Source organism: Microbacterium hydrothermale (assembly GCF_004854025.1).
GTDB lineage: Bacteria > Actinomycetota > Actinomycetes > Actinomycetales > Microbacteriaceae > Microbacterium > Microbacterium hydrothermale.
Genome location: NZ_STGM01000011.1, coordinates 1 through 57,671 on the forward strand (window position 1 = coordinate 1; position 57,671 = coordinate 57,671).

Below are 57,671 nucleotides of genomic sequence, written 5' to 3' on the forward strand. Positions count from 1 at the left end.
GAGGTCCTCCTTGCAGAACCGGCTCGTGGCCGGTCGGGATGGTGGGGCGGGGCGGGGCGGCCTCGCCCGCGCCCGGGCGTCAGCGCCGGAGGATGCGCTGGGCGAGCGTGTTGCCGAGCAGCTGACCGGCCTGCACGATCACGACGATGATCGCGACCGTCACCCACGTCGCCTGCTGGTTGAACTGCTGGTAGCCGTAGATGATGGCGAAGTTGCCGAGCCCGCCGCCGCCGATGTACCCCGCCATCGCCGACATGTCGACGACCGCGATGAACATGAACGTGTAGCCGAGGATCAGCGGCGCGAGGGCCTCGGGGATGACGACCCCGAACAGCACGCCGATGCGCCGCGCGCCCACGGCCCGGGCCGCTTCGACGGTGCCGGGGTCGACCGCGACGAGGTTCTGCTCGACGACGCGGGCGATCACGACGGTGGCCATGATCGTGATCGGCACGATCGCGGCATCCGTCCCCAGGGTCGTCCCCGTCACCGCGCGCGTGACCGGGGCCACGGCGGTGAGGAAGATGATGAACGGGATCGGCCGGATGAGGTTGATCACGAGGTTCGCGACGAAGAAGACGACGCGGTTCTCGAACAGGTTGCCCGGCCGCGTGGCGTACAGCAGGGCGCCGATGATCAGCCCCGCGACTCCGGCGATGAGCAGCGAGACGGCGACCATGTAGACGGTCTCGCCGATCGACTGCAGCAGCACCGGGGTGAGGGTGTCCCACTTGTTCACGCGCGCACCTCCCCCGCCGGCAGCACGACGTCGGTGTGCGCGCGCAGCTCCGCGACGACCGGGGCGAGGTCGTCGGCGTGCACGCGGTAGGTGAGGGTTCCGAGCTGCTTGCCGAGCACGTCGGTGACCCCGCCGTAGACGACGGAGTGCCGTGCGCCGTGGCGGTGGAAGACCGCAGAGACGTCTTCGCTCGAGAACTCGTTGATCTCGACGCTCACGAGCTCTCCCCCGCCTGCGGCGAGCGCCGACAGCGCCTCGCCCGAGGGCACCCCCTGCGTGACGGCGGCGACGAAGCGCTTCGTCAGCTCGGCGCGGGGGTGCGCGAAGACGCGGTACGTGTCGCCGCTGTCGACGACACGGCCGCCGTCCATCACGATGACCTGGTCGCACAGCTCGTGCACGATCGAGATCTGGTGCGTGATGACGACGATCGTGATGCCCAGGCGCCGATTGATCTCGCGCAGGAGGTCGAGCACTTCGGCCGTGGTCTGCGGGTCGAGGGCGCTCGTGGCCTCGTCGGCGAGCAGGATGCGGGGGTCGGTCGCGATCGCGCGGGCGATGCCGACCCGCTGCTTCTGGCCGCCCGACAGGCGCCGCGGATACTGTCTCGCCTTGTCGCCGATGCCGACGAAGTCGAGCAGTTCCGCGACCCGCTTGTCGCGGTCGGCCTTCTTCCAGCCCGCCACCTTGAGCGGGTAGGCGACGTTGGCCGCGACCGTGCGCGAGGTGAAGAGGTTGAACTGCTGGAAGATCATGCCGACGCGGCGCCGCAGGTCGCGCAGCGTCGCCTCGGTGGCATCCCCCACGTCCACGCCGAGCACCTTCACGGTGCCCGACGTGGGCTGCTCGAGCCCGTTGAGCAGTCGCACGAGCGTGGACTTGCCCGCGCCCGAGTAGCCGATCACGCCCACGATCGACCCCTCCGCCACCGTCAGCGACACGTCGTCGACGGCGGTGGTGGAGGAGCGGCGATCGGTGCGGAAACTCTTCGTGACGCCCCGCAGCTCGATGACGGAGGTCATCCGTTCTGGGCCTCGAGGGCGTCTTCCAGGCTCGTCAGCTCGTCCTGCAACTGCGCGCCCGTCCACTCCGTCTTGAACTGCAGGTTGCCCTGGTTCAGCTCGGTGACCGCGGCTTCGACCTCGGGCGAGTGGTAGGCCTCGACGAGCTTCGCCCAGCGCGGGTCGTCCTTCTTGTCGTCACGGGTGACGAAAGCGTTGATGTAGGGCGCGAGCTGGGGGTTGTTCAGGTCTTCCTTGAAGATGATGAGGTCGTCGCCGAGCCCGCCCTTCTGCGCCTGCGTGTTGTTGACGATCGCGGCCTGCGCGCTGCCGTCCTTGAGCGCGGTGACCGTCTGATTGGTGTCGACCGGCAGCAGCTCGACCTTCGAGGTCTCGATGTCGGCGGGCGTCGAGAAGGCGTTGCCGCCGTCCTTGAGGGTGAGCAGCCCCGCCGTCTACAGGTTGAGCAGGCCGCGCGCGAGGTTCGTGGGGTTGTTCGGGATCGCGACCTTCGCGCCCTCCGGCAGGTCTTTCACGTCGGTGTACTGCTCCGAGTAGAGGGCGAGCGGATACACCGCGGTGGCGCCGACCGGCACGAGCGTGCCGTTGTTCTCGACGTTGAACTGCGACAGGTAGATGAGGTGCTGGAAGAGGTTCACGTCGAGCTCGCCGTCCTGCACGCCCTGGTTGAGCTGCACGCCGTCGTTGATGGTGCGCACCTCGAGGTCGATCCCCTCGCTCGCGAGCTTCTGCTTCAGCACCGTCCAGTGCGCCTCGTTGCCGTCGTCGGCGCCCAGGACGATGCGCGAGGAGTCGTCGGAGGATGCCGCTCCCCCGGCGCAGCCGGTGAGGGTGAGCAGGAGGGCGGCGGTGGAGGCGCCGAGGATCGTGGCCAGGCGCGGGAGGCGGTGCGAAGTCATGGGACCACGTCAACATGCGTCCGCGCGGGGCCCAAACCGGGCCGTTACGGGTGGTAACGGGTCGTCACACGGCGTCATCGATTCGACAGATCTCGGGCTCGATGGCATCCCGAAGTCGGCGTGGACGCGCACCGGCCCCTCCGCCCTCTGTGGGGAACGGAGGGGCCGACGCGAGCGATCACGGTCCGGTGAGGACAGCCCCGTCGACCCAGGCCTGCGCGGAACCGCTGTTCTTGTAGAAATACAGCAGCGCGGACGTCGCCGAAGGGCCGGTGGTGAAGGTGACCGACGCCTGCTTCCAGCGGCTGGTCGTCACCGGGGTCGAGACTTCGGTGCCGCCGAAGTTCTTCGCCCCCACGTAGACGGGCTCACCGCCCGCCGACTTGGCGAAGCCGCTGAACGTGTAGGTCGTGTTCGGCGTCAGCCCCGACACGACCTGGAACACGCCCCTGCCCGCACCGGTGAAGGTCGCGGCGTAACGCCCGTCGTAGGTGTTCGTGGGGACGACGGATGCCGCACCCTCCACCGACCACGAGGTCAGGTCCCCGCTTTCGAAGCCCGGGTTCAGCGCACCGGCATTGGTGAGCTCGAGCTCCGCGAGCTGCAGACGGTAGACCTGCGACGACCCCTCGGTGACCGGTTGGCCCTGCTTGGTCGCCGTGAGACGGACGTATCGGTACGAAGCCTTCCCGGTCGAGAAGACCTGCGGTCCCGCGATCTTCTGTCCCGCCTTGTAGCCCGTCTTGGTCACCAGCGAGGTCCAGGTCGAGCCGTCGTTCGAGCCGGCGAGCGTGAAGTCGACGGGGAAGCTCGAGCCATCGGCATCCTGATCGTCGCGCGGCCAGAGGGTCGCCGTGTCGAAAGACTTGACGCCGCCGAGGTCGAGCTGCACCCACTGCGTCGCCTGCGCCGTCGACGTGGCATCCGAGGTGAAGCCCTGCGAGATCCCGCCCGTGTCGGAGGCGTTGTACGTGTGACGACGACCGTCGACGAGCTTCGCTCCGCCCCACCCGCCACCGGTGTAGCTGCTGGAGCTCGTCACGGTGCTGGCCCGCGCCACGTTCGTCGACGAGGTCGGCGTGCTCAGCGAAACGGCACCCGCGGCCTGGGTCGACGGGCTCAGCACGAACAGCGACACCGACTTGGCGGGCATGGTCACCTGCGACGACCACGTGGATGCCGGCGCAGAGACGTTCACGCTGGACGGGCGCAGCAGCTCGTTGGGGCCCGTCGTGCGGTTGCGGGTGCCGGCGGACCAGTCGGCGTAGTAGTTGCCCGACGTGGCGTTGACGTCGTACCGGGCGACCGAGAAGTTCGACGATGCGAACGGGAGCGCACTCGCCGACAGCGAGACGGTGGAGGCGTCGCTGCCGTCGTTCCAGGCGAGGAACGCGGTCGTCTTGCTGCCGGTGTCGCCGGTGGCGATGGCGCCGACCGACCGGTCGGTGGGCGCTCCGGAGGTGGTGGACGACAGCACGGTGGACGGCATGAGGTCGACCATCTCGAACACGTTGCCGACGGCCTTGCGGTGTCCTTCCACGGTCAGCAGGCCGAGGTCGGTGGAGAAGTCCGCGGTGGGGTTCCATCCCTCGACCGGACTGAAGAAGAACACCCCGTTGAGGGTGGGCTGCAGCAGCGCCGAGGTCAGGCGACGGGCCGTGTAGGAGGCGAGCACGTTCGTGTCCGCGTCCCCGCCGGGGGTGGAGCCGAACGCCGCCGTGGTGTGCCACTCGGTGATGTACTGCTTCTTCGCCGGGATCTTGCGCGACGACAGCATCCCCGCCACGGTCGCCGACTCCGAGAAGTCGTTGCCGCCGTAGTCGTGCCAGCTGACGAAGTCGAACGGCACGCTCGGGTTGGCCGCGATGTAGTCGAGGAACGAGCCCATGATGGGCGCCTGGATGTTGTAGACCGCCGGCCCGCCGATCTGAGCCGTCGGATCGGCGCTCTTCACGGCGCTGGCCGACGCGGCGTAGAGGTCGTTGAAAGCCGAGGCCCCGGACTTCCAGAAGTCGAAGTCGGGCTCGTTCCAGACCTCCCAGTTGAGTCCGGTGTGCCCCAGATCGGCGTAGTGCTTCACGGTGGTCGACACCACCGTCGACCAGTCCGCGTAACTGGAGGGAGCGGTGAACTTGTCCTTCGCCAGCGCCCCGGGCATGTAGCTGAGCGTGAACCACGGGACCATGCCCTGATCGAACAGGGGCAGCACCACCGAGTCGAGCTTGGTGAAGTCGAACGTCAGCGCTCCCGACGCGTTGCGGGAGACGAGCCCGTAGAAGTCGTCGTCGAAGATGTGGTCGATGCGCACCGACCGCACCCCGGTCGAGTTCACCTGACCGAGCGTCTCAGGCAGCAGGTGAAGGTTCTTCGTGACGGCATAGCCGCCCTGAGAACCGTTGAGCAGCCGGGCGTCATCGAGCTGCTGGCCCGCATCGGTGCCGTACGTCGCGCTGAATGTGACGGAACTGGCCGCCACCGCGGGCGGCGCGGACACCCCCGCCAGGACCAGGGCGCCGATCGCGGCGCCGACGGCTGCACTTCTTCTGATGGACACGGATTTCTCCTCTTCATCGAGAGACCGGCGGCGTCGTCGCCGCCGGGGTCGTGGCAGGTCGACCGCCGTCACGGTCGACCTGCCACGGTGATCACACCGCGACGGTCGGTGCGAACTCCACGGAGAACCGGTGCACACCGGCTCCGACTTCTGCGTCGACCTCACCCAGCCGCACCTCGGCGACGACCCCCTCGGGCACGGTCGCCTCGAGATGCACGAGGGGCCCCTCGCGACGCCAGGCCACGGCGATCGGGCCATAGACGCTGTCGTACGACGTCGATGCGTCATCGATCCCGTCGATCGGCTGCGGCGCGATGCGCACGCGGGAGTACCCGGGCTCCAAAGGGGCGAGCCCCGCCAATTCGCGGTGCATCCAGTCGGCGACCGCACCCAGGGCGTAGTGGTTGAACGACGTCATCTCGCCGGGGTTGATCGCGCCGTCCGGCAGCATCGAGTCCCAGCGCTCCCAGATGGTGGTCGCCCCCATGGTCACCGGGTACAGCCACGACGGGCATTCGCGCTGCAGGAGCAGGCGTCCGGCCGTGACGAGGTGACCGGTGCCGCTCAGCGCGTCGAGGATGTAGGGGGTACCGGCGAACCCGGTCGAGATGCGATGGCCGGAGGCGTCGACGAGCTCCGCGAGACGGTCCCCCGCCCACGACGACTCCCCGTCGTCGAGCAGACCGAAGACGATGGCGAGCGCGTACGACGTCTCGCAGTGGTTGCGCAGGCGCTGCGCCTCGAGGTCGACGTAGGCGTCACGGAAAGCGCGTCGCGTCGCGTGGCGGAGGCGTTCGAGCTCGTCCCGCACATCCCAGCGGTCGAGGACATCGGCGACGCGGACGGCGAGGTCGGCCGACCGGTACAGGCACGCGGTGGCCACGAGTCCGCGGTCCGCCTTGGCCGCGGCGGGATCCTCCGGCGGCGCATCGGGGTCGAGCCAATCGCCGAACTGGAACCCGCGGTCCCACAAGCCGCTCTGCGACACCAGCGACGAGACATGGCGGAGGTGCGCCAGCATCCCCTCGAAGTTCTCCGAGAGCACGCGCGCGTCACCGGATGCCATCCACACGGCCCACGGGACCCAGACGATCGCGTCGCTCCACACGGCCGTCGAATCGACGGGGGTGATGTCCTCGGGAACGCCGACGTACTTGAGAACGTCGGGTACGACGTACGGCACCACTCCCCCCTGGTGCTCCTGCTCGACGACGACGTCGCGCAGCCAGTCCCGCAGGAAATCGCCGACGTCGAAGAGGTAGGCGCTGGTCGGCGCGAACACCGCGATGTCGCCGGTCCATCCGAGACGTTCGTCGCGCTGCGGGCAGTCGGTGGGCAGGTCGACGAAGTTGCCGAGGGTGCTGTTCACGACGTTCTCATGCAGGCGGTTCAGTAGTGGTTCCGAACTCGAGAACGTGCCGGTGCGCCGCAGTTGCGAGCTGATCCGCACCGCTTCGAGACCGCCTCGGCGCACGGCATCCACCCCTCCCGGCCACCCGTCGACCTCGACGTAGCGGAAGCCGTGGGAGGTGAAGCGGGGTTCGAAGACGTCCGGGCCCCCGGAGAGGATGAACCGGTCGGTGGCGCGGGCCGAGCGCAGCGGGCGGATGCCGATCTCGTCCTTCTCGAGGACCTCGGCGTGCCGCAGCGTCACCACGCGACCGGGCTCGCCGGTGACCTCGGCGCGCACCCAGCCGACGAGGTTCTCGCCGAAGTCGACGATGAGGCGGCCGGCGGGCGACAGCCAGGCGTCACGCACCGGAAGCGTCTCCACCGGGGCGACGGGAGGCCCGACGTACGGCTCGAACCGCGCGGCGGGAGCGTCGAGCACCTCGACCGCGGCCTCGACAGCAGAGGCCCCCCGACGACGGGCGTCGATGGTCTGGCCGTGGTAGAGGTCGTCCGTCACCGTGTCGGCCGGGCGGACCGTCCACGACGTGTCGGTCGCCCAGACCTGGGTGTGATCATCGGCGAAGACGACCTCGACCTCCGCGATCGCGGCGAGACGGTCGCCGTAGACGCCGGTCGCCCCCATCCAGGTCAGGCTCCCGCGGTACCAGCCGTTTCCGAGCGTGAGCTCGAGCGTCGAGTCGGCGGTGACGAGAGCGGTGACGTCGGTCTCGGCGACCCGCACGCGCCATTCGTAGCTCGACCAGCCGGGGGTGAGCAGGTCGTCGGAGACGCGGGCGCCGTTGATGCTCGCCTCGACGACGCCGAGCGCCGAGTATCGCAGGGTGGCGCGGACGAGGGCGCCGTGGTCGGAATCGAGGGTGAAGCGGCCGACAAGCGTGGGAGCGCCGTCCACGGGCGCGGCAGGGGAGATGAGTCGAGCAGTGGTGAACATGATCAGCCCTTGATCGCCCCACTGGTCATGCCCGCCACGATCTGACGGTTGAAGAAGATGTACATGACGAGCGGGGGAATGGTGATGAGGAGGATGTCGGCGAAGAGCAGGTTGAGCTGCCCGGCGCTCGTCGAGCTCGACGCGTAGGCGTAGAGCGTCAGCTGCACCGTCGCGTTCGCGTCCCCGGGCAGGAAGTAGAGCGGGTTGGCGAAGTCGTTGAAGACCGCGACGGACTGCACCACGATGACGGTGACGATCACCGGCTTCAGCAGCGGCAGCACGACCTGGAAGAACAGGCGGATCGGCCCCGCGCCGTCGATGAGGGCGGCCTCGTCGAGCTCCCGGGGGATCGTCGACACGAAGGCTCGGAACAGCAGGATGCAGAACGACAGACCGAAGGTCGCCTCGATGAGGATGAGTCCGCCGAGGGTCTTGAACAGCCCGAGGCCCTGGAGCACCCAGATCGTCGGCACGACCGCCGGGGGGACGATGAGACCCGCGAGGACGAAGAAGTTGATGACCGCGTTCCAGCGCGACTTCTTGCGCTGGAGCACGTAGCCGACCATCGCCGCGAGGATGACCATGATGACCACGCTCGCGACCGTGAGCACGATGCTGTTGACGAAAGCACGGACCAGGATGCCGTTGCGATCGGCGAGGACCGCGGCGACGTTGTCCCACAGCTTCCACTCGGTGGGCCAGCTGAAGGCGAGCATCGACGCCTCGGGCGCGGTCTTGGCCGCGGTGACGAGGATGAAAGCGAACGGCACGAGGAAGACGACGACCGACACGACGATCGCGATCGTCCCGACGGTCCACCGCCGCACGGCGAGGCGGGTCATGACTCCACGCTCCTTTTGTTGATGAACATCGAGATGGGGATCATGACCGCCGTCACGACGAGGAAGAGCACCACGTTGCCCGCGGTCGACAGGCCGTAGAAGCCCGCCTGGTACTGCTTGTAGATCACCGAGGCGATGACGTCGGAGCTGAAGCCCGGGCCGCCTTTGGTCATGGCCCAGATCAGGTCGAAGGAGCGCAGACCGCCGATGAGCGACAGGATGACGACCGTCCCGGTCGCCGGCCATGACAGCGGGAAGGTGATGTTGCGGAACACCTTCCACGCGCTCGCGCCGTCGACGCGGGCGGCCTCGAAGTACTCCTGCGGGATCGCGACGATGCCGGCGATGTAGATGAGGGTCGCGATGCCGAGGCCCTTCCACACGTCGACGAGGGCCACGCTGATCAGGGCGAGGTTGGGGTCGGTCAGCCATCCCGGACCCTCGATTCCGAAGACGGACAGGGCGCCGTTGACGAGACCGTCGAACGGATCGAGCAGCACCTTGAAGGTCAGGCCCACCCCGATGGTCGAGACGAGCACGGGGAAGAACGTGACGGCCCGCAGAAATCCGCGCCCGATGATCTCCGAGGTCAGGAGCACGGCGAGGGCGAGGCCCAGGACCACCTTCAGGCCGCTCGTGACGACGGCGTAGACCAGCGTGTTCAGGAACGCCTGCGACAGCTGCGGGTCGGAGAAGAACTGGACGAAGTTGTCGAGTCCGATGAATTGGACATCGAACAGCGACCAGCGCGTGAGGCTGAAGTAGAACGACGCGAACGTCGGGATGGCGAAGAGCACGACGTAGAGCGCAGCCGCGGGGATGTAGAACCACGACGGGTACATGCTGCGCATCTTGCGACCCGCTCGCGTGGCGGGGGGCGCGCCTCGACGCCGGTTCCGCACCTGGGGCGGGACCACGTTGACGAACGTCTGGGCCATCGGTCACTCCTTCGTGGGGGAAAGTGCGGGGCCGGAGAGGGGGGCTCCGGCCCCGCGATATGCGGAGGGGTCGAGCGCCGACCGCACGGGGCGCTGGAATCAGCGCGGTTGTTACCAGCCGGCGAGACCGAGCTGCTGGGCCTGCTTCTTCACGTCGTCGTCGTACGCCGCCGCACCGTCCCGGGCGCTGGAGATACCGGACCCGACGCTGATGGCGATGTTCTCCAGGTTCGGTCCCTTGACGGGCGAGAGGAACTCGAGGGCGGGAGCGCTCTTGCCCTCGTCGACGTACTTCTGGATCTCCGCGACCATGGGCGCGGCATCCGCCGGAACGGAGCACGAGCTGATGGAGAACGGGCCTCCCGCGACGTAGTTGGCATTCTGCACGTCGCAACCCTCCGAGGAGTTGACGAACGCGACGAACTTCTTCGCGGCGTCGAGCTTGGCACCCTCCGTCGACTTGGGGATGAAGACCGCGTTGGGCTCCCACACCGTCAGCGTGGTGTCAGCGGCCTTGTCCGCCGGCATCGCGAAGAAGCCGATGTCGCCGACCGCGTCGGGGTTCGACTGCTTGATGTTGCTGAGGACGGCGCTGGAGAGCATGGGGTACATCGCCGCCTTGCCCGTGGCGAGGGCAGCCGAGCCCTCGGCGGCCGTCGCGGTGGCGAAGTCCGTGTTGAACAAGCCCTTCTGGAAGGCGTCCTGAAGGTGGGTGAAGCCGGCGAGGGCGGGCTCCTGGGCGAACTTGGACTTGTTGTTCGTGAAGTCGTCGGCCCAGTTCTGGTCCTGCGCGTAGACGTTGCCGAAGTCGGCCAGGAGGAACAGCTGCGACGTCCAGGTGTCGCCGTAGGTCTGCTCGATCGGCGTGATCCCGGCTGCCTTGATCTTCTCGGCGGCCGAGACCAGCGAGGACCAGTCGGTCGGCACGCTGATGCCCAGGTCGGAGAAGACCTTCGAGTTGTACGCGATGCCACCGGCCATCGAGGTGCCCAGGGGTGCGCCGTAGGTTCCGTTCTCCGTGGACACGACGGTCTTGAAGTTGTCGGTGACCTCGGACGCCCAGGGCTGGTCGGCGAGGTTGACGAGCGTCTGATCCGGGTTGATCGCTTGGAAGAGCGAGCCCGTGTTGTAGAAGAACACGTCGTCCATCTCGCCGGTCGACAACTGGGTCTTGACCAGGTTGTCGCCCTCCGTGCCGCCCGGGCGGGTGTTCAGGGTGACGGTGATGTCGGGGTTGGCCTTCTCGAACGCGGAGATGAGCGCGTTACCGGTGGCGATGGAGTCGTCGCTGTTGGTGGTCAGGAAGGTGATCTCGACCTTGCCGTCGGCGGAGTCTCCCCCCGTCGCGCCGGAGCAACCGGCCAGGGCCAGGGCGGCGAGACCGACGCCGGCGACGATGGTCGTCGTCCGACGCGGGGTGATGATTGCGGACACTGCTTACCTCCTTGTAAGGGGCCGGGTGCGGGTACTCCGGCCGATACGACGCCTCGGGACTCAGGTGCGAGATCGAGTGTAAACCGATCTACACGGGGCGACGAAGCGAGACTAGACCGACTGGCGCGATTTCGTCAACCGATCTACATTGGAGATAAAGACCGAAGGAGTTCGATGCTGGACAACGCATCACCCGCGGGCCCGCCGACCCGCGCCGCGACGATCGAAGACGTCGCGCAGCACGCCGGCGTGTCCAAGGCCGCGGTGTCGAAGGTCATCCGCGACGCCTACGGCGTGAGCGATCGGATGCGCGAGCGGGTGACGGCATCCATCGCCGCCCTCGACTACCGTCCGCGCGTGGCGGCCCGGGCGATGCGTGGCTCGACGGCGACCATCGGCGTGCAGCTGCCCCAGGTCGACAACGAGTTCTTCACGCGCATCCTCACGGGCATCGTGCAGGAACTCAACGCCTCTGCCTACCGGTTGATCATCGCGCCCATGGCTGATCCGGTCAGCGGCACGGCCGCGCTCGAGAGCCTGTACGACCGGCAGGTCGACGGCATCATCGCGGTCGCCCCGGCCGTTCCGCAGGCCTGGCTCGAGGGTCTCGCGCGGCGCGTTCCGCTCGTGCAGGTCGGCCAGCACGACCACCCGCAGCACTACGACGTCGTGGTCGGCGACGACGATGCCGGTGCCCGCCTGGTGATGGAGCACCTCTTCGACTCGGGTCACACGCGCATTGTGCACGTGACCAACGATGAGCGGATCCTCGTCGAACCCCGCACCGATCCGCACCCGCGGCGTCTGCGGGTGTACGAGAGCATGATGCGCGACCGGGGGCTCGAGCCCGACGTCATCCGCATCGTTTCGTCCGATCACGACATTCGAAACACGGTCAACGACCTGCTCGATCGCGCGACACCGCCGACGGCGCTGTTCGCGGGCCACGACTCCCTGGCGCTGTCTGCTCTCGAGGTGTCCGCCGAGCGTGGAGTTGTTGCCACGGAGTTCGCCGTCGTCGGCTACGACGACGTGCCGATCGCCAGCCATCCCCTCATCGGGCTCTCCACCGTCGATCAGCACGGACAGGAGATGGGCGCCACCGCGGCGCAACTGCTGCTCGAGCGCATCAGCGGACGGCAGGACGCGCAGCGTCGGGTGTTCTCCCCCGCACTCCGTGTGCGCGCGACCAGCGGTTCCGCTCCCTCGGTCCGACGCACGGAGTCCTGAGGGACCACCTCTCCTCGACCCGGCCCGACTCCTCTCCCGAGGCGGATAGCCTGGACAGCGATGTCACGGGACGAGAACGCGCGGAAGAGATTGTCCCGGAACAGCCCTCAAGGTCTGGTCGTCGCCATCCTGGCCCTCGCGGGACTGTGCTCGTCGTTCATGTTCACCCTCGTGGTGCCGATCCAGTCGCAGTTGCCGCAGCTGCTGAACGCGTCGCGCGACGACACCGCGTGGGTCGTGACCTCGACGCTGCTCGCCGCGGCCGTGATCACGCCGATCGCGGGCCGACTCGGCGACATGTACGGCAAACGGCGCATCGTGCTCGTGCTGCTGGTCGTGATGATCCTCGGTTCGGTCATCGCGGCGCTGTCGACCGGCATCATCGGCATGATCATCGGGCGCGCCCTGCAGGGCGCCATCGTGGGCGTCGTCCCGCTCGGCATCTCGATCATGCGCGACGTGCTGCACGAGAACCGCGTCGACAGCGCCATCGCGCTCATGAGCGCGACGCTCGGCGTCGGCGGCGCACTCGGCCTGCCGATCAGCGCGCTCGTGGCCGAGAACACCGACTGGCACTGGCTGTTCTGGATCGCCGGCGGCCTCGGCGCGGTCGTGTTCGCGCTGATCCTCTGGATCGTGCCGGTGAGCGTGCTGCGCACCGCCGGCCGCTTCGACTACCTCGGCGCCGTCGGTCTCGCCCTCGGTCTCATCGGCATCCTGCTGGCCGTGTCGCGCGGCAACACCTGGGGATGGACGTCGCCGCTGACGCTGTCGCTCGCGATCGGCGGTGTCGTCGTGCTGCTGCTGTGGGGATGGTTCGAGCTCCGCGTCGACAATCCCCTCCTCGACCTGCGGGTCGCCGCCCGCCGCCCCGTGCTGCTGACCAACCTGGCATCCATCGCCATGGGCTTCGCCCTGTTCACCTCGAACGTCGCCTACCCGCAGATGCTCGAGCTGCCGGTCGCGACGGGGGTGGGCCTCGGGCTGTCGCTGCTGGCCGCGAGCCTGGTCGTCATGCCCTCGGGCCTGGTGATGATGGTGCTCTCACCCATCTCGGGCACGCTCGCGCGCACGATCGGACCCCGCGTGCTGCTGATCGCGGGCGCGATCTCGCTCATCGTCGCCTACGGGTTCAGCCTGGTCTTCTCGAGCGAGGTCTGGCACTTCGTCGTGGCGAACATCCTCATCGGCTTCGGCATCGGGTTCGGCTACGCGGCCATGCCGATGCTCATCATGCGCGCCGTCCCGCCCAGCGAGACGGGCGCGTCGAACGGTCTCAACGCGCTCGCGCGCTCCCTCGGGACGAGCACCGCCGCGGCGATCGTCGGCGTCGTGCTCGCGACGCTGTCGACCGGCGACGCTGAGACGCGCGTGCCCACGGCGCAGGCGTTCCAGGTGTCGTTCCTGATGGGCATCGGAGCGGCCGCGGTCGCGCTCGTGCTGGCGCTGCTGATCCCGACGCGGCCGTCGACGGCCGAGAAGCACCCCTCGCTGCCGGGTTAGTCCTCGATCGAGGGCCGCCGGCGACGGCGCAACCACGCCGACAGCCGCGCCGTGTGTCGGTCGGTGAACTCGTTCGACAGCTTCAGCGCCTCCGCGCCGATGTCGGCGCCGTCGTCGATCGCGCGGAGCGCGCGCAGGGCGCGTTGCTCCGGGCTGTCCGGCTCGGGGTCCATGCGGTCCACGGTACGCGCCCGTCAGCGACGCCGACCTCAGTCCAGCAGCAGCGCGGGCTCCTCCAGAACGGATGCCACGTCGGCGATGAACCGCGAGATCCCGTCGCCGTCGACCACGCGGTGATCGAACGAACCCGACACCGTGGTCACCCAGCGCGGGCGCACCTCGCCGTCGACGACCCACGGCTTCTGCCGGATCGCGCCGAGGGCGATGATGCCGGCCTCGCCGGGGTTTATGATCGGGGTCCCGGCATCCACGCCGAAGACGCCGATATTGGTGATCGTGAAGGTGCCGCCGGTCTGGTCGGCGGGGCTGGTCTTGCCCTCGCGCGCGGTGAGGGTGAGGTGCTCGAGCGCCTTGGCGAGCTCGCGCGTCTTCAGCGCCTGCGCGTCCTTGATGTTCGGAACGAGCAGGCCGCGCGGGGTCGCCGCGGCGATGCCGAGGTTGACGTAGTGGCGCACGCGGATCTGCGCACCGTCCTCGGTGTCGACCCAGGCGGCGTTGATCATCGGCGTGCGGCGGAGCGCCCAGATCACGGCGCGCGCCATGATCAGCAGCGGCGAGATCTTGACGTCGGCGAAGTCGGGCGAGGCCTTGAGGCGCTTGACGAGCTCCATCGTGCGCGAGGCATCGACGTCGACCCACACCGACACGTGCGGCGCCGAGTACGCGCTCGAGGTCATCGCGTTGGCGGTGGCCTTGCGCACGCCGCGGACGGGGATGGATTCCTCGCGCGCGTCGTCGACCGGGGCGGTGGGGGCGGGCGCGGGAACCGGGATCGTCTCCTCGCGCACGGCGCCCCACTCGGGCGTCTCGATGTTGCGGAAGACGCTCGCCTGCTCGGCGTGCTTCACGACGTCGTCGCGGGTGACCTCGCCCGCGGTTCCGCTGGGCGTCACGGCCGACAGATCGACCCCGAGGTCGCGCGCGAGCTTGCGGATCGGGGGCTTGGCGACGACACCGACGGATGCCTTGACCGGGCGCTCCGCGGGCTTGCGCCGCCGCGACGACACGGCGCCACCGGTGCCGTAGCCGACGAGCACGGCCCCGCCGGGGTCGCTGGGCTCCGGAACGGTGACGGGCTCGGCCGGCGCCGGGGCGGCGGCATCCGCTGCTCCGATCGTGATGATCGGCGCTCCGACCTCGACCGTGGAGCCCTCGGATGCCAGCAGCTCGCCGACCGTGCCGGAGTACGGCGACGGCAGCTCGACGAGCGACTTGGCGGTCTCGATCTCGACGATCACGTCGTTGACGGCGACGGTGTCACCCGGGGCGACGCGCCACTGCACGATCTCGGCCTCGGTGAGGCCTTCTCCGACGTCGGGGAGGACGAAGGTCTGCTCGGTCACGGTGGTGTCCTTTGCTCGCGAGCCGTCATTCCGCTGACGAAACGGTGACGGGCTGCCGCGGTTTCGTCAGCGAGATGCAGTCTCGCGGTTCATGGCGGGGAGAGGAAGAGCGGGTCAGTACGCCAGAGACCGGTCGACGGCCTCGAGGATGCGGTCGGCGTCGGGCAGGTAGGTGCCCTCGAGCTTCGCGGGCGGGAAGGGCACGTCGAACCCCGACACCCGCAGCACGGGCGCCTCGAGCGCGAAGAACGCCTTCTCCATCACGGTCGCGGCGATCTCGGAGCCGAGCGAGGTGAAGCCCGGAGCCTCCTGCGCGTAGACCATGCGGCCGGTGCGGCGCACCGAATCGAGCAGCGGACCGTAGTCGACCGGCGACAGCGAGCGCAGGTCGATGACCTCGCAGCTCGTCCCCTCGCTCTCGGCCAGGGCCGCCGCCTGCAGCAGAGTCGTGACCATCGCGCCGTGGCCGACGAGGGTCACGTCGGTGCCGCGACGCACGATGCGGCTCGCGTGCAGCGGCAGGGCGGGGGCTTCGAGATCGACCTCGCCCTTCTGCCAGTACTTGGCCTTGGGCTCGAGGAAGACGACCGGATCGGGCGAGTCGATCGCCTGCTGGATCATCCAGTACGCGTCGTTCGCGTTCGAGGGGCTCACCACGCGCAGACCCGCGGTGTGCGTGAAGTACGCCTCGGGGCTCTCCTGGTGGTGCTCGACCGCGCCGATGTGGCCGCCGTAGGGGATGCGGATGACGACGGGCATGCGCACCGCGCCCTCGTGGCGGTTCGTGATCTTCGCCAGCTGAGAGGTGATCTGGTCGAAGGCGGGGAAGACGAAGCCGTCGAACTGGATCTCGAGCACGGGGCGGAAGCCGCCCATCGCGAGACCGATCGCGGTGCCGACGATCCCCGACTCGGCCAGGGGCGAGTCGATGACGCGGCGCGGGCCGAAGTCCTTCTGCAGCCCCTCGGTCACGCGGAAGACGCCGCCGAGCGGGCCGATGTCCTCACCCATGAGCAGGACGCGGTCGTTCGTCTCGAGTGCGCGGCGGAGGCCGGCGTTCAGCGCGCGGCTGATCGGGAGGTTCTCGCTCACTGCGCTCCCCCTTCCATCGACGCCTCGTAGTCGTCGAGCCAGCGCTGCTCCTCGGCGATCAGCGCGTGCGCCTCGGAGTAGACGCTCTCGAACATGTGCGCCCGCGGGATCGAGCCGAGCTCGTTGGTGCGCACGCGTACGTCGTCGGCGAGCGCGCGGCCCTCGGCATCCGCGTCGTCGAAGAACTGCTGCGAGGCGCCGCGTCCCTCGAGGTACGCGCGCATGCGGGCGATCGGGTCGCGACCGGCCCACGCCTTCTCTTCATCGGACGTGCGGTACTTCGTGGGGTCGTCGCTGGTGGTGTGCGCGCCCATGCGGTAGGTCATCGCCTCGATCGCACGAGGGCCGAAGCCTGCGCGCGCCTCGTCGAGCGCGGTCTTCGACACGGCGTAGCTGGCGAGCACATCGTTGCCGTCGACCTGGAGGCTCGGGATGCCGTACCCCTCGCCGCGCTTGTACAGCGGCGAGCGCGACTGCGTCGCGACGGGGACCGAGATCGCCCACTGGTTGTTCTGGAGGAAGAAGACCTCGGGGGTCTGGAAGCTCGCGGCGAAGACCATCGCCTCGTGCACGTCGCCCTGGCTCGAGGCGCCGTCGCCGTAATAGACGATGACGGCCTCGTCGCGCTCGGGGTCGCCGCTGCCGCTCTTGCCGTCGAAGACGAGCCCCATCGCGAGGCCCGTGGCGTGCAGCGTCTGCGCGCCGAGCACGAGCGTGTAGATGTGCGTGTTGCCGTTCTTCGGGTCGGTCGGGTCCCACCCGCCGTGGGTGAGGCCGCGCATGAGCCGGATGATGTCGAGCGGATCGACACCGCGGATGCGGGTGACCACGTGCTCGCGGTACGAGGGGAAGATATGGTCCTGCGCGCGCGCGGCGCGGGCGGAGCCGACCTGCGCGGCCTCCTGCCCGAAGGACGGCGGCCACAGGGCCAGCTGCCCCTGGCGCTGCAGGTTGGTGGCCTGCACGTCGAACGCGCGGATCGAGACCATGTCGCGGTAGAAGGTCTCGAGCTCGGCGTCGGTGAGGGCGTCGATGAGCGGCAGGTAGCGCTCGGCGGCGGGCGTGGGGGCCAGCGTGCCGTCGGCTGCCAGAACGCGCACGAGAGCGGGGTCGTCGAGCGGGGTCATGAACCCACGCTAACGCGCGGCCCATGCGTGAGACCGCATGAGGTGCACAACGGATGCCGCGAACCGGGGTCGGAATGCGACAAAACGCCCTACTCGGCGACGGGGACGTATCGCACCGCGATGATCCGCGCCGGGTCGTCGCCCAGAGCGCGGAGTCCGAGGGTGCGTCCCGTGAAACCGCCCGCGACCTCCGTGGAGAGGTAGCGACCGTCCCACTGCGCGAGTCGGCGTTCACCCGCGGCGTCGATCACGCCGAAGCGGAGGTCGTCGGGGCCGTCGGTGGTGGCATCCACCGCCTCGACGACCAGCGTCACGATCTCACCGTCGGCGCGGCCCGCGTCGTCGCGGGTGAGGAGCGGGCCGATCTGCGCGGCGACCGACACGGCTCCGGCCTCGAGCCGCACCTCGTACCCGTGCCGCTCGTCGAGGCGCACCCGCAGAGCGACCGCGCCCGCGGTGGCGTCGACGCGCGCCTCGTACCTCCAGCGCAGGTCGCGCGTGCGCACCGACAGGGCCGCGGGCGCTCGGTCGACGGCATCCGTCCGTCGCAGCCGCACACCCGCTCCCGGAGCGGTCTCGGCGAACGCGGACGGTACGGCCCCGGGCGAGATCCAGCGCGGATGCAGCGGTCCGGCGAAGTCGTCGTCGAACGCGGTGTCGGTCGGGGTCGGCAGCACCTCGGCGGTGTCGACCACGGGCCACCCGTCGACCCAGTCGACGCGGGCGAGGAAGGTCTCGCGGCCGTTGACGTGGAACGACGGGCTGAATCCGCGCGGGCGCACGCCGAGGTAGACCATCGCCCACGATCCGTCGACGTTCTCGACCAGATCGGCGTGGCCGGTGTTCTGCACGGGCGACGACGTGCTGCGCCGACTGAGGATCGGATTGGCCGGGCCCGCCTCGAACGGCCCCTCGATCGCGCGCGACCGGGCGATGGAGACGGCGTGCCCGCGCTCGGTGCCGCCCTCGGCGATGAGCAGATACCACCAGCCGTCGCGGCGGTAGAGGTGCGGGCCCTCGGGGTGGGCGAGCCCGGTCCCCTCCCACACGGGCCGCGGGGGCTCGAGCACCTCGGCGCGCGCGAGGTCGACGCGCGCCTGCGCGATGACCGGCAGCGCCCCGCCGTCGGGGCGGAGCGCCGGGTCGAGGCCGCAGTACGTCAGCACGCACGTGCCGTCGTCGTCCCAGGCGAGGTCGGGGTCGATCCCGCCGAGGCCCGTCAGCACGATCGGGTCGGACCACGGACCCGCGGGGTCGGTGGCGGTGACGACGAACTGCTCGCCGGAGGCGTCGACGTTCGTCGTCACGAGCCAGAAGACGCCGTCGCGGTGGCGCAGGGTCGGGGCGTAGATCCCCCGGCTGGGGCCCGAGGCCCCGGCCGCGAACTGGCTCTCCCGCTCCAGGGCGTTGCCGAGCTGCGTCCAGGTGCGCAGGTCGCGGCTGTGCCAGATCGGGATGCCGGGGGCGTACTCGAACGACGAATTCGCGAGGTAGTAGTCGTCGCCGACCCGGCACACCGAGGGGTCGGGGAAGAATCCCGGGATGACCGGGGTCGTGGCGGCATCTCGTCGGCCGCCACGCTCCACGGTCACGCCCGCGCGGTCGGGGAGGTGGCCGCCGCGACCTCGACGACGCGGTCGAGCGACTCCTCTTCGCCGATGGACACGCGGATGCCGTCACCCGGGAACGGACGCACGATGAGACCCGCCTCTTCGAACGCCGCCGCGACCTCGGCCGTGCGCTCGCCCGCCGCGAACCAGACGAAGTTGCCCTGGGCGTCGGGGACGTCCCAGCCCGTCTCGCGCAGGCGCTCGACGAGACGGTCGCGGCGCTCGGCGATCACGGCGACGCGGTGCAGCAGCTCGCTCTCGGCGTCGAGGCTCGCCAGGGCCGCGGCCTCGCCGGCGGCCGTGACCGACAGGGGGATCGCGGTGCTGCGTGCGGCGTCGAGCACGCCGGTGTGACCGATCGCGTACCCGACGCGCAGGCCCGCGAGCCCGTAGGCCTTCGAGAAGGTGCGGAGCACCACTACGTTCGGGCGCGCGAGCACGGCGCGCACGCGGCCGCCCTCGACCGAGGCGGTGTCGGTGACGAACTCGGCGTAGGCCTCGTCGAGCACGATGAGCACGTCGCGCGGCACGCGGTCGACGAAGGAGACGAAGTCGTCGTACCCGACCGTCGGGCCGGTGGGGTTGTTGGGGCTGCACACGATGATCAGGCGCGTGCGCTCGGTGACGGCATCCGCCATCGCCGGGAGGTCGTGACGGAAGTCGGCGGTCAGGGGCACCTGCACGCTGGTCGCCCCGGCCACGGCCACCAACGACGGGTAGGCCTCGAAGGAGCGCCACGCGTAGACGACCTCGTCGCCGGGACCCGAGGTGGCCAGCAGCAGCTGAGCGAGGATCGAGACGCTGCCGGCGGCCACGTGCACCTCGTCGGCGGAGACGCCGTAGCGCGCGGCCAGACGCTCGCGCAGGCGCGCGGCAGTGGCATCCGGGTAGCGGTTGAAAGCGCCGGCGGCGCGGACCGCGTCGAGCACGCCCGGGAGGGGTTCGAAGGGGTTCTCGTTGCTCGACAGCTTGAACGCGTCGGGGCTCGCCTGCTTGCCCTGCCGATACGCGGGCAGCGCGGCGATCTCGGGACGGATACGGGGCAGGACCGGGTCTTCGCTCACCCCGCGAGCCTAACCGCGAGACCCGCCCGCGCGTCAGGGCCGATTCCTCCCCAGGGGATAGTCCCTGCCGCGCGGCGGCGGCGCGTGCCACGATGTGGGCATGCGCTTCGTCGTCCGCGTCGCCGTCAACGCCTTCGCCATCTGGATCGTCACCCTGCTGCCCGCGCTGCAGGTGCGACTGATCCCCTTCGCCCCGGGCGAATGGCTGCAGGTCGCCCTGACCCTGCTGCTGGTCGGGCTGATCTTCGCGCTGGTCAACACGATCGTCGGCACGGTCGTGAAGGTCGTCGCGATCCCGCTGTACATCCTCACTCTCGGGCTGATCTCGCTGATAATCAACGGTTTCCTGCTGTGGCTGACCGCGATCATCACCGAGAACTGGGACTGGGGCCTGCGCACGGGCGAGTTCTGGCTGACGGTCGTCGCGGCGCTGCTCATCGGCATCATCAACGCCGTGCTCGGCGGCATCCTGCGCCCCCGACGCGACGACCGCGCACGACGGTGACGGCCGCAGCGCGCAGCCGACTGATGCGCGCGGCGCTCTTCCCCGCCATGATGGAGGGATGACCGCGAGTGCCGACGCGCCCTTCCGCGTCGTGTTCGTCTGCAGCGGCAACATCTGCCGGTCGCCGATGGCCGATGTGGTCTTCCGGCGCATCGCCGAGACGTCCGGCCTGGGCGCCCACGTCGCCTCGAGTTCGGCCGGGACGGGCGACTGGCACGTCGGCGAGCGCGCCGACCACCGCACCCTCGCCGCCCTCGACCGCCTCGGATACGACGGATCCGCGCATCGCGCGCGGCAGTTCCAGTTCGCCGACTTCGACCGCAACGACCTCGTCGTCGCTCTCGACCGCAGCCACGAGCGCGTGCTGCGCGGATGGGCGCGCACCGACGATGACGCCGACAAGATCGCCCTGCTGCAGTCGTTCCTCCCCGATGCCGAGACCCTCGACGTGCCCGACCCCTACTACGCGGGCCCGCCGATGTTCGACGAGGTGCTCGGTATGATCGAACGCGCCAGCCGCGCCCTGTTCCGGCAGCTCGAGCCCGCCATCCGTTCCGCGGGCTGACCTTTTCGCGCGACCCCCGGGAGACCCGTGTCCGCTCTGCCTCCGCAGCCCCTCAGCCCCCTCGACGGTCGGTACTTCGGCGTCGTGTCCGAACTCGGCGACTACCTGTCGGAGGCGGGCCTGAACCGCGCCCGCGTCGAGGTCGAGGTCGAGTGGCTGCTCGCCCTCACCGACCGCTCGCTGTTCGGCACCTCGCCGGTCTCCGACGCCGACCGCGCGAAGCTCCGCGCGCTCTACGAGGAGTTCGGCGCCGACGAGATCGCGTGGCTGAAGGAGAAAGAGGCGGTCACGCGTCACGACGTGAAGGCCGTCGAGTACCTCGTGCGCGACCGCCTCGACACCCTCGGGCTCACGGGGCTCGCCGAGCTCACGCACTTCGCCTGCACGAGCGAGGACATCAACTCCACCGCCTACGCCCTCACCGTGCAGCGCGCGGTCGAGCGCGTGTGGCTGCCGAAGCTGCGCGCGGTCACGGCCGCCCTCGCCGAGCTCGCCGTGCAGCACCGCGACGCCGCGATGCTCTCGCGCACGCACGGCCAGCCCGCCACGCCCACGACGATGGGCAAGGAGATCGGCGTCTTCGCATGGCGCCTGGAGCGCGTCATCCGTCAGCTGGATGCCGGGGAGTACCTCGCGAAGTTCTCCGGCGCGACCGGCACCTGGTCGGCGCACGTCGCCGCCGAGCCCGACGTCGACTGGCCGTCGCTGACGCGGGAGTTCATCGAGTCGCTGGGCCTGGGTTTCAACGCGGTCACGACGCAGATCGAGTCGCACGACTGGCAGGTCGAGCTCTACGACCGCGCGCGTCACGCCGGCGGCATCCTGCACAACCTCGCCACCGATGTCTGGACCTACATCTCGCTCGGCTATTTCACGCAGATCCCCGTCGCCGGGGCCACCGGCTCGTCGACGATGCCGCACAAGATCAACCCCATCCGGTTCGAGAACGCCGAGGCGAACCTCGAGATCGCCGGCGGTTTGTTCGGCACCCTGGCATCCACCCTCGTCACGAGCCGCCTGCAGCGCGACCTGACCGACTCGACGACGCAGCGCAACATCGGCGTCGCCTTCGGTCACTCCCTGCTCGCTCTCGACAACCTGCAGCGCGGCCTGACCGAGATCTCGCTCGCCGAGGACGTGCTGCTCGCCGACCTCGACGTGAACTGGGAAGTGCTCGCCGAAGCGATCCAGACCGTCGTGCGCGCCGAGATCGCCGCCGGTCGCTCGCAGATCACCGACCCCTACGCCCTGCTGAAGGACCTCACGCGCGGCCGCCGCGTCGGCGGACCCGAGCTGACGGAGTTCGTGCGCGGCCTCGACATCGGGGATGCCGCGAAGGAGCGCCTGCTCGCCCTGACGCCCGCCGCGTATGCGGGGCTGGCGTCGCGGGTGGTCGACTCGCTGTAGTCGGCTGGGCGCCGGGCGCTGCCGGGGCGCCCCGGGGGATCGAGTGTCCGATACACCCGGACGATTTCTCGCGGCGTCCGGGTTTTCTGGACGTTCGACAGGGACAAGCTGGCGCGCGCGGTCGGGCGCGTGCGCGGCCCGGGCGTGAACGCGACCGTGCGCGCGGGAGAATGGATGCCGTGCGCGCGATGATCATGGACGCCCTGGCCGAGCCCCTCGAGGTGCGCGAGGTCGCCCCGCCGTCGGCGCCGGCCGGGGGCGTGGTGGTCGAGGTGCACGCGACCGGACTCTGCAAGAGCGACTGGCACGCCTGGGTCGGTCACGACGACGTCGCCCTCCCCCACGTCCCGGGTCACGAGCTGGCCGGGACCATCGTCGAGGTCGGCGAGGGCGTGCAGCGGTGGGGCGTCGGCGACCGCGTGACCGTGCCGTTCGTCATGGGGTGCGGCGCGTGCGAGTGGTGCCTCGGCGGAAACGCGCAGGTGTGCCCCGACCAGCAGCAGCCGGGCTTCACCCAGTGGGGCAGCTTCGCCGAGCGCGTGGTGCTGCGCGCGGCCGACACGAACGTCGTCCGCATTCCCGACGGCGTCTCGTTCGAGGCGGCGGCGGCCCTCGGATGCCGCTTCGCCACCGCCTACCGCGCCCTCACCGGGCGCGCGCGGGTGCAGGCGGGCGAGTGGATCACCGTGGTCGGCGCGGGCGGAGTGGGGCTGAGCGCCGTGATGATCGGCGTCGCCCTCGGTGCCCGCGTGATCGTGGTGGATCGCACTCCCGCCGCCCTCGACGCCGCCCGTCGCCTCGGCGCGGAGCACACCCTGATCGCCGGAGAGAGCGACATCGCCGCGGCGGTGCATGAGATCACCGGCGGGGGGAGCCACGTGTCGGTCGACGCCGTCGGCAGCGCCCAGACCGCGCGCGACGCCGTGCTGAGCCTGCGCCGCCGCGGTCGGCACGTGCAGATCGGCCTCCTCCCCACCGACGACGGCATGACCGCCATGCCGATGGCCCGTGTGATCGCGTGGGAACTCGACCTGCTCGGCAGCCACGGCATGGCCGCCGTCGACTACCCCGAGATGCTCTCGCTCATCGACAGCGGCGCCCTGCGCCCCCAGGAGCTCATCGAGCGCGTGATCGGTCTCGCCGAGGCCGCGACGCTGCTCCCCCGGATGGATGCCGCCTCCCCGGCCGGCATGACGATGATCGACCCGCGCCGCCCCTGACCGCGCCCTCGCGCCCTGGCATCTTCGTCGCACCGACCGCCCCCCTGCCCGCGCGCTCGCGCCCTGGCATCCTCGTCCCCACCGACGCCCCCCTGCCCGCGCGCTCGCGCCCTGGCATCCTCGTCCCACTTATGGCCGGTCAACGCCGCCCGCACCCACCACAAGTGGGACACGCACCGCCACAAGTGGGACGAGGGTGCCTCAGCGAGCCCGAGCGGGGACGCAGTGAGCCGCAGCGGCCCATCGAAGGCCCACCAACCCCGCAGCGGCGGCCAAAGGCGCGAGGCTCGAAGGCCAGGCGCAAAGGCCAGGCGCGAGGCGCGAAGGTCAGGCGCGAGGAGCGGACGGGCCTTCGTCGGTGCGCGGAGCCTCGGGCGTGGATGCGGGGCCGGAGGGGGTGGCATCCGGTGCATCCTTCGGGAGGAGCAGCGGACGGTCGACCGTGGTCGTGACCTTGGTGGGGTCGACGACCAGCAGCAGCAGGGCGAGAGAGACGAGCGTGATGATGAAGGTCGCTCCGGCGGCCACGAGGGCGACGATCAGCGCGCGCTGGATCTCATCGGCGGGGCGCGTCTGGAAGAACCCCATCGACATGAGCGTCACGAAACCGGCGAACACGGCCGCGATGAACGCCAGCCCGAGTAGCTGAACGGGCTTCATGAGGTCTTTGCGGGTGGTGGGCTTGTCGGTCATGACGCGGCCTCCTCGGAGGATACGGCCGGAACGGGCTCGGTGCGGCGCGGAGAGAAGCCCGCGATCGCGAGGAACACGGCGACGACCGCCGCGTATCCGCCGAAGAGGCCCACGGCGATGGTGATCCCGGTGAGGGTGAAGGACCCCGCGCCGGTGATGCTGTAGTCGAGCGCGTACTGCTGGAACGGCAGCAGCAGCGCCGCCCCCAGGACGAGGGTCAGGATGCCGATGAGCACGCCGTCGCGCGCTCCCGCCGTGCGGCCCGCCTTGCGGTCGCGGATCGCCCCGATCAGTTCGATGAGGCCGGTGAGCAGCGCCCACGCGACCACGACACCGAAGAAGACGCTCGTGGTGCGCCAGGCGCCGACGCTGGCCACGAGGCCCGCGAGGATCGAGACGGCCCCGAGGAGCGCGGGGACCGTGCGCCGACCCGCCGGGAAGACGAGCCACATCGCGAGTCCGAACACGAGGCCCGTCGCCAGCGCGAAGCCGGAGAAGACGCTCAGCCCGAGCACCGCCGAATGGTCGCCGGAGAAGGTGATCATCGCCGCCGCAAGGGCCGCGAAGAAGGCGCGCGCCAATTGCACGTGTCGCTCGTCGAAGACACGAGCGGAGGAAGAAGTGGTCACGGAGGGTCCCGGTGAGACGGTGTCGATACGCCTCAGTCTATTCCTCGGCGCCTGAGCGGACTTCGTGGACGCTCGACGTCGAGATGCCTGGCCGCGACGCTCGCTCATGCGTCGCCGTCAGGCGGAGGTCGGTCGGGGGCGCGCGGGCGACAGCGTCTCGACGGGTTCGAGGCGCCCAGACCACCTGACACAGGGCGAACGTTCCGTGCTTCAGCGGCACCGCGAAGACGTCGCCCTCCGGTTGTTCGGTCCGCCCCTCGAGGATGCCGCGGTCTCCAGGAGATCTTCTACTCGACGAGCTGACGCTCCTTCTCGGCCAGTGTGCGCGCGACCGCCGCGGCGACGCGCTCGTCCTCCGCCTGCTGAGCGCGACGACGGCGCTCGCGCAGCAGGCGCGGACCGAAGACCGCGCCCGCGACGATGAGGGCGAACACGAGAAGAAGGGGCCACGGCACCGCCCATCCCATGGCGGATACGGTGATCGGATCGAGCGTCGTGGTGGAACCGGCCGCATCCGTCACGATCGGTGTCACGGTGGCCGAGGCGATGAGCAGACCCATGGCGGCGACAGCCGGAACCGTCACGTCGCGCTCCCACGACTCCCCGGGCAACAGCGTCGGAGCCGGCGATTCGGGGCCTGCTTCGGTGCGGGCGATACCGAACGGCCCGCTCACAGCGTCGGTCTCGTCCGCGCCGAGGGCGACGTTCCCGGTGTTGTCGAGGCGGTAGTGCACGGTAGCGTCCCCGGTCACGAAGGGGACGATGCCACCGTCCCACACGACGCGCAGGTCATCGACGGCGAGCGCCGGGGCGAGGTCACCGCCGACCCGGATGCCGGTGCGGATACCGAGGCGGCGGTCGACGTTGACATTGGCCGACGCATCGGCGACGGTGAGCGACGTCACGACACCGCCGGCGTAGTCGCCGGGGGAGGCGTTCGCCGGGACGTCGACCGAGAAGGGCACGTCGACGGTCTGCCCAGCCGGCACGGAGACATGCTGCTGCGGGACCGTCACCCACGCTCCCACGCCCACCGACTGCTCCCCGGCGATGCGGAGATCGAGCGCACCCGTGGTGGTCGTGTAGCCGTCGGCCGCGTACACGTCGAGTTCGACGGTCTCGCTCCCGCGGTTCGCAACGACGATCCCGTCGTCGAGATGGGCGCCCGGATTGAGCGTGTAGCTGTAGTTCGTACGGTCGGCACCGAGGGCGTTCGACGCGGTCCGCACGGTCCAGGTCACGTCGTCGGTGGCGGCCGACGCGGGTGAGGCGCCCAGAGCGGGAGCGGCGATCAGCGTGGCGGCGAGCGCCGTGGCGGCGGCGCGGGGGAACCACGACCGACCGAGCAGGGGGAAGCGAGTCATGAGGGGTCCTTCGGGTGAGACGCCGGCGGGGAACGGAGCTCCCCGCCGGCGCTGTTCGCTGGTCAGCCGGCCAGCGCGGTGAGGGTCAGGGTCGCGCGGTAGCTTCCCTTGTCGATGGTGTTGGGAACCTTGAGATCGAGATCGGCTCCGACGACGCCGGCGCTGCGGTCATGTCCCGAGGTCGCCGAACCGAGAACGCGCGAGACCGACAGGCCGTCGCCGCCGTCGTATCCCGACCCGACCGCGGCACCCGCGACGGCACCCGCACCTGGGGTGACGACCTTGGGCGCCCATCCCAGGAACGAACCCTTGAACGTCTTCCCGTTGTCGATGAAGTCCCCGACCGACGCCGAGACAGACCACGGCGACTTGCTCGCGCGGGTGTCCGTCACCGTGATCGGGTTGATCTGTCCGGTGGCCTCGAAGTACTGCAGGTTCTTCTCTTCGGCGGTCCCCATGTCGACCAGGCCGTTGTGGCCGTCGATGGTCCACCCGAACTCACCGGGCGCGCTCGTGGGGACGTCGACCTGGATGTCCTGACCGTCGCCGTGGTTGGGGTGGATGGTGACCTCGTCCTGGATCGAGCCCACGGCCTCCGCCGGCTTCGTCCCGTTCTCGGGACCACACCACAACACCTTGTTCAGCTCGACCGCGGCGTTGGGGGCGGCGCAGGTTCCGGAGCGGATGTTCTGCACGACCAGCTGGTCCTTCTTGACCTGCACCTTCACGTACGAGCGCACGTGCTCCTGGTTCTGCACGGAGTTGTACCAGTAGTTCGCCGGGTTCAGCGGGTCGGCGCCGTTGCCGGCACCGCTCGTGCCGCTGCTGTCGGGCGTGGTGATGTCGTAGTACTTCGATCCGGATGCCGAGTTCGCGGTGACGTAGACGACACCGCCGGGGCCCTCGAAGACCTCGTCCTGACCGGGCTTCTCGTCGGCGTTGGCCTTCGCGCCGTTCTTGATCTCGTAGGAGCGCGAGTAGCTGTGGTCGTGGCCCTGGAGAACCAAGTCGACGCCGAGCTTCGAGAACGCGGTGGGGAAGTCGGTGCGACGGACCTTGTTGTCGGAGTCCTTCGCGTGATCCGCCGGCGAGTAGATCGCGTGGTGGTACACGAGCACCGTGTACTTGGCATCCCCGCCGTGTTTGTTCACGACGTCGGTGACGTACGAGATGTGCGCGTCGTCACCGCCGCCGCCCTGCGAGGTGGCGTAGCTGTTGCTGTTCAGGTCGATGTACAGCACGTCCTTGTAGATGAACCAGTAGTCACCGCCCGACTCGGTGCCGATGCTGCCCGAGCCCTTGCGGTAATAAGCGCCGGACCGGTCGGTGTTGGGTGTGTAGAGGTGCTGCTCGTACGCCTTGCCGCCGACGTCGTGGTTTCCGATCGTCGCGACCCAGGGGTACTGACGCAGCTGGTCAGGAGCGAGGAAGGAGTTCCAGTGCGCCTCGGTGTTCGCCGTTTCGACCTGGTCGCCACCGGAGACGAGGAGTTCGGCGTGGGGGTTCGCGCCGACCGCGACGTTCATCGTGTCCTGCCAGCCGGCCTGATCCTTGGCGAGGTCGCCGGAGGAGCCGATCTGGGGGTCGCCGAAGAAGAGGAAGTCGTAATCACCCTCGAATGACTGCGTTGTGAAGGCGTACGTGGTCGACCAGTTGCCGTCGGAGCCGACGCGATACGAGTACGCCGTGTTCTCGGCGAGACCCGTGATCGTCGCGTGACGGTTGAAGCCGCCGCTCGAGGCGATGTTGGCGCTTCCCGAGGCCGAGAAGGTCGTCGCCGAGGCGGGGAACTGGCCGTTCACGAGGGCCGACGTCGGCGCGAGCTGCACCGTCTGGGTCGTGTCGGCGGAGGAATACCAGGTGACGATGCGCTGCGACTCGTCGGCTCCGACCCCGAGGATGATGCCGGAGAGGGTGGCCGCGGTGTCGGCCATCGCCGCCGGGACGGTCGCGGTACCCGTGAGCACGAGCGAAGCGCCGATCGCGGCGGTTGCGATCCACGAGACACGGCGACGCGTGCGCGTCCCGTGCGACGTCGATGCGGTGAGGAACATGGGTTTCCTTATCTTTCGAGGGGGGCTCTGGTGCGCGCTCACCGGTCGGGAGCGAATCCCACGCTCCGCCCACCTGGTGACGCGCACGTGAATGCTCGATTCAGCAGGCGTATCCGGGTCGCCAACACAACGTCACTCGATCCCGAGAAGGCGCTGCACGAACCAGACGAGACCGGCCGCCGTGACGACGACGGCGACCGCCGCACTCACCCACATCCCGACGCGCGGTGCGCGGCGTCGCAGCAGCACCAGCAGCGGGAAGACGACGACGATGATGCCGATCTGGACGGCCTCGATGCCGACGTTGAAAACCAGCAGCGACCACAACAGCGTCCACGACCAGGGCTCGTCGATGCCGAGCGCCGAGGCGAAGCCGAGTCCATGCACGAGACCGAAGACGAACACGACGACCACGCGTGACCAGCCGGCGCGGTCGAGACGCAGGAAGCCGTGCGTGGCGGTCAGGTCCTGATCGCCGCGATCACCACGGATCAGGCGCCAGAGGTACCACGCCGCGACCACGGCGATCGAGAGCGCGATGGTGGGCTCGACCACCTCGGGGGGAGCGGAGATCACTCCGGTGGCGGCGAGGATGAAGGTCACCGAGTGGGCGATCGTGAAGGTCGTGGCCGCGATTACGATCTCGCGCAGACGCCGGGAGCCGACGATGAGTGCGAGGAGGAACAGGATGTGGTCGATCCCCGTCAGCAGGTGCTCCGCTCCCAGGCGGAAGAATTCCCAAAAGCGCTCGAGCGTGCTCTGCGCGGTGGTGAACGAGGGGTGCTCCGCGTCGAGAACCGTGCTGCCCTCGTGCAGATCGAGCGCGTAGGTGAGGATCGTCTTCGTGTCGGAGACGAAGCCTTCGGCGTCCGGGAACAGGGTCGAGGCGATGTCGTGTCCATTCCCGGACGGCGGGCAGTTGTTCTCGACCGTGACGACAGCGTAGGGGGCCCCGTCCTGCCACGTCATCGAGATGTCGTCATCCATGCGCGCGGCGCACTTCCCGCCCGCCGCGCTGATCGTGAAGCGCGCCGTGACGTAGTCGGCCACCGTGTCGTGATGTGCCGCGAGAGCGGCCGCCTGCTGAGCGGCGTCGCCCGTTTCGAAGGCGGCCGTGCCCTCGCGATAGAGCGGGTCGTCGCGCTCGGCGTCGGCGACCGACACCACGAGCAGGTCGTATTCGAGCAGCAACTGCGCGCGCACGACACCCGGGCCCTCCGCGGAAAGGTCGGCGTAGACCACCGATTGGAAGCCGTGGGCCCAGACCGGGCCGGCGAGCGGGAGGATCGCCGCGACGAGGGCGGTGATGAAGAGCAGCCGAGTGAGGATGCGGCGGGCGAGAATCGACATGAACACCTTTCCGCGGTGATGCTGCGCGGTCGTCGTGAACGGTTGCCCGCGGTGGGGCGAACGGAAACGAAACGTGCGACCGTCGTTCTCCTGCGCGCCACCCGGCTGGTCCAGGGTGAGCGGGTGAGACGCAGAGTCCTCGTCGCGGCGGCGACCGTGCTGACGATCGGAACGCTGGTGTGCGCGCTGGCCGGGTGCGCGACGGATGCCGGTTGGCCGGCGACCCGCCCCGCTCCGGCCGCGATCGGCACGGCCGCTCCGGGCTTCGCCCCGAGGGAGGCCCCCGCCCCGGAGTCCACGCTGTCGCCGAGTCCGGGGTCGTGGAGCAGCGTGAGCGCTCCCGCCGGGTATCGCGTCGTCCTGCTCACCGTCGGCGAAGACGCTCCCACCGAAACCCTGGTGTCGGCGGTCGAGAACTGGGCGAACGAGACGAGAGTCGACCTGCGCACCGTGCACGCCGACGACGACATGATCGACGGGGCCGTGCGGGCGATGGAACTCAACCCCGACCTCATCATCAGCGCGGGGGACGCACTCGTCGATCCCCTCGCGACGGTGACCGCGAATCACCTGGATCGGCAGTTCCTCATCGTGGGGGCGGAGCTCGCCGAGCCCACGGGCAACGTCACGGCGGTCGACTGGACCGGCGCCGCCTACCGGGGCGAGGGCCTGGGCACGGCCGCGGCGTACGACCCGGCATCGTTCACGCCGGACCGGGCCGCAGCCGCGGTGCGAGCCGGGGTCGCAGCGGTGCTCACCGACCTCCGCGGCGTCGTGCTCTGGATCGACTGAGGTCGCGGGCACGTCTGCCGGCGACGGATCACAGGCGCGGGACCGCGGGATGACGTCTCCCGCGACGGCGGGAACGCGAGACGACGAGGCCTGCGACCAGCACCGCGGCGCCGAGACCCGTGATCGCCGCCATTCCGGTGGGGTCCCACCCGGTGGCGGGAAGCGAACCGCGGTCGTCGGCGAGCCCAGACGGCGATGGACTCGCCGGGGCTGGAGAGGCGGAGGCTCCGGTTGGTTCGGGCACGGGCGTCGCACGGACCGCCTCGGGGATCTGCACGACGATGGTCTGCGTGCGCGACTCCGAGTCACTCTCGGGAACCGGGGTCGGCGCGCCTGAGACGGCGATGGCGAGCGCGATGGCGAATGTTACGGTCACGATGGTGTCCTTCCCACCCGCCACCGTGACCACTCGACATGGACATCGGCCCCTCGCCGACCGTCCCGGAGGGAAACTCCGAGCGAAGACAGCGACTCTCTCACCCGTCACGTCTTCAGACGTCCCCCCGGCGGCGGGAGAATCGTCCGGACCGACGAGTTCCCCCACGGGCACGCCCGCTCGCACGTCGGCGAACGGGCCACGGACCGGGAGGGTGTGGGGCCAGCTCCCGGCCCGCGGGTCTCAGCCGACTCCGACGCCGGTGCGACGACGGCGTCGAGTACGCGGCTCGGAGGCCTCGACGCGCTCGGGCGCTCCGTCCTCGAGAGCGGCGGCTTCGGCATCCGTCACCTTCGGCTTGCGGGGCCACCAGAAGCGGTCTCCCGCGATGAACGCCATCGCCGGCACGATGACCGTGCGCACGAGCAGGGTGTCGATCAGCACGCCGATGCAGACGATCACGCCGATCTGCGTGAGGGTGATCAGCGGGAGCACTCCCAGCACGGCGAAGACCGCGGCCAGCAGGATGCCGGCGCTGGTGATGACCGCTCCCGTCGCGGCGAGCGCGCGGATCATGCCCTTCGTGGTGCCGAGGGTGCGGCTCTCTTCCTGCGCGCGGGTGACGAGGAAGATGCTGTAGTCCACGCCCAGCGCCACCAGGAACAGGAAGCTGAACAGCAGCACGTTCGTGTCGATCGCGGGGAAGCCGAACAGCGGGGTCTGGAAGAGCCACCACGCCGCTCCGACCGCGGAGAAGAAGCTCGCGACCACCGCCAGCAGCAGCAGGATCGGGGCCAGCAGCGAGCGCAGCAGGACCACCAGCACGATGAGCACGAGCACGAGGATCAGCGGGATGATCAGGTCCTGATCGCGCTGCTGGGCTCCGGCGACGTCGAGGGCCTGCGCGTCCAGGCCGCCGACGAGCGTCTCACCCGAGCTGATGCCGTCGAGGTCGGCGCGCATCCGCTCGATGGTCGCGAAGGCCTCGGGCGTCTCGGCCGCCGACGACAGCGTCACGTCGATGCGCGCCCAGTCGTCGGTCTGCTCCGCCAGGCGTGCGGAGTCGACGCCCTCGATGGATCCCGCCGCCTCGACGACCGCGTCGGCGTCGGCCACGGGGGTCACGACCGTCGCGGGGGAGGTGGCTCCGGCCGAGAACGCCTCGGCGAGCACCTCCTGCCCCGCCACCGCCTCCGGCTTCTCGCGGAAGCGGTCGTTCTGCGACAGACCGGTCTGCACGAAGAAGAGTCCGCTCGCGAGGGCGCCGAGCACCACCGCGCCGGTGAGGGCGACCACGACCGGGCGCCGGGAGACGCCGCGACCGAGCTTTCCCCAGGGGCTGCGCGAGATGGCATCCGGGGATCCGAAGCGCGGGACGTACGGCCAGAACAGCCAGCGTCCGAACAGCACGAGCGCTGCGGGGAGCACGAGCAGCGCGAACGCCATCGCCACGATGATGCCCACGGCGCACGCGAGACCGAGCGCGCGGTTGCCCGACAGCTCGCCGAGCAGCAGGGTGGCCAGGGCCAGGGCCACGGTCGATCCGCTCGCGATGATCGCGGGGCCGGCTCCGCGGACGGCGCGACGCATGGCCTCGCGGCGGTCTTCGGCGAGGCGCAGTTCGTCGCGGTAGCGCGCGATGAGCAGCAGGGCGTAGTTCGTTCCCGCGCCGAAGACGAGGACCGACAGGATGCCGGTGATCGAGGCGTCCAGCTGCACACCCACCGCCGCCGCGACCCGGCGCGCGACGATTCCGGCCGAGGCGTCGGCGGTGCCGATGACGATCAGCGGCACGAGCCACAGCCAGGGGCTGCGGTAGGTGATGAGCAGCAGCACGGCGACGACGATGACCGTGGTCAGCAGCAGCGTGAAGTCGGCGCCGTCGAAGACCGCCGCGATGTCGACCTCGAAGCCCTCGGGTCCGGTGAGGTAGGTGCGCACGCCGTCGAGACCGTCGGCGGCGAGGGTGCGGATCTCGGCGGCGCGCTCGGCCTGGGCCTCGACGTCGGATTCTTGAGGGAGAGGGACGATCATCAGCGCGACGGAGCCGTCGTCGGAGAGCTGCGCCGGCGGGATGAAACCGTCGGGCGTCAGGTCGACCAGCTCGCCGAAGGCCTTCTGCTGGATCGCGGCGACCGTCTCGGCCGGGAGTGCCTGACCGTCGTCGGAGGCGAACACGAGCAGGGCGGAGGTGCTGTCGGCGTCGGGGAAGGTGTCGAGCACCTTCTGCACCTTGACCGACTCGGCGGAGTCGGGGAGCCCGCTGGAGGGCGCCGTGTCGCCGGTGGCGCCGGAGCCGAGCGCGAAGAGCGCGGCGGCGCCGGCGAACGCCACGACGAGCACGATCCACGACGTTCGGGCCGAGGTGAGGAAACGGAGGAAGCCGGTCATTGAGGGGCCCTCGCTAGATTTTTGAGTATCTCGATTATCGAGATACGAGAAAGGTAGCCCAATCGCGCGTAGAGTGCCAGTCATGGAAGCATCGGATTCTTCCTCCACCCCCCGCACCGTCGGCGGCGTTCCCGTGGCACCCACGCGGCGCCCGACCGCGCTCGTGCGCGACCTGTTCACGGCCGGCTCGGCGTTCGAGAAGTCGCTGCAGCGCGAGCTCGCGGTCAACCCCACGGGCCTGGATGCCATGGGCCACCTCGTGATGTCGGGCCCGCTCTCGCCGGGCGAGCTGTCGCGCCGCCTCGACCTCACGACCGCCGCGACCACCGCCGCGATCGATCGCCTCGTCGACCTCGGTCACGTGACGCGCACGCCGCACCCGACCGACCGGCGCAGCGTGCTCGTCGTGCCCACCGACGCGTCGATGGCGCGCGCGATGGGTCACCTCATGCCGATGATCGCGGGCGTCGACGCGGTGCTCGACGACTTCAGCGAGGAGGAGCAGGCGGTCATCACCCGCTACCTCGAGCGCGTGGTCGACACCTACGGCCTCCCCGCCGACGACGGCACCCGATCGATGGCGATCCCCCGCACGACCCACTGAGGCCGGGCGGCCGTCCCGCGCGGTCGGCGCTCGCCCCTAGCGGTCGGCGCCTCGCGCGGCCCACCCCGCGCCGACGCCCGGCAGCGACGGACGTCCACGCACCCCCGCGCGGCTGCTAGCGTGCGGGAGTGCTTCCGGATGCCGCAGCCCCCCGCCGGATCCGCGTCTCGGCCGCCGTCATCACCGACGCCGACGGACGCCTGCTCGTCGTGCGCAAAGCGGGCACGACCGCTTTCATGCAGCCCGGCGGCAAGCCCGAGCCGGGCGAGAACCCGGCGCAGACCCTCGCGCGCGAACTCGCCGAGGAGATCGGCGTACACGTCGAACCGGACGCCCTCGAGCCGCTCGGCGAGTTCCGTGCATCCGCGGCCAACGAACCGGGCTTCGAGGTGGTCGCCGACGTGTTCCGCGTCGACATCGGCGACCAGCAGCCGACACCGGATGCCGAGATCGCCGAGCTGCGCTGGATCACCGCCGCTGCGGCATCCGGGCTCGAGATCGCCCCGCTCGCCCGCGAGTACTTCCTCCCCGCCTGACGCGGCGCGACGGCGCCCCTTCTCGCGCGAGATCACACGATCGGCGCGAGATCACAGCCACCGACCGCGACCGATCGTGCGACCTCGAGCCGATCGTGTGATCTCGCCGCAGAACCCCGCCGCGTCCGCGCCGCGCTGCGCCGCGCGCAGCGAGCGCCGCGCGCGGATCACCAACTGCTCTTGCGGTAGTCCTTCAGAAAGATGCCGAACAGGTCTTCGCCGGCCTCGCCGCGCACGATCGGGTCGTACACGCGGGCGGCTCCGTCGACGAGGTCGAGCGGGGCGTGGAAGCCCTCCTCGGCCAGGCGCACCTTGGTGAAGTGGGGGCGCTCGTCGGTGATCCAGCCGGTGTCGACGGCGGTCATCAGGATGCCGTCCGACTCGAACATCTCGCGGGCGCTCGTGCGCGTGAGCATGTTGAGCGCCGCCTTGGCCATGTTCGTGTGCGGGTGGCCGGGGCCCTTGTAGCCGCGGCCGAACACGCCCTCCATCGCCGAGACGTTGACGATGTACTTGCGCTTCGCCGTGGATGCCGCCATCGCCGGGCGCAGGCGACTGACCAGCAGGAACGGCGCGGTCATGTTCGCCAACTGCACCTCGAGCATCTCGAGGGGTTCGACCTGATCGACGTGCTGCGTCCAACTGTTGATGCGGTCCTCGTCGGGGATGAGGCCACCCGCGTCGATCGCCGTCCCGGTCATCAGCCGCTCGAGCGAGGACGAACCCGCCGCCATGGCCTCGGCGGTCAGCTCGTCGGCCGTGCGGGCGGCGGACGCCAGGATCGGGTGCGACGACACCGACTGCGCGAGGGCGAGAGGGTGCGCGTCGCTGGTATGCCCGAAGGTGACCAGCTCGGGCAGCGGCCCGTCGGGGAGCGGCGCCAATTCGGCATCCACCAGGGGTTTGTAGGCACCCGGCGAGCGCCGCACGGTCTGCGCGGCGTTGTTGATGAGGATGTCGAGGGGACCATCGGATGCCACCGACTCGGCCAGCCCGATCACCTGGGCCGGGTCGCGCAGGTCGATGCCCACGACTTTGAGCCGGTGCAGCCAGTCGGCACTGTCGGGCAGCGACGAGAACCGGCGCACCGCGTCGCGCGGGAAGCGCGTGGTGATCGTCGTGTGCGCACCGTCGCGCAGCAGCCGCAGCGCGATGTACATGCCGATCTTGGCGCGGCCGCCGGTGAGCAGGGCGCGCTTGCCGGTGAGGTCGGTGCGGGCGTCGCGCTTCTCGTGGCTCATCGACGCGCAGTCGGGGCAGAGCTGGTGGTAGAACGCGTCGACGAGCGTGTAGTCCTCTTTGCAGATGTAGCAGGCGCGCGCCTTGATGAGCTCCCCGGCGAACGGCATGGCGGTTCGCGCCTGCAGGGGGATGCCGCGGGTCTCGTCGTCGATGCGATCCGGGGCGCCCGTGGCGGTCGCGGCCACGACCGCGCGGTCGGCGTCGGCGATGCGCTGACGCTTCTCTTTGCGCGACTGGCGCTTGACGTCCTTGTAGAGCTTCCCGGTCTGGCGGCGCAGCGCGATGTACGCGGGGTCGTCATGGTCGAGCGAGGAGGCGGCGTCGATGACGCGCAGCGCGATCTCGAGCTCGTGCGGGTCGATGGTGGTCGACCGCGCGGCATCGCGGTCGGGATTCAGCAGTGTTTCGGGCACGGGGCAGTGTACCGAGGCCTTGCTGAACGACCGGTGGGCCCGGGCGTGTCGTGGGCTCAGGAGCGCAGGATCGTCACGGCCGCGTCGACGAGCCGCCGCGCGTGCAGAACCAAACGCTCCGCGTCGGCCTTGGTCGGCAAACGGTCTCCGTAGGACTGCGTCGACTTCGCCGCGATCAGCACCTCGAGGTGAGGCGACACCGAGGAATCCGATGCGTGCCTCAACGCGGTGACGGCGTCTCGGTGTGACTCAGCGGAGGCCTTGTACCCCAGAACATGTCCGCAGACGGCGTCGCTCGCGGCAATTCCGGCGCTGACCGCTATCTCCGCCGCATGCTTCCACTCGTGGGGACTCTGACCGCTCATCTGCAGTTCGGCGGAATCCAGTCGTGTCTGGGCGTCCTTCATGCGGATCGACACCGCGCCGGCATCCATCGCCTGACGGCGCACACTCATCCGCGGACTCATTCGGTACCCCATTCGTCCGGGGACGGGCCGAAGAGAGGGATGCCATCGCGCCGGACGTTGACGAGAAAAGGATCGCCATCGGCATCCCGACGCCGATATTCGCCGCGACCCATGGCGTTGATCTGCGCGGCGTTGCCCGTGAGCTCCTCAATGCGTTCAGCGAGACCGAGGACGATGTCCGCTCGAGCGTCGGGGTCGACGTGCTCGGGGAACACGATGAGGACATCGACGTCGGACTCGGTGGTCGAATCCCGACGGGCAACGGACCCGTAGAGGGTCGCGGTCGGGCGCAGATCGGCGGGGATCTCCTCGGGCACCTGATCGACGAGGAAGAGCCGGATCTGTTCGATCGCACGATCACGAGCCCGAAGGGCTTCCTCGATGGCGCTCCAGAGGACGTGCCGGCGATTCGGTCGGTAGACGAGGGCGGGAGGCCGCGACTCCACCGAGACCAATCCGGTACGAGCCAGGCGGGTGAGAGCTCGGTGAGCTCCCGATGTCGACCCGACACCGGCGACGGCCTGCACCTGCCGACCGGACAGCCCAGCGTCCGTGCGGCTCAGGACCCGCAGCGCTGCGGCCTCCATCGGCGGGAGAAGCCCTTCCAGAGGTTCCGTCAGGTTCATGCGTCAAATCTGACACATTTGTCCCCATATGGGTACATCCATCCCCATTTGGGTGCATTCATCCGCATTTGGGGACGTTCGCGCCCGTTCGGGGACGATCTTCGACGCGTGAAAATGCGACGAGTCGCGCCAATTTCCCGGCGGGCCGATCCGTGGGCTGCTCCGCCCGGCGCGCCTAGCGGGCGATTTCGACCCCGGCCGCGGCCGCCGTGCGCTGCGTCCGGGCCCGGTCGTACCGCAGCAACCAGCGCTGCGCGGGCACCTCCACCAGCTTGTGCATCACGAAGGCGAGGGCGAGGGCGATGCCGAACGCGGCGAGCGCGAGCAGTACGGCCCGACGCCACGGAAGCTGGGGGTGTCCGTCGGGCCAGGCCGACGACACCGAGGCGATGACCAGCAGGTGCACGAGGTAGAACGCGAACGACACCCGGCCGAGCTCCTGCCAGAGCGGCCGCGCGAGGAACGTCGACGACCGGTGCGCATCGGCCGAGGCAAGCGACGCGACGAGCAGGGCGAAGGCGCCGACGGTCATCGCGAGGCCCGGGTGCACGTCGGTGCCGGGCAGGGTGGGCGCCTCCGACAGCGCGTACCCGAGGATCGCGAGAGGGAGCACGAAGCGCACGCGGGGCGGCATCCATGCCCCGCGCTTGACGAGCAACGCGAGCGTGACACCGATCACGAACTCCGGCAGGCGGAGGAGCGGAGTGGATGCCGCCGACATCGGCACGGGCGAGAGGGCGGCGATCTGCGGGGCCAGGGCCACCAGCACCAGGGAGGCGCCGACGACGATCGTCTGCGTGCGGGCGGAAAGCCGGACGAGGGGCCGGATGAGGAACGGGAAGCTCAGGTAGAAGAACGCCTCGCACACGAGCGACCAGCTCGCCGGGTTACCGGCCTGCCACCAGTCGGGCACCCAGCCGTTGACGAGCAGGACGTTGGCCGCGAGCGGCGCGGCTCCGTCGGTGCGGATCTCGGGCACGAGCGTCGCCGCGGCGACGAGTGCGAGCCCCACGCCCACCAGGTGCAGCGGGTAGATGCGCGCGACGCGGTGCCACCAGAACGAGCCCGCGCTCTGCTGCGGCTTGTACCCCCAGGCCAGGACGAACCCCGACAGGATGAAGAAGAGCGTGACGCCGGTCTTGCCCGCCTCGAACACGAACGCCCAGACGTCACCGGCGGTGCCGCCGAAGTACTCCACCGCCATGAGGTGGTGGCCGAAGATGAGCATCGCCGTGGCCCACCGGAGTCCGGTCAGCGACGGCAGGTGGCGCGCGGCGATCGCAGGAGCGGATGCCGGCGCCCGCGTCTCGACGCGAGGGGTCGTCAGGGTGCTCACGGTCGTCCCCTTCCGTCTCGACGTCGTTCTTCTCGCGCGCGCGTTCCGTGTGCTCGTCGACGGCGTCTTCGGGGTCGACCTGGGCACATGGAGTCGCACAGACCGGGTCAGACGGTACTGGACCGGGTTGAGGAGAAGCCTGAGAGGGGTGGGGGGTTGACGGTTCCGCGATGCCCCCACCCCGGTCGGCCCGCTACCCCTCCGTCACCTCCGCCCGGTCCACGCGGAACGTCTCGCTGCGCCCGTCCGGCGTCGTCACCGTCACCTCGGCGACACCCTCACCCCCGGGGAACACCCGCAGGAGCAGCCCGTCGAGGTAGTCGTAGTCGGGTCGGTCCTCTCTCGCGCCCCACGGCACGACCGCACCCGGGCGCACGTACAGCGGCAACGAGTCGAACCCGTGCGTCTCGTGTCGCCATCCGCCGCCCGTCACGCGCTCCCCGGACCGCAGGTGCGTCCACTCTCCCGCGGGCAGGTAGAAGGTCGAGTTCCCGGATGCCGAGAACACCGGCGCCACGAGCAGATCGGGGCCCAACATGTACTGGCGATCGAGGTGCAGCGTTGTGGGATCGTCGGGGAACTCCAGCGCCATCGGGCGCATGACCGGGATCCCGGTGACCGTCGCCTCCCGCGCGGCGGCATAGAGATAGGGCATGAGCCTCATCTTCAGGCGGGAGAAGAGTCGGGTGACGTCGACGGCCTCGTCGTCGAACGCCCACGGCACCCGGTACGAGTCCGAGCCGTGGAAGCGGCTGTGCGACGACAGCATCCCGTAGGCGATCCAGCGCTTGAACACGGCCGGGTCGGGGGTGCCCTCGAATCCGCCGATGTCGTGGCTCCAGAACGCGAAGCCGCTCCACGCGAGCGAGAGACCCCCGCGCAAGGTCTCGGCCATCGAGGCGAACGTGGAGGAGTTGTCGCCGCCCCAGTGCACGGGCATGGTCTGCCCGCCGGCGGTGGCCGAGCGGGCGAAGAGCACGGCCTCGCCCTCTCCCCTCTCCTCGACGAGGACCTCGTGCACGGCCTCGTTGTAGAGCTGCGCGTACAGGTTGTGCATCCGCTCGGGGTCGGTGCCGTCGTGATAGACCACGTCGGTGGGGATCCGCTCGCCGAAGTCGGTCTTGAAGCAGTCGACACCCTGGGCGATGAGGCGCCGCAGGTGCCCCTGGTACCACCGTACGGCATCCGGGTTGGTGAAGTCGACCAGCGCCATGCCGGGGACCCACAGGTCCCATTGCCACGGCGATCCGTCGGGTCGGCGCACGAAGTAGCCGTTCTCGACCCCCTCGGCGAAGAGCACGGAGCGCTGCGCGATGTAGGGGTTGATCCACACCGACACCCGCAGGTCGCGCTCATGGAGGCGTCGGAGCATGGCATCCGGATCGGGGAAAACCCGTTCGTCCCACGTGAAGTCGGTCCAGGTGAACTCGCGCATCCAGAAGCAGTCGAAGTGGAACACCGACAGCGGCAGGTCGCGCTCGGCCATGCCGTCGATGAACGAGGTCACCGTCTGCTCGTCGTAGTCGGTCGTGAACGACGTGGTCAGCCACGTGCCGAACGACCACGCGGGCACGACCGGGGGTCGGCCGGTCAGGGCGGTGTAGCGCTCGAGCACGTCCTTCGGGGTGGGGCCGGCGATCACGAAGTACTCCAGCGCCTCCCCCGAGACCGAGAACTGCACGCGCTCGACGTTCTCCGACCCGACCTCGAACGAGACGTGGCCGGGGTCGTTGACGAGCACGCCGTATCCGCCCGACGAGATGTAGAACGGCACGCTCTTGTACGCCTGCTCGCTCGAGGTGCCCCCGTCGGCGTTCCAGATCTCGACGGTCTGACCGTTCTTGACGACGGGCCCGAACCTCTCGCCCAGGCCGTAGACCGCCTCGCCGACACCGAGGTCGAGCTGCTCGTGCACGAAGAAGCGCGAGGCCGGGATGCCGGTGTCCGCGCCGGCGTTCGAGATGACGCCCGTGTCGACGTCGGCGTCGGCGGCCAGGCTGACACGTCCCACGGACCGGTGCCCGCTGCCGGTCACACGCGTGCCGTCGACCTCGAACGATAGGTCCCAGGGCGCGCCCGCCGCGATGCGCGCGGTCAGCCGCCCGGCGCGGAGCGTGCCGTTCTCCGCGTCGACCGCGCCCCCGCCGACGCGGGCGCCCGGAAGAGCGAAGCCTTTCGCTCGTCCGGCTCCGTCGTGGTGCACGATGCGCACGCGCACGATCCCGTCGAGAGGCGACGAGAGCGTCACGGTCAGCACCGAGCGGTTGAGGACGTCACCGCGCTTCGCGATCACCTTGGTCGGGGCGTGCACCACGAGGCCGGGTCCGTCGGGGGTGTCGACCCGGTCGATGTCGTACGCCTCGGCGGCGTAATCGACCGTGACACCCGGCCTCATGAGCCAGAAACCATCGGTGAACTTCATTACTTGACTGCTCCTGCCGTGATGCCGCGTGTGAGCGTGCGCTGGAAGATGAGGAAGAAGATGAGCGTCGGGACGATGCCCAGCAGGGCCGAGGCGCTGATGGTGGTGACGTCCATGAGCCGGTCGCCCTGCAGCACGCTGATGGCGACGGGCACGGTCTGGTTGTCGTTGGATGCCAGGAACGTGAGCGGGATGAGGAACTCGTTCCACGTCCAGATGAAGAAGAAGATCACCAGCACCGACAGCGTCGGACGGCTGATGGGGAAGACCACCCGCCAGAGGATCTGCCAGCGGCTGGCGCCGTCGATCGCGGCGGCCTCGAGGATCTCGCGGGGGAAGGTGCCGTAGACCGACGACAACAGGTACGTGCCGAAAGCCGCCTGGATCACGGTGAAGACGATGATGACCGAAAGCAGGTTGTCGTAGAGGCCGACCGACTTGAACATGTAGTACAGCGGGTACAGCAGCGCCTCCTGCGGAAGCAGGTTGGCCATGAGGAACAGCAGCACGATGCCCGTGCGACCGCGTACCCGGCCGATGCCGATCGCGAAGGCGTTGAGCATCGAGATCAGCACCGCGAGCACCGCGACGACGCCGGAGATGAGGATCGAGTTGCCGACCTTGCGAGGGAAGTCGACGCGGTTCCAGAAGTCGACGATCCCGCCGAAGTCGAGCTGCTGCGGCAGCGTGAGCGGGCCCGAGGTGGCGTAGTCGACGGGCGACTTGAACGAGTTCACGAGCACGAGGTAGAACGGCGCGAGCACGAGCAGCGCGCCGACGATCACGAGCGCGAGCAGCAGCCAGTCGACGGGACGTCGTCGGGTCATGCCGCCGCGGGCTCCGCGACGCGGCGGGCGCCCGCCAGTGGTGATGACGGCGGTGGCGGTCACAGTCCGGCCCTTTCCTTGCGTTCGAGGGAGTTCTGCACCCGCACGAACACGATCGACACGATGACGACGACGATGGTGAGCACGGTCGCGATGGTCGCCCCGTAGCCGACGTTGCGCTTGGTGAAGAACTCCAGGTAGGCGTAATAGGCCGGGACGATGGTCGAACCGGCCGGCCCGCCCTGCGTGATGACGTAGACCGGCCCGAACACCTTCAGGGCGGCGATGGTGCACGTGAGGGTCACGACGAAGATCTCGGGACGGATGATGCTCACCGTGATGGCTGTGAAGCGCTGGAACCAGTTCGCGCCGTCGAGCTCGGCCGCCTCGTACAGTTCGGGATCGACGCGCTGCAGGGCCGCCATGAACACCACGACCGGGTAGCCGATCTGCACCCAGACGAGCACGACCATCAGCACGATGAGCGCCGAGGGCATCTGTCCGAGCCAGTCGTAGGAGGGCAGTCCCAGGCCGCGCAGCATCTGGTTGAGCGCTCCGGTGTCACCGGGGCGCACGATCCAGCCGATGACGATGCCCGCGACCGCGATGGGCAGGATCTGGGGCAGGTAGTAGGTGGCGCGCAGGAAGCTGCCGACCTTGCCGCCGAACTTGCGCCCCACGACGTCGAACAGGAGGGCGGCGACCGCCAGGCCGATCACGGTGGGAACCACGACCATCGCCAGCACCATCCACACCGAGTTGGCGAAGGAGGTCCAGAAGTCCTCGTCGGCGAGCAGCTTCGTCCAGTTGTCGAGCCCGATGAAGTCGGGGTCTCCGACTCCGCGCCATTTGGTGAAGGTGAGGAACACGTTCCACACCAGCGGGACGATGACGATCACCAGCAGGAGCACGAAGCCGGGGAGCAGGTACAGCCAGTATCCGGCGGTCCCTCCGCGACGTTGCGGGATGGCCGGCTGATCGGGTGGCAGCGCCACCTTCGCCGGGCGGGTCAGAAGAGCCATGAGCGATCTCCAGGTCGAGGGGACGGGGGCGGCCTTTCGGCCGCCCCCGTCGCGGGTCAGCGGAAGTCCGCCGTCCCGTCGTCGTACTTCGCGCCGAGGTTGGCGTTGGTGGTCGCGGCATCCTGAGTGCCGGTCACGAGCCCCTGCAGCTCCTGCACGAGGACGTCGTAGAAGCCGGGCGCGGGCCAGTCGGGGTAGAACGAGAGTCCGTCGTCGGCCAGGACGCCGTTGAAGGCGTCGATGAGCTCCTTGCTCTTGGCATCCGTGATGTCGGCGGTGTCGGCTGCGACCGGAACGCCGCCGTTGTTGCCGATGATCGCCTGGATCTCGGGGCTCATCGTGATGTCGATGAACTCGTACGCGAGATCGTGGTTCTTCGAGCGCTCGGGAACCACCCACAGGTTGCCCGACGATCCCAGCGACAGCTTCGAGCCCGGGAAGGCCGCGAGCGACCAGTCGAACCCGGCCTCCTCGGCGAAGCGGCCGTACCACCACGACCCCGACACGAAGATCGGCGACGAGCCGTTGATGAACGAGACGCCCGCGTCCTCGGCCTTCACCGACGAGACGTCCTTGGCGATGTAGCCCTTGGCGACGTAGTCGGAGAGGGTCTGCGAGGCGTAGTCGACCTCGGGGCCGTTCCAGTCGACGGGGTTCTTGTACAGCTGGTAGTCGTCGACCCAGGAGCGGTCGGCCTTGGTGAGCGCGAGCTGGTACCAGAGCTGGCCGAGCGGGTATTCGGCACCCGCCTCGGCGAGAGGGGTGATGCCCTTCGCCACGAACGCGTCGAGCACCTTCACGAACTCGTCGTAGGTGGTGGGCACCTCGAGGCCGGCCGCCGCGAAGGCGTCGAGGTTGTAGTAGACGCCGACGAACTCGCCGTAGTTGGGCACGCCGTACCAGGTGTCGCCGCCCATCACGCCGTCGGAGGAGTACTTCGCCGTGGTCTGCAGCGAGGGGGCGAGCTTGGCGTCCCACCCGTACTCGGTGACCGCGTCGCTGATGTCGGCGATGAGTCCGGTACTCGCGAGGAAGCCGGCCGTGGCGTTGCCCTTGTTGAACTCCATGAGATCGGGGGCGGCGTCGGTGTCCAGCACCTGGCTCGCGGTCTTCTGGATCTGCTCGAACGACTTCTCCTCGACCTTCACCGTGGCTCCGGTCTTCTCCTCGAAGATCGGGATGGCGGCGTTCCAGGCTTTCGCCATCGCGCTGTCGGCTCCCTCGTAGTGCCACAGGGTGAGGGTCTTGCCCTCTCCGTCGGCGGAGCCGGAGTCGCCTCCTCCGCCGCTGCATCCGGCGAGGGTGAGGGCGGCGACGGCGATCGAGCCGATGGCCGCGAAGGTTCGGGTCGCGCGTCGTTGTGCGGGGGTGCGTGCCATCGTCGGCACTCCTTTCACTGTGTCCGCTGGGTCGTCGGTGTCCGCTAGCGGTGGCGGTGTCCCGCCGGTGTCGAAGACTGTCGAAGCGCTTCGATGTTGGGCGACGAGACGGGTGTGCGGTTGTGGATGGGATTCAGGAGGAAGGAGGCGCGGCCACGGAGCCGCGATCCAGATAGGTGGGGGCGATGAGGTGGAGGCCGGATGCCACGGGGCGGCCGGCGATGAGCTCGATGGCCAGGTCGACGGCGAGCTCGCACGAGCTCTGCGGCACGAGCGGGATCGAGTCGATCGGAGTGGGTTGAGCGTCGGTGTCGAAGCTGCTGCCGACAGACACGATCGAGACGTCGGAGGGGACGCTCTTTCCGAGCGCCGCGAGCTCGGCGAGCACGACCTGCAGCACCTCCTCCGGCGCGTGCAGGACGATCCCCGTCACTCCGGAGTCCACGAACCGGCGCACGGAGCGGCGCACGTCGTGACGATCGATGACCACCGCTCCGGATGCCACGACTTCGGCGGTCAGCCCGCGCTCGGTCGCGCGCTGCCTCACCGCGGCGCGCACGCGCGCAGGGAAGTTCGACTTCTCGTAGGCCCGTTCGGATCCGCCGATGAGACCGACCGCGCGGTGACCGGCGTCGGCGAGGCGATCAACCGCGTCGATCGAGGCGCGCTCGAAGTCGAGGTCGACGCACACGAGTCCCTCGTCGTCGTTCGGGATGCCGACGAAGATCGTCGGGGTCGCGCTCGCCCGGGCGATCTCGACCCGCGCGTCGTCGGGGGCGACGTCGAGCACGAGGATCGCGTCGACGAGGCCGCTCGCGGCAACCCTCTTCATGCCGGCCGAGGCGTCTTCGTCGGTGAGGAGCAGCATGTCGTACTCCTTGCGCCGAGCGGCGACGGTCATGGCGTGCATGAACGACATGTGGCTCGGTGCGTGCGAATCGGCGCGGAGCGGCTCGGACAGCGCGAAGATGTTCGTCTGACTGCCGGCCAGCATGCGCGCACCGGCGTTGGGGCTGTAGCCCAACTCGTGCACCGCCCGCTGAATGCGCCGCCGGGTCTCGGCGGAGACCGGGCGCTTACCGCTCAGGGCGTACGAGACGGTGCTGATCGACACGCCCGCGGCACGGGCGACCTCGTCGATCTTGGCCATAGCGACTCCTTCGTTGCTGTGTCGAAGCGCTTCCGAGAAGCGCTTCGACAGCCACGGTAAACGACGGCAGTCGGGAGCGCAAGACTTTCGTTGGCTTCGGCAACAAACCGGTGCGGGCCCTTCGCCGTCGTCCGGGCGCCGCCACCCCGCCACGCCCGACCGCCGCGCCCCATCCGATCGCGCACCCCTTCCGAATAGATTCATCGGTGACGCACACCGCGCACCGCGGAGCTCCCGCCCCGCACGATCCGCCCCGGAAGGACGAGATGCGCGAGTCGCACACCCCCGCTCTGGCGTCGCTCGACGCGTACGCCAACGTCACCGACCTACTGGTGCGTCGCGCGGCGGAGGCCCCGGACCACGTCGCGTTCGAGGTCCCGCCCAGCGGCTCTGCGGGCTCGAACGCCTGGACCCCCGTCACCACCGCCGCTTTCCTCGACGAGGTGCGCGCCCTCGCGAAGGGCCTCGTCGCGGTGGGGCTCGCCCCCGGCGACGCGGTCGCGATCATGGCGCCCACCCGCTACGAGTGGGCGGTGGCCGACCTCGCCACTTGGTTCGCCGGCGGCGTCGTGGTCCCGGTGTACGAGTCGTCGTCGGCATCCCAGGTCGAGGCGATCGTCGCCGACGCGCGCATCCGCGTGGGCGTCGGCGGTGCGGACGCCCACGTCGCGCTGCTCACCGACGCCCTGGCATCCGCCGACGACGCCGTGGGCGTGTGGGGCATGGACGATCTCGCCGCCCTCGCCGGCCGCGGGGCCGCCGTCTCCGACGAGGAGCTCGAGCACCGCCGCACCCGCGCCGGGCACGACGATCCCGCGACGATCGTCTACACCTCGGGCACCACCGGCGAGCCGAAGGGCGCCGTGCTGACGCACGCGAACTTCCTCGGGCAGGTGCTCAACATCGCCGCCGCCTACCGCGAGGTGGTGCACCCGGCGGGCAACACGATCATCTTCCTTCCCCTCGCGCACGTGCTCGCGCGCGGCCTGCAGCTGATCTGCATCGCGAGCGGCATGCGCATCGCGCACCTGGCCGACCCGGCCGCGGTCGTGCCGACGCTCGCGACGCTACGGCCGACGTTCCTCGTCGTCGTCCCGCGCGTGCTGCAGAAGATCCAGGCCGCGGCCGGTGACAAGGCCGCGGCGAAGGGGCTGTCGGGCGTGTGGGGGCGAGCCCGTTCCACGGCGATCGCCGCCGGGCGTCTCGCCGAGCTCCAGGATGCCGGCACCCCGCGCCGCGCCCCGCTCGGGCACCGCGTGCGTCACGCGGTCTTCGATGCCCTATTCTACCGGCGCCTGCGCGCGGTCATGGGCGGTCGCGTCGACTACATGCTCTCGGGTGGCGCGACCCTCGACGGCGAGCTGTCGCTGTTCTTCCGCGGACTCGGCGTCCCGGTCATCGAGGGCTACGGCCTCACCGAGACCACCGCTCCGCTCACCGGCAACCTCCCCGGTCGCATCGCCTCGGGCACCGTGGGCCTTCCGCTGCCGGGGTCGACCGTGCGCATCAGCGACGAGGGCGAGGTGCTCGCGCGCGGCGTCGGCGTCTTCGCCGGGTACCGCGATCCGAAGCACGACGGCGAGGCGTTCGTCGACGGCTTCTTCCGCACCGGCGACCTCGGCCGCCTCGACGACGCCGGCCGGCTCGTGCTCGAGGGCCGCCTCAAAGACGTCATCGTGACCTCGAACGGCAAGACCGTCGTCCCGGTGCGGTGGGAGTCCGCCGTCGAGGCCGACCCGCTCGTGCACCACGCCGTCGTGGTCGGCGAGGGCAAGCCGTACCTCAGTGCCCTGTTGATCCTGGATGCCGAGCAGGCGGCCGCGTGGGCGGCATCCGCCGGTCTGCCCTTCGATGCGCGGACGCCCGACGGTCTGCGCGCCGTGGACGAGCCGCGGCTGCACGCGCACCTGCAGCGGGCCGTGGATGCCGCGAACGCACTCGTCGCGCGCAGCGAGCAGGTGCGGCGCTTCGAGCTGGTCGTCGCCGACCTCGACGACCGCGAGCTCGTCACCCCGACCCTGAAGATCAAGCGCCGCGTGGTGGTCGACCGCGCGGCCGACACCATCGAGTCCCTGTACCGAGGAGCCCCGTCATGACCGCCCCCGTCCCCTCGTCCTCGGGCTCGCCCGCGAAACAGAACCGCTCGGCGCTGATCGCCGTGATCGTCGCCGTGCTGATCGGCGTCGGTCTCGCCGTCGCCGGGAGCTTCTCGGGCGCGCGGGTGGGAGGGGTCCCCGTGTTCGCCGTCGCCGTGATCGCGGCGTACGCGATCCAGTTCCTCGTGTTCATCCCCTCGGCGCTGCGCCGCACCGAGCGGTTCTTCGACCTCACCGGCAGCGCGACGTTCATCGCCGTCTCGGTGGCGGTGGCCCTGCTCGCACCCCAGCAGGACGCGCGGGGGTGGATCCTCGCCGCGATGGTGATCGTGTGGGCGGCGCGCCTGGGCTCGTTCCTGTTCGCGCGCGTGCACCGCGCGGGTTCCGACGGCCGGTTCGACGAGATCAAGACGAAGCCGCTGCGTTTCCTGCAGGTGTGGGCGATCCAGGGGCTCTGGGTGTCGCTGACCGCGTCGGCCGCGTGGATCGCGATGAGCGCGGATGCCGCCGCCCGTCCGTCTCTCGACGGTTTCGCGATCGCGGGCATCGTCGTGTGGATCGCCGGCATGGTGTTCGAGGTCGTCGCCGACCTGCAGAAGCAGGCGTTCCGCGCCGACCCGGCGAACAAGGGCGAGTTCATCCGCACGGGGCTGTGGTCGCGCTCCCGCCACCCCAACTACTTCGGCGAGATCCTCGTCTGGGTCGGCGTCTTCCTCGTCGCCGCTCCCGTGCTGCAGGGCTGGCAGTGGGTGGCGGTGCTGTCGCCGCTGTTCGTCATCCTGTTGCTCACGCGGGTCAGCGGCATCCCGCTGCTCGAGAAGCGCGCCGACGAGAAGTGGGGCGATCGCGCCGACTACCGCGCCTACCGCGACGCGACTCCGGTGCTGATCCCGGCGCTGACGGCGCGCGCGAGCGCGGTGTCGCGGGGGTAGCCTGGCGGTTCCGCCCGCCGGGTGGGAACGGGGGATGCCGATGAGCACGGGACATCTGCGCGAGCTGCCGCCCGAGACGCGGGCGCGGCGCGCACGGATCTTCGCGTACGTCGTGGCCGTGCTGTTCGTCGGCGGCGCGGTGGGGTTCGTCGCGATCAGCGGCGGATTCCCGCTCTTCGTGGTGGCCGCCGCGACGATGATCGTGCTCGCGGCGTTGATGGTCGTCGCCGTGCACCGCGCCTCGCCCGCGACGCGAGCGACCGCTCTCGCCGTCGCAGCGCTCGGCGTGGTCGTGGGCTTCGTCGTGGCGTTCGCGACGTCGTCGACCGACACCGGTTCGTCGCTGATGTCGATGATCGGGGTCGCGCCGGTGCTGCTGATGGGAGCGTTCCTCGTGCACCTGCTGTCGCGGGCCGTCGAGGTGCACCGGGGCTGAGGCGCGGTCAGTCCTCGTCGGGCAATGCCCGCTGGGCCACCACGCGCCGCGCTTCGACGACGGCTTCGGCGAACTCGGTGTCGGGGTCGTCCATGACGATCGCCGTCGCCCGCGCGTGCGCGCTCACGACGTCGTAGGGCGAGGCCGCCGCCCGCTCGACGGCGGCTTCGGCGCGGTGTCCGATCGCCGCGAACGCACGGCTCAGGCTCCGTTGGGTGTCGTGGTCGCCGCGTCCGAACTGGGTGGCGAGCTCGTCGGCGAGCACTTCGTGCGCGTCGTCGGGAACGAGCCCGGATGCCGTGCGCCACGCCGCCCGCGCCACCTCGGGGTGCCGGTCGCGCAGCACCGCCGGCGTGATCACGGCGAAGGCGGCCGGGTCGCCGATCTTCGACAGCGTGTGCAGGGCCTGGCTTCGCGCCTGGGGCACCTCGGATGCCACCTCCGGCAGCAGTTCCGCGACCGCCCGCGTCGCATCGTGCCGCGTGAGCGCCCACGTGAGCATGTCGCGCACGAAGAAGTCGGGCTCGACCGCGCACCGGGCGACGAGCTCGGCGATGTAGCTGTCGTCGGGCCGCGTTCCCGCGGCGAGCGCGGCCTGCAGTCGTGCGGACGCGTCGGAGTGCGTGAGGGCGGCGCGCAGGCGGTCGGCGGGGGTGGTGTCGGTCATGGTGGTTCCAGGGTTTCACGCGGGGCGGCGGCGAGGGCCGTGCTGGCGGATGCCGAGATCCGTCGGGAGTCGCGCAAGCGGCATCCGTCCGCCGCTCGCCCTGCGTGCCGCTGCTCGGCGCGAGGCGCTACTTCCGCCCCACCCGCCGCTCGACCATCTTGCGCGCGACGTCCATGAAGCTCGGCGCGTACTTCGCCCACTCCTGGTCGAGCTTGCGCACGTCGATCTTGCCGGTGTGCAGCAGTTCGCAGATCTTGAGCCAGCTCTCCCCCGTCGCCGCCGTCAGCGCGGCGGCCACCGCGGCGTTCACGACGACTCCCGCGCCCGGGATGAGCTTCAAGAAGCTCGTGGCGAGCGCGCGTCCGGCCACCTGCACCCCGAACTGGGCGAGGGCTCCGGCCGAGAGCATCGTCTTGACCTCGAGGTCGTAGATCGCGGCGATGCGTCCCATCATCGTCAGCTGGATCGGCGCCAGCGTGACAGCATCCGAGACAGGAAGCGGAACGGATGCCGCGCCCGCGGCCGCTGCGGACGCCGCGGCGATGATCGGCCGCGCCATCTCCCTCTTCCACGGGAGGTTGAGTCGCTGTGCGATGCGAAAGGCGTCCTTGTCGCGCTCGGGGGCGAGCTCGAGGGTCTGCGCGACAAGGTCACCGAGGCCGTGCCCCTTGCCCTTCCCGTGCCGGTCGCGCGTGGACGTGAGGATGACCTGTCGGTACGGGATGCGGATGCGCTCTCCCGTCGCCGGGTCGATTGGGTCGTTCAGCCAGTCGACGAAGGCCTGCAGGTCTTTCGCGACGCCCTGGTGCCCGGTGATGGGGTTCTTGATCCAGTCGACCTTGGTCAGCACGAGGATCACCGGCAGCCCCCGCGCGTCGAGCTCGCGGATCATGGCGATGTCAGCCGGGGTGAGCCGGTCGTCGGCGGCCCGCACGCAGTACCAGACGACCGAGATCTGGTGGTCGCCGGGGTGGGCGGCGATCGCGTCGAGGTGGGAGCGCAACTGCTGGTCGGGCGGGACGGGTGAGCCGATCTCGAACCCCTCGACGTCCCAGATGCCGAGCGAGTCGTCGCTGTAGAAGTGCACGCCCCGCGTGACCGGCAGCCCCCGCCCGACCTTGGCCCAGTCGCGCCCGAACACCGCGTTGACGAGCGAGGATTTGCCCACGCCCGAGGCGCCCACGATCGCGAGGTTGAACCGCCCGTACCGCGACTTCGCCTCCGACGACGCCTCGACGAAGGCCTTGTCGTCGAGCTGGCGCGCGTCCACGTTCTTCTTCGCCATGGTTCCGTGCCCCTCGCTCGCAGTGTCTCGGCCAGTGTCGCATCCTCCGCGGGAGTGGCACGGAGGCTGGACAGCGACGGCTCACGCCCGCCGAGATCACACGATCGGCGCGAACGCACCCCTTACGACGTCAGCAGAGCGCATGATCTCGCGCCGATCGTGTGATCTCGCGACAGCACCGCACCGCGCGGCAACCGTCGAGCGTCACCGCGGCGACGCCTCACGGCTGCCGCCGCACCCCCGCCCACCCGTCGCCGTCCCGCACGAACACGATCCGGTCGTGCAACCGCGACGGGCGCCCCTGCCAGAACTCGATCTCGCGCGGCTCCACCCGGTACCCGCCCCAGTGCGGCGGCCGCGGCACCGGCTGGTCGTCGCCGAAGCGGGCGGCCACCTCGGCCATCTGCTCCTCGAGGGCGGCACGGGATGCCACGGGCTCCGACTGGTGGCTCGCCCAGGCCGACAGCTGGGATCCGCGCGGTCGCGAGGCGAAGTACGCGTCGTCCCGCTCAGCGGGGAGGGGCATCGCCGTGCCGAGCACGATCACCTGCCGCTGCAGCGCGTACCAGGGGAAGAGGATCGACACCGCCGGATTCCCCGCCAGCGCCTGCCCCTTCCGCGAATCCCGGTTCGTGAAGAACCACAGCGCACCGTCGTCGTCGACCCCGCGCAGCAGCACCGTCCGCGAGGTGGGCCGGGCTTCGGCATCCACCGTCGACACGACCATCGCGTTCGGTTCGGGAAGGTCCGCGGCATCCGTCAGCCACCGCTGGAAGAGCGCGAGGGGGGATGCCGCGAGGGCCGCGTCATCGAGCTCGTCGAGCGTGTAGTCGAGGCGGTGGGCGAGGGGGTTCTCGGTCATCGCGGATCCTCCGGTGGGTGGGTGGGGCACCAGCGTATGGCGATCCGCGCCCCGTGAGGCGGGTGATCTAGCGGTCGATGAACTGTCGGCTGAAAGAGGGCGTCGCTCGAGGCGACGCATCTGCACCTCATCGAGACTCCGGATGCCGACGAGCTCGTCGGCCACGCCAACCTCGTCATCGTGGGATCCGACGGAGGCCTGGACGCCGGCAGCGACCCGGGCTCCGGCGGCGCGGCGAGCGTGCGGGTGTACGGGGCTGAGGGGGCGGTTCGCGATGCGCTCCCCTGGCATATATCTCGATAGCAATGTTGAGGAACCAAGCAAGACGACGGATGACGCTGTGGTGGGTCTGGTCCTGCGCTCTTTGAAGTAGCCCGCAAGGCGCCGTGCCCCGGCCGTGAATGACTACTCACGGGAGCATCGGCAACGATCGGCAGTAGAGGGTTGCAGCGCGTGTCGGGGGTGAGCAGTAGCTTGCTGAGTGTGACCGACGCGGGCGAAGTGAGTAACGGGTTTTCGGACCGATGGCTAGCAGCACTGCGTGACCTGGAAGCCTCCAAAGTGTTCCGAGCATCTCCGACGCAAGATGAAGACCGGCTTCCTTCCTTGTGGCTTCGGCTCCGCGCGGCCCGGGATAACGGGGGCTCAGCTGATGTTGTGGAGCTGGCCAGCTTGCTCAGTCAGGTGGCGTCATTCAGCCCAAGAGCCGACGACTGGTCGGCCCCATATGAGCCGATGCTCACCATGGTCGAAGGCCGCACAGCGATACCGAGTGACTTGACAGACGTACAAATCGAGGTACTGGTAGTTGTCTCGGACGCGCTGCCCGACCACTTGCTGCGCGCGCGAGTGTATGACGTGCTCGCCATTCGAAGCTTGACGGGCGCAGATCGCGCCCGTTGGTATCAAGCCGAAATGGGGGCCGTCATCGAGGCAACTCTCGGCGGCGAGAGGTGGATGCGGGACCGCGATATGTGGGATCGAGCGCTTCTGGTGGGGCGGCGCGGTGGAAAGCCGATGGCAGCGAGCCTCCAAAAATTGACGCAAATCCTCATTGATCACGCGTTGACCGCGGACCTTGCGGAGTTTCCCGGGCCAGTTGCGGACTTGCTCGACAAACATGGTCTCGCACGCGATCGGGCGGGTGCGTTAGCTGCGCGGATGCGCAATCTTGCTTCGTCAGCAGAATTGGAGCCCGCGCGCAGCTATCGCGAACGCGCTGCTAGGTGGCATGGAGTCGCCGGGAACTCAGATGAGGTCTCGGTTGACCGTCTAGCCGTTGTGAACAGTCTGATCGCGGAGGCCGAAGGTCTCAGCCTTGGGCCGGATAGCGATTCACATCCGCGGTCCGCGTACCTGTACGAACGAGCGATGAAAGCGCTCCGAATGATCCCTCGGAAGCAACGTGAGAAACTCGGAGTGTCCGCACTGACGACGGAGTTAGGGAGACGTATACGGGCAGCCGGCGCGGCAACTCTTGGAACGATGGGTGTGCTCGAATCAGAGTCGGTTGACCTATCGGAGGCGCGAGATCACAGTGTTGCGGCTGTGAGCGGCAAACCTGCCCTCGAAGCGCTGAGGGCGTTCGTCGACTTGTCCTCCTTCAGCTCACTGCAGGACGAGCGCGACCGAGCCGAGAAGATACTTGCGGAGCATCCTCTCCAAACTCTCTTCTCGAATGTCCACTTTGCAAGCGACGGCCGGGTAGTGCACCGGTCAGGCGGGCAAGGTGGTGAGCCAATCTATGGTGAAGATCCGGCGACCTGGCGGCAAATGATTCAGGCTTACGAGATCAAAGTCTCCTTGATGGTTCAGGGGATGCTCGCACCTGCGTGGATGGCGCTCAGCAACGAACATCGCTTGATGCTCGGAGACTTTGTCGCAATCATGCGTGGGAGCTCGATAATCCCGTCGGACAGAGAACTGCTCATAGCGCAAGCGTTGTACTACGGGTATGACGGTGACTTCCTCACCTCCGCGCAACTACTCGCTCCGCAGATCGAGAACATGGTGAGACTGCACCTGCGCAATGCCGGACAGCAGACCAGCACAATAGACCGCGGCGTGGAGCAGGAGATCGGTCTCACCGCCTTGATGGGCCGCGAGTCCGTATCCGAGATTTTCGGGGAGGACATTGCATTCGAGATCCGGGCGCTATTCTGCGGCCCTATCGGACCGAATCTGCGGAACAATTTTGCTCACGGGCTCGTGAGCGACGACTCGGTCAGATCCGTGCACGCAATTTATTGCTGGTGGTTCGTTCTCCGCTTGGCCTTCGTTCCGTTCTGGAATCGGCTACACGATGCACGAACCGCTGACAGCCACGAGCCCGCGGAACGTGACAGACCATCTGCGCGCGAGGGCGAGACGGGGAGCGAGCCGGGGCCCTGATTCTCTCTTGAATCGCGTAGGTCAGCCCTTTCCACGACGGGGTAGTTCCGCCGGCCGACAGAGGGTCTCAAACCACCGACCAGCGAAAGATGCACAAGCGGTGTCATATCGCGAGGCGTTCAGCCTCGAACCTTACCGGGCGAGAAGAACGGGCTACGTGACGACGCGGCATCCGCCCCCCATCCACCCCGCGCGGCCGATTCGCGCACACCTCCCGCCTCGGCTCGCCCCGCACAGAGCGGCCGTGTCAGCCTGAACGGATGGGACGCGCCGCAACGATCACCTTCGCCGCCTCCGCCCTCGTCGTCGCGGGGCTGGTCGCCCTGGTGATCCCGGCGTTCACGGGGACGGATGCCGAGGAGCCCGAAGCTCCTTCGGTCGCGGTCGTGGGACCCGCGGGGGATGCGCCCTCGGTGCGCACGACCGTGCCCGAGATCCCCGAACTGCCCGAGTGGGCGAAGGCGTCGGGTCCGTGGATCATCTACCCCGACGGGTTCGAGTGCCAGGGCACCGAGGGCTGCCCGAACAATTTCCGGTCGCTCATCGGCGAGCCCGGCGACGTGCTCCCAATGAACGTCTACTACTACGATCCGGCGCAGCACGATTACGACCCCGCGCACCCCAATCGGTTCGGGATCATGCCCGCGCCCCTTCCGGGCGCCGACCGCGGTCGCGCTCCCGGAGCCGACGGGTGGCCGGTCGTGTCGGGAGTCGATCGCCGGGTGACGTCCTACGTGGTCGCCCGGGATGACTCCCTGGATGCCATCGGCGAGCGCTTCTCGATCGACCCCGCCGAGCTGACCCGCAACGGCGAACCCGTCGTTCCCGGAGAGACCTGGCTCGAACCCGGCGACGTGCTCGTCTTCCCCTGAGCCGTCGCGTCAGAGCCCGGCGATCTCGGCCGACCGCACGACGAAGTGCACCAGGGTCGCCACGAAGACGACCACGAGCACGACCATGGTCCAGAACAAGACGATGCGCAGCCGGCGGACCTGCGCCGACTCTCCGGGCCGGTTCCAAGGCGCGCGCGCCATCACCGTTCGGCTCCGACTCGTGCGATCGCGATAGACATCAGCATCCGTTCCCCCCGCGCTGCTTCATGGACGAAAGGCCACGCTAGCCAGCCCCACGTGTGGATGCCAGCACCTGGCGGCAGCCCGCGTCAACCCGCCGCTGCACACATGTGCATCCCGTGGAATAGGTCGTCGCCGCGCTCCGTTACGTTCGCGTGGCCCTTTGACCCCCACGAAAGGACTTCTCGTGAGCCTGTTCAGCCCCACCACCGTCGGCAGCATCGGTGTGCGCAACCGCGTGTCGCTCGCCCCCATGACCCGCCTGCGCGCGAGCGCCGACGGCGTTCCCGGCCCGATCGTCGCGAAGTACTACGAGCAGCGCGCCGGCATCGGCCTCCTCGTCACCGAGGGCGTGTTCCCGAGCGCCGAGTCGAAGGCGTACCCCGGCCAGCCCGGAATCGTCACCGACGAGCAGGCCGTCGGCTGGGCGAAGGTCGCGGATGCCGTGCACGCCGAAGGCGGAGTGGTGTTCATGCAGCTCATGAACGGCGGGCGCGTCACCCACACCGACATCACCGGCACCGACCGCATCGTCGCCCCCTCGGCGATCGCGATCGAGGGCGACACCCGCCTCGCCGACGGTTCGAAGGTCGCCTACCCGGTGCCCCACGCCCTCGAGACCGAGGAGCTCGCGACCGTCCGCGACGAGTTCGTGAAGGCCGCCCGTCGGGCCGTGGATGCCGGCATCGACGGCGTCGAGCTGCACTCGGCGAACGGATACCTGCTGCACGAGTTCCTCTCCCCCGCCTCCAACCAGCGCACCGACGGCTACGGCGGATCGCCCGAGGCCCGCGCCCGCTTCGTCATCGAGGTCGCCCAGGCCGTCGTCGCCGAGGTCGGCGCCGACCGCGTCGGCATCCGCATCTCCCCCGCTCACAACATCCAGGACGTCTGGGAGAAGGACGACGCCGAGACCCGCGCCACCTACGAAGCCCTCATCGCCGGCCTCGCCCCGCTGGGCCTGGCCTACGTCAGCGTGCTGCACGCCGACCCCGCCAGCGACCTCATCCAGGACCTGCGCCGCGCCTTCGGCGGAACCTTCATCGTCAACTCCGGCTTCTCGAAGATGACCACACGCGAAGAGGCTGTCACCGCCGTCGACGAGGGCATCGCCGACCTGGTCGCCGTCGGCCGTCCGGCGATCGCCAACCCCGACCTCGTCACCCGCTGGGAGCAGAACGCCGACGAGAACGAGGTCGACCAGGCCTCCGTCTACGGGCCGGACGAGCGCGGGTACACGGACTACCCGTTCCTCCAGGGCTGAGATTCCGGATGCCAGGGCCTCGCGCGATCTGATCGCGCGGGGCCCTTTCAATTCATCTTGTGCGCACAAGTCATGTGTTCAGCAGTAGGGACAGGACCCCGCCGCCGGAATCTCCACAAAATGCTCGTTGCAAGTAGTCGGTGGGCGAGACGCGGGTCTGCTTTGCTGCACGGGGTTGCCCTGCACCTCGAAACCAAGCTGGACCAGTCGACCTGCCGCCCCGCCCTTGCCCCCGCTGATCTCTTTGCTGGAAACGGGAACGCCGTGTTGACGCTCGTACGCCGCAGCGAAGATCGCCTTCGAGTCGTAGAGGAAGCCGTTGACGACGAGGAAGTACTCGCGCGCCACGCCAAAGCCGAAACGCTCGAGGAACGCATCACGACCGAGCCGATCGAATTCGGATACCGCCCAGTGCACGGCGGCTCTGTCGGTCAGGTCAGAGTAGGAAACCATGTCGCGAGTATGCCCCGAGCCACCGACATTCGTGATCGGCGAACAGCAATGGAGCCAGCGACTTCCTCTGCAGTGGACCCTCGATCGGCCCCTCTCGAAGCGGGCCAACAACACGCACATGAAAGGGCACTCGAGGTACATGGAGGTTCAACTTCCGCCACCGCCGGGCACGTGTAAGAGTCGGCAGCATGGCACGACTTGAACGACAAAATGCTCTCGCCTCCGCACTTGAATTGCTCGGCCTCAAACTCGGTGGGACATCACCAGCCCCCCGCTTCCCAGGGCTTCCGGAGCCCGCCGCGTCGTGGGCGATTGCGAACTATAAGCAGCTTGGTGGAGTGCTCGAAGCACCCATCCTTCGACCCTTGGGCTGGGATATTCAGGCGACGAGTGGACTCATCGTCGAGCTCGACGAAGAACAACACTTCAACAGGTACCGAGCAGAGACACTTCGAGCGGAGTGGAGTGCCCATCTGCCATGGCGAGCGGATTACCTGCGCCAGTGCGCCGAGTATGAGCCTGTTGCCCTGAAGCGTCACTCAGGGGGCGGATTCTGGACGAACACGGGATCAGCCGCGCAATTCGGTTCAGCTGGGTACCGCGGTGTTCTCGATGGAGAAGGATCACCGCGCTGGAAGCAGCGAGCCTTGTACGACTCGATGCGAGATTCCCTCGCAGCAACGAAAGCGGTGTCGCTCGCTCGCCTATCCGTACACGATCGACTCGGATCTGTTCGCCTGGGCGACGCGCTCCGCGACACAGCTCTCCTCGACTTGCAGAAGCTGCGCGACCTCCTCGTCAGGCGGACCGCGAACCCCTCATTCTCTGATTGATGTCAAAGCGTCTGCGCGGTCCAGTTCGCCCGCCGGTGGCATTGCCGACTACCTCCTTCCCCGCTGGGAGTGAGACGAGCAAGGTGCC

General features: G+C 69.4%; 50 protein-coding genes and 1 pseudogene. 16 read left to right on the plus strand and 35 right to left on the minus strand.

Features of this window, described 5'->3' with window-relative positions:
• Positions 1 to 79 precede the first annotated feature (79 nt).
• From FB047_RS15930 to FB047_RS15965, 8 genes and pseudogenes are all read right to left on the minus strand, one after another.
• The gene (locus tag FB047_RS15930; RefSeq protein ID WP_136588194.1) at positions 80 to 739 is read right to left on the minus strand and encodes a methionine ABC transporter permease; all 660 of its coding nucleotides are present in this window, start codon (positions 737 to 739) and stop codon (positions 80 to 82) included.
• Positions 736 to 1,761 (minus strand): methionine ABC transporter ATP-binding protein, encoded by a 1,026-nt coding sequence (locus tag FB047_RS15935; RefSeq protein WP_136588195.1) that lies wholly within the window; start codon positions 1,759 to 1,761, stop codon positions 736 to 738. The genes FB047_RS15930 and FB047_RS15935 overlap by 4 nt, the downstream gene beginning before the upstream one ends.
• Positions 1,758 to 2,660: pseudogene (locus FB047_RS15940) on the minus strand (MetQ/NlpA family ABC transporter substrate-binding protein). The gene FB047_RS15935 and the pseudogene FB047_RS15940 overlap by 4 nt, the downstream one beginning before the upstream one ends.
• A 178-nt stretch (positions 2,661 to 2,838) precedes the next feature.
• A complete protein-coding gene (locus FB047_RS15945) occupies positions 2,839 to 5,214 on the minus strand; it encodes a GH39 family glycosyl hydrolase (RefSeq protein ID WP_167494270.1) in 2,376 nt (791 codons plus the stop codon).
• 91 nt (positions 5,215 to 5,305) lie between these two features.
• Positions 5,306 to 7,558 (minus strand): alpha-L-rhamnosidase, encoded by a 2,253-nt coding sequence (locus FB047_RS15950; RefSeq protein WP_136588197.1) that lies wholly within the window; start codon positions 7,556 to 7,558, stop codon positions 5,306 to 5,308.
• Positions 7,559 to 7,560: 2 nt separating this feature from the next.
• Complete coding sequence (locus FB047_RS15955; protein ID WP_136588198.1) at positions 7,561 to 8,400, minus strand: carbohydrate ABC transporter permease; 840 nt, start codon at positions 8,398 to 8,400, stop codon at positions 7,561 to 7,563.
• Positions 8,397 to 9,338 carry a carbohydrate ABC transporter permease gene (locus FB047_RS15960; protein ID WP_136588199.1) on the minus strand — a complete coding sequence of 314 codons (942 nt, stop codon included), beginning with the start codon at positions 9,336 to 9,338 and terminating at the stop codon, positions 8,397 to 8,399. The genes FB047_RS15955 and FB047_RS15960 overlap by 4 nt, the downstream gene beginning before the upstream one ends.
• A gap of 111 nt (positions 9,339 to 9,449) precedes the next feature.
• A complete protein-coding gene (locus FB047_RS15965; protein ID WP_136588200.1) occupies positions 9,450 to 10,772 on the minus strand; it encodes an ABC transporter substrate-binding protein in 1,323 nt (440 codons plus the stop codon).
• A gap of 174 nt (positions 10,773 to 10,946) precedes the next feature.
• On the opposite strand from FB047_RS15965, the gene FB047_RS15970 reads away from it, so the two are divergent.
• On the plus strand, positions 10,947 to 12,002 hold the full coding sequence (locus FB047_RS15970; RefSeq protein ID WP_136588201.1) for a LacI family DNA-binding transcriptional regulator: 1,056 nt from the start codon (positions 10,947 to 10,949) through the stop codon (positions 12,000 to 12,002).
• A 60-nt stretch (positions 12,003 to 12,062) separates the two neighbouring features.
• Complete coding sequence (locus FB047_RS15975) at positions 12,063 to 13,505, plus strand: MFS transporter (RefSeq protein ID WP_136588202.1); 1,443 nt, start codon at positions 12,063 to 12,065, stop codon at positions 13,503 to 13,505.
• Here FB047_RS15975 and FB047_RS17020 read toward each other — a convergent pair.
• The 6 genes from FB047_RS17020 to FB047_RS16000 form a co-directional block, all read right to left on the minus strand.
• Positions 13,502 to 13,678: a hypothetical protein gene (locus FB047_RS17020; RefSeq protein ID WP_167494271.1), complete on the minus strand. Its 177-nt coding sequence runs from the start codon at positions 13,676 to 13,678 to the stop codon at positions 13,502 to 13,504. The genes FB047_RS15975 and FB047_RS17020 overlap by 4 nt on opposite strands.
• 36 nt (positions 13,679 to 13,714) lie before the next feature.
• Positions 13,715 to 15,028 (minus strand): dihydrolipoamide acetyltransferase family protein, encoded by a 1,314-nt coding sequence (locus FB047_RS15980; protein WP_136588203.1) that lies wholly within the window; start codon positions 15,026 to 15,028, stop codon positions 13,715 to 13,717.
• A 114-nt stretch (positions 15,029 to 15,142) separates the two neighbouring features.
• Complete coding sequence (locus tag FB047_RS15985; RefSeq protein ID WP_136588204.1) at positions 15,143 to 16,120, minus strand: alpha-ketoacid dehydrogenase subunit beta; 978 nt, start codon at positions 16,118 to 16,120, stop codon at positions 15,143 to 15,145.
• Positions 16,117 to 17,247 carry a thiamine pyrophosphate-dependent enzyme gene (locus FB047_RS15990; protein ID WP_136588205.1) on the minus strand — a complete coding sequence of 377 codons (1,131 nt, stop codon included), beginning with the start codon at positions 17,245 to 17,247 and terminating at the stop codon, positions 16,117 to 16,119. The genes FB047_RS15985 and FB047_RS15990 overlap by 4 nt, the downstream gene beginning before the upstream one ends.
• Positions 17,248 to 17,336: 89 nt before the next feature.
• Complete coding sequence (locus FB047_RS15995; RefSeq protein WP_136588206.1) at positions 17,337 to 18,839, minus strand: glycoside hydrolase family 43 protein; 1,503 nt, start codon at positions 18,837 to 18,839, stop codon at positions 17,337 to 17,339.
• On the minus strand, positions 18,836 to 19,921 hold the full coding sequence (locus FB047_RS16000) for a histidinol-phosphate transaminase (RefSeq protein ID WP_136588207.1): 1,086 nt from the start codon (positions 19,919 to 19,921) through the stop codon (positions 18,836 to 18,838). The genes FB047_RS15995 and FB047_RS16000 overlap by 4 nt, the downstream gene beginning before the upstream one ends.
• 100 nt (positions 19,922 to 20,021) lie before the next feature.
• Here FB047_RS16000 and FB047_RS16005 point away from each other — a divergent pair, with 100 nt between their 5' ends.
• From FB047_RS16005 to FB047_RS16020, 4 genes are all read left to right on the plus strand, one after another.
• Positions 20,022 to 20,426 carry a phage holin family protein gene (locus FB047_RS16005; RefSeq protein WP_136588208.1) on the plus strand — a complete coding sequence of 135 codons (405 nt, stop codon included), beginning with the start codon at positions 20,022 to 20,024 and terminating at the stop codon, positions 20,424 to 20,426.
• A gap of 58 nt (positions 20,427 to 20,484) precedes the next feature.
• Complete coding sequence (locus FB047_RS16010; protein WP_136588209.1) at positions 20,485 to 20,991, plus strand: low molecular weight protein-tyrosine-phosphatase; 507 nt, start codon at positions 20,485 to 20,487, stop codon at positions 20,989 to 20,991.
• A gap of 27 nt (positions 20,992 to 21,018) precedes the next feature.
• Positions 21,019 to 22,398: an adenylosuccinate lyase gene (purB, locus tag FB047_RS16015; RefSeq protein WP_136588210.1), complete on the plus strand. Its 1,380-nt coding sequence runs from the start codon at positions 21,019 to 21,021 to the stop codon at positions 22,396 to 22,398.
• A gap of 179 nt (positions 22,399 to 22,577) precedes the next feature.
• Positions 22,578 to 23,618 (plus strand): zinc-dependent alcohol dehydrogenase family protein, encoded by a 1,041-nt coding sequence (locus tag FB047_RS16020; protein WP_136588211.1) that lies wholly within the window; start codon positions 22,578 to 22,580, stop codon positions 23,616 to 23,618.
• Between the two features lie 327 nt (positions 23,619 to 23,945).
• On the opposite strand, the gene FB047_RS16025 is transcribed toward FB047_RS16020, so the two are convergent.
• The 5 genes from FB047_RS16025 to FB047_RS16045 form a co-directional block, all read right to left on the minus strand.
• The gene (locus tag FB047_RS16025) at positions 23,946 to 24,311 is read right to left on the minus strand and encodes an amino acid transporter (RefSeq protein WP_136588212.1); all 366 of its coding nucleotides are present in this window, start codon (positions 24,309 to 24,311) and stop codon (positions 23,946 to 23,948) included.
• Positions 24,308 to 24,940 carry an acyl-CoA synthetase gene (locus tag FB047_RS16030; protein WP_240752874.1) on the minus strand — a complete coding sequence of 211 codons (633 nt, stop codon included), beginning with the start codon at positions 24,938 to 24,940 and terminating at the stop codon, positions 24,308 to 24,310. Before FB047_RS16030 ends, FB047_RS16025 begins: the two co-directional genes overlap by 4 nt.
• A 287-nt stretch (positions 24,941 to 25,227) precedes the next feature.
• The gene (locus FB047_RS16035; RefSeq protein WP_136588213.1) at positions 25,228 to 26,304 is read right to left on the minus strand and encodes a WxL protein peptidoglycan domain-containing protein; all 1,077 of its coding nucleotides are present in this window, start codon (positions 26,302 to 26,304) and stop codon (positions 25,228 to 25,230) included.
• Between the two features lie 62 nt (positions 26,305 to 26,366).
• Positions 26,367 to 28,358, minus strand: a complete 1,992-nt coding sequence (locus tag FB047_RS16040) for a purple acid phosphatase family protein (RefSeq protein ID WP_136588214.1) — start codon at positions 28,356 to 28,358, stop codon at positions 26,367 to 26,369.
• Between the two features lie 132 nt (positions 28,359 to 28,490).
• Positions 28,491 to 29,708, minus strand: a complete 1,218-nt coding sequence (locus FB047_RS16045; RefSeq protein WP_136588215.1) for a HupE/UreJ family protein — start codon at positions 29,706 to 29,708, stop codon at positions 28,491 to 28,493.
• A 123-nt stretch (positions 29,709 to 29,831) separates the two neighbouring features.
• On the opposite strand from FB047_RS16045, the gene FB047_RS16050 reads away from it, so the two are divergent.
• Complete coding sequence (locus FB047_RS16050; RefSeq protein ID WP_240752875.1) at positions 29,832 to 30,500, plus strand: type 1 periplasmic-binding domain-containing protein; 669 nt, start codon at positions 29,832 to 29,834, stop codon at positions 30,498 to 30,500.
• Positions 30,501 to 30,528: 28 nt separating this feature from the next.
• On the opposite strand, the gene FB047_RS16055 is transcribed toward FB047_RS16050, so the two are convergent.
• Together FB047_RS16055 and FB047_RS16060 are read right to left on the minus strand one after the other, a co-directional pair.
• Positions 30,529 to 30,876: a hypothetical protein gene (locus FB047_RS16055; protein WP_136588216.1), complete on the minus strand. Its 348-nt coding sequence runs from the start codon at positions 30,874 to 30,876 to the stop codon at positions 30,529 to 30,531.
• Between the two features lie 243 nt (positions 30,877 to 31,119).
• Positions 31,120 to 33,267: an MMPL family transporter gene (locus tag FB047_RS16060; RefSeq protein ID WP_136588217.1), complete on the minus strand. Its 2,148-nt coding sequence runs from the start codon at positions 33,265 to 33,267 to the stop codon at positions 31,120 to 31,122.
• 82 nt (positions 33,268 to 33,349) lie between these two features.
• On the opposite strand from FB047_RS16060, the gene FB047_RS16065 reads away from it, so the two are divergent.
• Complete coding sequence (locus FB047_RS16065; protein WP_136588218.1) at positions 33,350 to 33,871, plus strand: MarR family winged helix-turn-helix transcriptional regulator; 522 nt, start codon at positions 33,350 to 33,352, stop codon at positions 33,869 to 33,871.
• Positions 33,872 to 33,999: 128 nt separating this feature from the next.
• On the plus strand, positions 34,000 to 34,407 hold the full coding sequence (locus FB047_RS16070; protein ID WP_136588219.1) for an NUDIX hydrolase: 408 nt from the start codon (positions 34,000 to 34,002) through the stop codon (positions 34,405 to 34,407).
• Between the two features lie 167 nt (positions 34,408 to 34,574).
• Here the strand turns inward: FB047_RS16070 and FB047_RS16075 are convergent, their stop codons facing one another.
• The 9 genes from FB047_RS16075 to FB047_RS16115 all read right to left on the minus strand — a co-directional run bounded on the left by FB047_RS16075 (position 34,575) and on the right by FB047_RS16115 (position 45,291).
• A complete protein-coding gene (locus tag FB047_RS16075) occupies positions 34,575 to 36,062 on the minus strand; it encodes an SDR family oxidoreductase (protein WP_205823089.1) in 1,488 nt (495 codons plus the stop codon).
• A 56-nt stretch (positions 36,063 to 36,118) separates the two neighbouring features.
• Positions 36,119 to 36,517 carry a hypothetical protein gene (locus FB047_RS16080; protein ID WP_136588220.1) on the minus strand — a complete coding sequence of 133 codons (399 nt, stop codon included), beginning with the start codon at positions 36,515 to 36,517 and terminating at the stop codon, positions 36,119 to 36,121.
• 8 nt (positions 36,518 to 36,525) lie between these two features.
• Positions 36,526 to 37,155: a nucleotidyltransferase family protein gene (locus FB047_RS16085; RefSeq protein WP_136588221.1), complete on the minus strand. Its 630-nt coding sequence runs from the start codon at positions 37,153 to 37,155 to the stop codon at positions 36,526 to 36,528.
• Between the two features lie 175 nt (positions 37,156 to 37,330).
• Positions 37,331 to 38,491, minus strand: coding sequence for an acyltransferase family protein (locus FB047_RS16090; protein ID WP_136588222.1), 1,161 nt, complete (start codon positions 38,489 to 38,491; stop codon positions 37,331 to 37,333).
• 193 nt (positions 38,492 to 38,684) lie between these two features.
• A complete protein-coding gene (yicI, locus tag FB047_RS16095; protein WP_136588223.1) occupies positions 38,685 to 40,913 on the minus strand; it encodes an alpha-xylosidase in 2,229 nt (742 codons plus the stop codon).
• A complete protein-coding gene (locus FB047_RS16100) occupies positions 40,913 to 41,803 on the minus strand; it encodes a carbohydrate ABC transporter permease (RefSeq protein WP_205823091.1) in 891 nt (296 codons plus the stop codon). Before FB047_RS16100 ends, yicI begins: the two co-directional genes overlap by 1 nt.
• The gene (locus tag FB047_RS16105) at positions 41,800 to 42,762 is read right to left on the minus strand and encodes a carbohydrate ABC transporter permease (RefSeq protein ID WP_136588224.1); all 963 of its coding nucleotides are present in this window, start codon (positions 42,760 to 42,762) and stop codon (positions 41,800 to 41,802) included. The genes FB047_RS16100 and FB047_RS16105 overlap by 4 nt, the downstream gene beginning before the upstream one ends.
• Before the next feature lie 56 nt (positions 42,763 to 42,818).
• The gene (locus FB047_RS16110; protein ID WP_136588225.1) at positions 42,819 to 44,141 is read right to left on the minus strand and encodes an ABC transporter substrate-binding protein; all 1,323 of its coding nucleotides are present in this window, start codon (positions 44,139 to 44,141) and stop codon (positions 42,819 to 42,821) included.
• Between the two features lie 133 nt (positions 44,142 to 44,274).
• Entirely contained in the window at positions 44,275 to 45,291 is a 1,017-nt protein-coding gene (locus FB047_RS16115) for a LacI family DNA-binding transcriptional regulator (protein ID WP_136588226.1), read from the minus strand.
• Positions 45,292 to 45,557: 266 nt separating this feature from the next.
• Here FB047_RS16115 and FB047_RS16120 point away from each other — a divergent pair, with 266 nt between their 5' ends.
• The 3 genes from FB047_RS16120 to FB047_RS16130 are packed head-to-tail and all read left to right on the plus strand — an operon-like array spanning position 45,558 to position 48,755.
• The gene (locus FB047_RS16120; RefSeq protein ID WP_136588247.1) at positions 45,558 to 47,387 is read left to right on the plus strand and encodes an AMP-dependent synthetase/ligase; all 1,830 of its coding nucleotides are present in this window, start codon (positions 45,558 to 45,560) and stop codon (positions 47,385 to 47,387) included.
• Positions 47,384 to 48,319, plus strand: a complete 936-nt coding sequence (locus tag FB047_RS16125) for a DUF1295 domain-containing protein (RefSeq protein ID WP_136588227.1) — start codon at positions 47,384 to 47,386, stop codon at positions 48,317 to 48,319. Before FB047_RS16120 ends, FB047_RS16125 begins: the two co-directional genes overlap by 4 nt.
• Before the next feature lie 40 nt (positions 48,320 to 48,359).
• Positions 48,360 to 48,755, plus strand: a complete 396-nt coding sequence (locus tag FB047_RS16130; RefSeq protein WP_136588228.1) for a hypothetical protein — start codon at positions 48,360 to 48,362, stop codon at positions 48,753 to 48,755.
• A 7-nt stretch (positions 48,756 to 48,762) separates the two neighbouring features.
• On the opposite strand, the gene FB047_RS16135 is transcribed toward FB047_RS16130, so the two are convergent.
• The 3 genes from FB047_RS16135 to pdxH all read right to left on the minus strand — a co-directional run bounded on the left by FB047_RS16135 (position 48,763) and on the right by pdxH (position 51,569).
• Complete coding sequence (locus FB047_RS16135) at positions 48,763 to 49,422, minus strand: HEAT repeat domain-containing protein (RefSeq protein WP_136588229.1); 660 nt, start codon at positions 49,420 to 49,422, stop codon at positions 48,763 to 48,765.
• A gap of 127 nt (positions 49,423 to 49,549) precedes the next feature.
• A complete protein-coding gene (locus FB047_RS16140; RefSeq protein ID WP_136588230.1) occupies positions 49,550 to 50,707 on the minus strand; it encodes a GTPase family protein in 1,158 nt (385 codons plus the stop codon).
• Positions 50,708 to 50,927: 220 nt separating this feature from the next.
• A complete protein-coding gene (pdxH, locus tag FB047_RS16145) occupies positions 50,928 to 51,569 on the minus strand; it encodes a pyridoxamine 5'-phosphate oxidase (protein ID WP_136588231.1) in 642 nt (213 codons plus the stop codon).
• Positions 51,570 to 52,052: 483 nt separating this feature from the next.
• Here pdxH and FB047_RS16150 point away from each other — a divergent pair, with 483 nt between their 5' ends.
• Complete coding sequence (locus FB047_RS16150; protein WP_136588232.1) at positions 52,053 to 53,960, plus strand: DUF4209 domain-containing protein; 1,908 nt, start codon at positions 52,053 to 52,055, stop codon at positions 53,958 to 53,960.
• 260 nt (positions 53,961 to 54,220) lie between these two features.
• Positions 54,221 to 54,832 carry a hypothetical protein gene (locus FB047_RS16155; protein WP_136588233.1) on the plus strand — a complete coding sequence of 204 codons (612 nt, stop codon included), beginning with the start codon at positions 54,221 to 54,223 and terminating at the stop codon, positions 54,830 to 54,832.
• A gap of 9 nt (positions 54,833 to 54,841) precedes the next feature.
• Here FB047_RS16155 and FB047_RS17025 read toward each other — a convergent pair whose 3' ends face one another.
• Positions 54,842 to 54,994, minus strand: a complete 153-nt coding sequence (locus tag FB047_RS17025; protein WP_167494272.1) for a hypothetical protein — start codon at positions 54,992 to 54,994, stop codon at positions 54,842 to 54,844.
• A gap of 226 nt (positions 54,995 to 55,220) precedes the next feature.
• Between FB047_RS17025 and FB047_RS16160 the strand changes: the two genes are divergently transcribed.
• Positions 55,221 to 56,297: an alkene reductase gene (locus FB047_RS16160; RefSeq protein WP_136588234.1), complete on the plus strand. Its 1,077-nt coding sequence runs from the start codon at positions 55,221 to 55,223 to the stop codon at positions 56,295 to 56,297.
• A gap of 78 nt (positions 56,298 to 56,375) precedes the next feature.
• On the opposite strand, the gene FB047_RS16165 is transcribed toward FB047_RS16160, so the two are convergent.
• Complete coding sequence (locus FB047_RS16165) at positions 56,376 to 56,750, minus strand: ScoMcrA-related endonuclease (protein WP_205823093.1); 375 nt, start codon at positions 56,748 to 56,750, stop codon at positions 56,376 to 56,378.
• A 188-nt stretch (positions 56,751 to 56,938) separates the two neighbouring features.
• Between FB047_RS16165 and FB047_RS17455 the strand changes: the two genes are divergently transcribed.
• Positions 56,939 to 57,583: a DUF7255 family protein gene (locus tag FB047_RS17455; protein WP_420812661.1), complete on the plus strand. Its 645-nt coding sequence runs from the start codon at positions 56,939 to 56,941 to the stop codon at positions 57,581 to 57,583.
• The last annotated feature ends 88 nt before the right edge of the window (positions 57,584 to 57,671 follow it).

Excerpts from the sequence above, each read along its gene's own strand:
- FB047_RS15935 (WP_136588195.1), bottom strand. The coding sequence starts at position 1,761 with ATGACCTCCGTCATCGAGCTGCGGGGCGTCACGAAGAGTTTCCGCACC.
- FB047_RS15950 (WP_136588197.1), bottom strand. The coding sequence starts at position 7,558 with ATGTTCACCACTGCTCGACTCATCTCCCCTGCCGCGCCCGTGGACGGC.
- FB047_RS15955 (WP_136588198.1), bottom strand. The coding sequence starts at position 8,400 with ATGACCCGCCTCGCCGTGCGGCGGTGGACCGTCGGGACGATCGCGATC.
- FB047_RS15960 (WP_136588199.1), bottom strand. The coding sequence starts at position 9,338 with ATGGCCCAGACGTTCGTCAACGTGGTCCCGCCCCAGGTGCGGAACCGG.
- FB047_RS15970 (WP_136588201.1), top strand. The coding sequence starts at position 10,947 with ATGCTGGACAACGCATCACCCGCGGGCCCGCCGACCCGCGCCGCGACG.
- FB047_RS15975 (WP_136588202.1), top strand. The coding sequence starts at position 12,063 with ATGTCACGGGACGAGAACGCGCGGAAGAGATTGTCCCGGAACAGCCCT.
- FB047_RS17020 (WP_167494271.1), bottom strand. The coding sequence starts at position 13,678 with ATGGACCCCGAGCCGGACAGCCCGGAGCAACGCGCCCTGCGCGCGCTC.
- FB047_RS15990 (WP_136588205.1), bottom strand. The coding sequence starts at position 17,247 with ATGACCCCGCTCGACGACCCCGCTCTCGTGCGCGTTCTGGCAGCCGAC.
- FB047_RS16005 (WP_136588208.1), top strand. The coding sequence starts at position 20,022 with ATGCGCTTCGTCGTCCGCGTCGCCGTCAACGCCTTCGCCATCTGGATC.
- FB047_RS16010 (WP_136588209.1), top strand. The coding sequence starts at position 20,485 with ATGACCGCGAGTGCCGACGCGCCCTTCCGCGTCGTGTTCGTCTGCAGC.
- FB047_RS16025 (WP_136588212.1), bottom strand. The coding sequence starts at position 24,311 with ATGACCGACAAGCCCACCACCCGCAAAGACCTCATGAAGCCCGTTCAG.
- FB047_RS16035 (WP_136588213.1), bottom strand. The coding sequence starts at position 26,304 with ATGACTCGCTTCCCCCTGCTCGGTCGGTCGTGGTTCCCCCGCGCCGCC.
- FB047_RS16040 (WP_136588214.1), bottom strand. The coding sequence starts at position 28,358 with ATGTTCCTCACCGCATCGACGTCGCACGGGACGCGCACGCGTCGCCGT.
- FB047_RS16045 (WP_136588215.1), bottom strand. The coding sequence starts at position 29,708 with ATGTCGATTCTCGCCCGCCGCATCCTCACTCGGCTGCTCTTCATCACC.
- FB047_RS16060 (WP_136588217.1), bottom strand. The coding sequence starts at position 33,267 with ATGACCGGCTTCCTCCGTTTCCTCACCTCGGCCCGAACGTCGTGGATC.
- FB047_RS16065 (WP_136588218.1), top strand. The coding sequence starts at position 33,350 with ATGGAAGCATCGGATTCTTCCTCCACCCCCCGCACCGTCGGCGGCGTT.
- FB047_RS16080 (WP_136588220.1), bottom strand. The coding sequence starts at position 36,517 with ATGAGTGTGCGCCGTCAGGCGATGGATGCCGGCGCGGTGTCGATCCGC.
- FB047_RS16085 (WP_136588221.1), bottom strand. The coding sequence starts at position 37,155 with ATGAACCTGACGGAACCTCTGGAAGGGCTTCTCCCGCCGATGGAGGCC.
- yicI (WP_136588223.1), bottom strand. The coding sequence starts at position 40,913 with ATGAAGTTCACCGATGGTTTCTGGCTCATGAGGCCGGGTGTCACGGTC.
- FB047_RS16105 (WP_136588224.1), bottom strand. The coding sequence starts at position 42,762 with ATGGCTCTTCTGACCCGCCCGGCGAAGGTGGCGCTGCCACCCGATCAG.
- FB047_RS16110 (WP_136588225.1), bottom strand. The coding sequence starts at position 44,141 with ATGGCACGCACCCCCGCACAACGACGCGCGACCCGAACCTTCGCGGCC.
- FB047_RS16115 (WP_136588226.1), bottom strand. The coding sequence starts at position 45,291 with ATGGCCAAGATCGACGAGGTCGCCCGTGCCGCGGGCGTGTCGATCAGC.
- FB047_RS16120 (WP_136588247.1), top strand. The coding sequence starts at position 45,558 with ATGCGCGAGTCGCACACCCCCGCTCTGGCGTCGCTCGACGCGTACGCC.
- FB047_RS16125 (WP_136588227.1), top strand. The coding sequence starts at position 47,384 with ATGACCGCCCCCGTCCCCTCGTCCTCGGGCTCGCCCGCGAAACAGAAC.
- FB047_RS16130 (WP_136588228.1), top strand. The coding sequence starts at position 48,360 with ATGAGCACGGGACATCTGCGCGAGCTGCCGCCCGAGACGCGGGCGCGG.
- FB047_RS16135 (WP_136588229.1), bottom strand. The coding sequence starts at position 49,422 with ATGACCGACACCACCCCCGCCGACCGCCTGCGCGCCGCCCTCACGCAC.
- FB047_RS16140 (WP_136588230.1), bottom strand. The coding sequence starts at position 50,707 with ATGGCGAAGAAGAACGTGGACGCGCGCCAGCTCGACGACAAGGCCTTC.
- pdxH (WP_136588231.1), bottom strand. The coding sequence starts at position 51,569 with ATGACCGAGAACCCCCTCGCCCACCGCCTCGACTACACGCTCGACGAG.
- FB047_RS16155 (WP_136588233.1), top strand. The coding sequence starts at position 54,221 with ATGGGACGCGCCGCAACGATCACCTTCGCCGCCTCCGCCCTCGTCGTC.
- FB047_RS17025 (WP_167494272.1), bottom strand. The coding sequence starts at position 54,994 with ATGGCGCGCGCGCCTTGGAACCGGCCCGGAGAGTCGGCGCAGGTCCGC.
- FB047_RS16165 (WP_205823093.1), bottom strand. The coding sequence starts at position 56,750 with ATGGTTTCCTACTCTGACCTGACCGACAGAGCCGCCGTGCACTGGGCG.
- FB047_RS17455 (WP_420812661.1), top strand. The coding sequence starts at position 56,939 with ATGGCACGACTTGAACGACAAAATGCTCTCGCCTCCGCACTTGAATTG.